Annotated in this window: 48 protein-coding genes, 1 tRNA gene and 1 pseudogene (2 of these 50 cut by a window edge); 35 read left to right on the top strand and 15 right to left on the bottom strand. The window is 65.8% G+C overall.

The window, feature by feature from the left end; translation table 11 throughout:
- Window positions 1-2,010, bottom strand: partial view of an apolipoprotein A-IV repeat region-like domain-containing protein gene (locus ILT42_RS10795; protein ID WP_204215600.1) — the beginning only. It extends 3,024 nt beyond the left edge of the window; only the first 2,010 of its 5,034 coding nucleotides appear in the window; its start codon is at window positions 2,008-2,010; its stop codon lies beyond the left edge, outside the window.
- Between the two features lie 674 nt (window positions 2,011-2,684).
- Between ILT42_RS10795 and ILT42_RS10790 the strand changes: the two genes are divergently transcribed.
- The 3 genes from ILT42_RS10790 (at window position 2,685) to ILT42_RS10780 (ending at window position 5,487) form a co-directional block, all read left to right on the top strand.
- Window positions 2,685-3,992, top strand: coding sequence for a calcium-binding protein (locus tag ILT42_RS10790; protein ID WP_204215599.1), 1,308 nt, complete (start codon window positions 2,685-2,687; stop codon window positions 3,990-3,992).
- Window positions 3,993-4,231: 239 nt separating this feature from the next.
- On the top strand, window positions 4,232-4,960 hold the full coding sequence (locus tag ILT42_RS23195; protein ID WP_204215598.1) for a LuxR C-terminal-related transcriptional regulator: 729 nt from the start codon (window positions 4,232-4,234) through the stop codon (window positions 4,958-4,960).
- Window positions 4,961-5,133: 173 nt separating this feature from the next.
- Window positions 5,134-5,487 carry a hypothetical protein gene (locus tag ILT42_RS10780; RefSeq protein WP_204215597.1) on the top strand — a complete coding sequence of 118 codons (354 nt, stop codon included), beginning with the start codon at window positions 5,134-5,136 and terminating at the stop codon, window positions 5,485-5,487.
- A 268-nt stretch (window positions 5,488-5,755) separates the two neighbouring features.
- Here the strand turns inward: ILT42_RS10780 and ILT42_RS10775 are convergent, their stop codons facing one another.
- The gene (locus tag ILT42_RS10775; RefSeq protein ID WP_204215596.1) at window positions 5,756-6,142 is read right to left on the bottom strand and encodes a hypothetical protein; all 387 of its coding nucleotides are present in this window, start codon (window positions 6,140-6,142) and stop codon (window positions 5,756-5,758) included.
- Window positions 6,143-6,343: 201 nt separating this feature from the next.
- On the opposite strand from ILT42_RS10775, the gene ILT42_RS10770 reads away from it, so the two are divergent.
- On the top strand, window positions 6,344-6,664 hold the full coding sequence (locus ILT42_RS10770; RefSeq protein ID WP_204215595.1) for a 2Fe-2S iron-sulfur cluster-binding protein: 321 nt from the start codon (window positions 6,344-6,346) through the stop codon (window positions 6,662-6,664).
- 23 nt (window positions 6,665-6,687) lie between these two features.
- On the top strand, window positions 6,688-7,113 hold the full coding sequence (locus ILT42_RS10765) for a universal stress protein (RefSeq protein ID WP_204215594.1): 426 nt from the start codon (window positions 6,688-6,690) through the stop codon (window positions 7,111-7,113).
- A gap of 12 nt (window positions 7,114-7,125) precedes the next feature.
- On the opposite strand, the gene ILT42_RS10760 is transcribed toward ILT42_RS10765, so the two are convergent.
- Both ILT42_RS10760 and ILT42_RS10755 read right to left on the bottom strand, forming a co-directional pair.
- Window positions 7,126-7,722 carry a hypothetical protein gene (locus tag ILT42_RS10760; protein ID WP_204215593.1) on the bottom strand — a complete coding sequence of 199 codons (597 nt, stop codon included), beginning with the start codon at window positions 7,720-7,722 and terminating at the stop codon, window positions 7,126-7,128.
- Window positions 7,719-8,894: a vWA domain-containing protein gene (locus ILT42_RS10755; protein WP_204215592.1), complete on the bottom strand. Its 1,176-nt coding sequence runs from the start codon at window positions 8,892-8,894 to the stop codon at window positions 7,719-7,721. Before ILT42_RS10755 ends, ILT42_RS10760 begins: the two co-directional genes overlap by 4 nt.
- A gap of 116 nt (window positions 8,895-9,010) precedes the next feature.
- Here ILT42_RS10755 and ILT42_RS10750 point away from each other — a divergent pair, with 116 nt between their 5' ends.
- Complete coding sequence (locus ILT42_RS10750) at window positions 9,011-10,279, top strand: MFS transporter (protein WP_204215591.1); 1,269 nt, start codon at window positions 9,011-9,013, stop codon at window positions 10,277-10,279.
- Here the strand turns inward: ILT42_RS10750 and ILT42_RS10745 are convergent.
- Both ILT42_RS10745 and ILT42_RS10740 read right to left on the bottom strand, forming a co-directional pair.
- Window positions 10,276-12,138, bottom strand: coding sequence for a cation:proton antiporter domain-containing protein (locus ILT42_RS10745; protein WP_204215590.1), 1,863 nt, complete (start codon window positions 12,136-12,138; stop codon window positions 10,276-10,278). The two genes, ILT42_RS10750 and ILT42_RS10745, sit on opposite strands and share 4 nt — an antisense overlap.
- Before the next feature lie 279 nt (window positions 12,139-12,417).
- The gene (locus tag ILT42_RS10740) at window positions 12,418-13,704 is read right to left on the bottom strand and encodes a cystathionine gamma-synthase family protein (protein ID WP_204215589.1); all 1,287 of its coding nucleotides are present in this window, start codon (window positions 13,702-13,704) and stop codon (window positions 12,418-12,420) included.
- Window positions 13,705-13,803: 99 nt separating this feature from the next.
- Here ILT42_RS10740 and ILT42_RS10735 point away from each other — a divergent pair, with 99 nt between their 5' ends.
- From ILT42_RS10735 to gltX, 7 genes are all read left to right on the top strand, one after another.
- Window positions 13,804-14,652 (top strand): AAA family ATPase, encoded by an 849-nt coding sequence (locus tag ILT42_RS10735; RefSeq protein ID WP_204215588.1) that lies wholly within the window; start codon window positions 13,804-13,806, stop codon window positions 14,650-14,652.
- Window positions 14,653-14,655: 3 nt separating this feature from the next.
- Window positions 14,656-15,180 carry a SixA phosphatase family protein gene (locus ILT42_RS10730; protein ID WP_204215587.1) on the top strand — a complete coding sequence of 175 codons (525 nt, stop codon included), beginning with the start codon at window positions 14,656-14,658 and terminating at the stop codon, window positions 15,178-15,180.
- Window positions 15,181-15,262: 82 nt separating this feature from the next.
- Window positions 15,263-16,309 carry a hypothetical protein gene (locus ILT42_RS10725; RefSeq protein WP_204215586.1) on the top strand — a complete coding sequence of 349 codons (1,047 nt, stop codon included), beginning with the start codon at window positions 15,263-15,265 and terminating at the stop codon, window positions 16,307-16,309.
- A gap of 68 nt (window positions 16,310-16,377) precedes the next feature.
- Window positions 16,378-17,826 (top strand): YcjX family GTP-binding protein, encoded by a 1,449-nt coding sequence (locus ILT42_RS10720; RefSeq protein WP_204215585.1) that lies wholly within the window; start codon window positions 16,378-16,380, stop codon window positions 17,824-17,826.
- Complete coding sequence (locus ILT42_RS10715) at window positions 17,823-18,809, top strand: YcjF family protein (RefSeq protein ID WP_204215584.1); 987 nt, start codon at window positions 17,823-17,825, stop codon at window positions 18,807-18,809. The genes ILT42_RS10720 and ILT42_RS10715 overlap by 4 nt, the downstream gene beginning before the upstream one ends.
- A 106-nt stretch (window positions 18,810-18,915) precedes the next feature.
- Window positions 18,916-20,652, top strand: a complete 1,737-nt coding sequence (locus tag ILT42_RS10710) for an NAD+ synthase (RefSeq protein WP_204215583.1) — start codon at window positions 18,916-18,918, stop codon at window positions 20,650-20,652.
- Between the two features lie 50 nt (window positions 20,653-20,702).
- A complete protein-coding gene (gene gltX, locus ILT42_RS10705; RefSeq protein ID WP_204215582.1) occupies window positions 20,703-22,043 on the top strand; it encodes a glutamate--tRNA ligase in 1,341 nt (446 codons plus the stop codon).
- Between the two features lie 166 nt (window positions 22,044-22,209).
- Here the strand turns inward: gltX and ILT42_RS10700 are convergent, their stop codons facing one another.
- Window positions 22,210-23,346 (bottom strand): DUF2865 domain-containing protein, encoded by a 1,137-nt coding sequence (locus ILT42_RS10700; protein WP_204215581.1) that lies wholly within the window; start codon window positions 23,344-23,346, stop codon window positions 22,210-22,212.
- 268 nt (window positions 23,347-23,614) lie between these two features.
- Here ILT42_RS10700 and ILT42_RS10695 point away from each other — a divergent pair, with 268 nt between their 5' ends.
- Entirely contained in the window at window positions 23,615-24,121 is a 507-nt protein-coding gene (locus tag ILT42_RS10695) for a CreA family protein (RefSeq protein WP_229428596.1), read from the top strand.
- An 18-nt stretch (window positions 24,122-24,139) separates the two neighbouring features.
- On the opposite strand, the gene ILT42_RS10690 is transcribed toward ILT42_RS10695, so the two are convergent.
- Complete coding sequence (locus tag ILT42_RS10690) at window positions 24,140-24,892, bottom strand: hypothetical protein (protein WP_204215580.1); 753 nt, start codon at window positions 24,890-24,892, stop codon at window positions 24,140-24,142.
- A gap of 28 nt (window positions 24,893-24,920) precedes the next feature.
- Window positions 24,921-25,244 (bottom strand): hypothetical protein, encoded by a 324-nt coding sequence (locus ILT42_RS10685; protein ID WP_204215579.1) that lies wholly within the window; start codon window positions 25,242-25,244, stop codon window positions 24,921-24,923.
- Between the two features lie 303 nt (window positions 25,245-25,547).
- Between ILT42_RS10685 and cysS the strand changes: the two genes are divergently transcribed.
- The 5 genes and pseudogenes from cysS to rnk all read left to right on the top strand — a co-directional run bounded on the left by cysS (window position 25,548) and on the right by rnk (window position 31,535).
- Window positions 25,548-27,014: a cysteine--tRNA ligase gene (gene cysS, locus ILT42_RS10680; RefSeq protein WP_204215578.1), complete on the top strand. Its 1,467-nt coding sequence runs from the start codon at window positions 25,548-25,550 to the stop codon at window positions 27,012-27,014.
- A gap of 130 nt (window positions 27,015-27,144) precedes the next feature.
- Window positions 27,145-27,651 carry a GNAT family N-acetyltransferase gene (locus tag ILT42_RS10675; protein WP_229428563.1) on the top strand — a complete coding sequence of 169 codons (507 nt, stop codon included), beginning with the start codon at window positions 27,145-27,147 and terminating at the stop codon, window positions 27,649-27,651.
- A complete protein-coding gene (gene cimA / locus ILT42_RS10670; protein ID WP_204215576.1) occupies window positions 27,648-29,246 on the top strand; it encodes a citramalate synthase in 1,599 nt (532 codons plus the stop codon). Before ILT42_RS10675 ends, cimA begins: the two co-directional genes overlap by 4 nt.
- A 10-nt stretch (window positions 29,247-29,256) precedes the next feature.
- Window positions 29,257-30,786 (top strand): annotated as a pseudogene (gene ilvA / locus ILT42_RS10665) (threonine ammonia-lyase, biosynthetic); the annotation flags it as partial.
- A 329-nt stretch (window positions 30,787-31,115) separates the two neighbouring features.
- The gene (gene rnk / locus ILT42_RS10660; RefSeq protein WP_204215574.1) at window positions 31,116-31,535 is read left to right on the top strand and encodes a nucleoside diphosphate kinase regulator; all 420 of its coding nucleotides are present in this window, start codon (window positions 31,116-31,118) and stop codon (window positions 31,533-31,535) included.
- Window positions 31,536-31,542: 7 nt separating this feature from the next.
- Here the strand turns inward: rnk and ILT42_RS10655 are convergent, their stop codons facing one another.
- Window positions 31,543-32,142, bottom strand: a complete 600-nt coding sequence (locus ILT42_RS10655; protein ID WP_204215573.1) for an LOG family protein — start codon at window positions 32,140-32,142, stop codon at window positions 31,543-31,545.
- Between the two features lie 126 nt (window positions 32,143-32,268).
- On the opposite strand from ILT42_RS10655, the gene ILT42_RS10650 reads away from it, so the two are divergent.
- The 6 genes from ILT42_RS10650 (at window position 32,269) to yacG (ending at window position 38,246) form a co-directional block, all read left to right on the top strand.
- Window positions 32,269-33,606, top strand: coding sequence for a LysM peptidoglycan-binding domain-containing protein (locus ILT42_RS10650; RefSeq protein WP_204215572.1), 1,338 nt, complete (start codon window positions 32,269-32,271; stop codon window positions 33,604-33,606).
- 95 nt (window positions 33,607-33,701) lie between these two features.
- On the top strand, window positions 33,702-35,645 hold the full coding sequence (locus ILT42_RS10645; protein ID WP_204215571.1) for an ABCB family ABC transporter ATP-binding protein/permease: 1,944 nt from the start codon (window positions 33,702-33,704) through the stop codon (window positions 35,643-35,645).
- A 50-nt stretch (window positions 35,646-35,695) separates the two neighbouring features.
- On the top strand, window positions 35,696-36,400 hold the full coding sequence (locus ILT42_RS10640) for a phosphatidylserine decarboxylase (RefSeq protein WP_204215570.1): 705 nt from the start codon (window positions 35,696-35,698) through the stop codon (window positions 36,398-36,400).
- Between the two features lie 43 nt (window positions 36,401-36,443).
- Window positions 36,444-37,307: a CDP-alcohol phosphatidyltransferase family protein gene (locus tag ILT42_RS10635; RefSeq protein ID WP_204215569.1), complete on the top strand. Its 864-nt coding sequence runs from the start codon at window positions 36,444-36,446 to the stop codon at window positions 37,305-37,307.
- A gap of 62 nt (window positions 37,308-37,369) precedes the next feature.
- Window positions 37,370-38,014, top strand: coding sequence for a Maf-like protein (locus ILT42_RS10630; protein WP_204215568.1), 645 nt, complete (start codon window positions 37,370-37,372; stop codon window positions 38,012-38,014).
- A gap of 16 nt (window positions 38,015-38,030) precedes the next feature.
- Window positions 38,031-38,246, top strand: coding sequence for a DNA gyrase inhibitor YacG (gene yacG / locus ILT42_RS10625; RefSeq protein WP_204215567.1), 216 nt, complete (start codon window positions 38,031-38,033; stop codon window positions 38,244-38,246).
- A gap of 95 nt (window positions 38,247-38,341) precedes the next feature.
- On the opposite strand, the gene ILT42_RS10620 is transcribed toward yacG, so the two are convergent.
- Together ILT42_RS10620 and ILT42_RS10615 are read right to left on the bottom strand one after the other, a co-directional pair.
- Window positions 38,342-38,417 (bottom strand) — tRNA-Phe (locus ILT42_RS10620).
- A 176-nt stretch (window positions 38,418-38,593) separates the two neighbouring features.
- Window positions 38,594-39,580: a Bug family tripartite tricarboxylate transporter substrate binding protein gene (locus ILT42_RS10615; protein WP_204215566.1), complete on the bottom strand. Its 987-nt coding sequence runs from the start codon at window positions 39,578-39,580 to the stop codon at window positions 38,594-38,596.
- 596 nt (window positions 39,581-40,176) lie between these two features.
- Between ILT42_RS10615 and ILT42_RS10610 the strand changes: the two genes are divergently transcribed.
- The 3 genes from ILT42_RS10610 (at window position 40,177) to ILT42_RS23075 (ending at window position 48,905) form a co-directional block, all read left to right on the top strand.
- Complete coding sequence (locus ILT42_RS10610) at window positions 40,177-40,959, top strand: endonuclease/exonuclease/phosphatase family protein (protein WP_204215565.1); 783 nt, start codon at window positions 40,177-40,179, stop codon at window positions 40,957-40,959.
- A gap of 102 nt (window positions 40,960-41,061) precedes the next feature.
- Window positions 41,062-41,886 carry a glycosyltransferase family 2 protein gene (locus tag ILT42_RS10605; RefSeq protein ID WP_204215564.1) on the top strand — a complete coding sequence of 275 codons (825 nt, stop codon included), beginning with the start codon at window positions 41,062-41,064 and terminating at the stop codon, window positions 41,884-41,886.
- Window positions 41,887-42,341: 455 nt separating this feature from the next.
- Window positions 42,342-48,905 (top strand): hypothetical protein, encoded by a 6,564-nt coding sequence (locus ILT42_RS23075; RefSeq protein WP_204215563.1) that lies wholly within the window; start codon window positions 42,342-42,344, stop codon window positions 48,903-48,905.
- 56 nt (window positions 48,906-48,961) lie between these two features.
- Here ILT42_RS23075 and ILT42_RS10595 read toward each other — a convergent pair whose 3' ends face one another.
- On the bottom strand, window positions 48,962-49,333 hold the full coding sequence (locus ILT42_RS10595) for a hypothetical protein (protein ID WP_204215562.1): 372 nt from the start codon (window positions 49,331-49,333) through the stop codon (window positions 48,962-48,964).
- A 166-nt stretch (window positions 49,334-49,499) separates the two neighbouring features.
- On the opposite strand from ILT42_RS10595, the gene ILT42_RS10590 reads away from it, so the two are divergent.
- From ILT42_RS10590 to ILT42_RS10570, 5 genes are all read left to right on the top strand, one after another.
- On the top strand, window positions 49,500-49,742 hold the full coding sequence (locus tag ILT42_RS10590; RefSeq protein WP_204215561.1) for a DUF3297 family protein: 243 nt from the start codon (window positions 49,500-49,502) through the stop codon (window positions 49,740-49,742).
- A gap of 88 nt (window positions 49,743-49,830) precedes the next feature.
- Entirely contained in the window at window positions 49,831-50,469 is a 639-nt protein-coding gene (locus ILT42_RS10585; protein ID WP_204215560.1) for a glutathione S-transferase N-terminal domain-containing protein, read from the top strand.
- Window positions 50,470-50,583: 114 nt separating this feature from the next.
- Window positions 50,584-52,575: a protein-L-isoaspartate(D-aspartate) O-methyltransferase gene (locus ILT42_RS10580; protein ID WP_204215559.1), complete on the top strand. Its 1,992-nt coding sequence runs from the start codon at window positions 50,584-50,586 to the stop codon at window positions 52,573-52,575.
- Window positions 52,576-52,657: 82 nt separating this feature from the next.
- Window positions 52,658-53,164 (top strand): MgtC/SapB family protein, encoded by a 507-nt coding sequence (locus ILT42_RS10575; RefSeq protein ID WP_204215558.1) that lies wholly within the window; start codon window positions 52,658-52,660, stop codon window positions 53,162-53,164.
- Between the two features lie 136 nt (window positions 53,165-53,300).
- Window positions 53,301-53,687 carry a PRC-barrel domain-containing protein gene (locus ILT42_RS10570; RefSeq protein WP_204215557.1) on the top strand — a complete coding sequence of 129 codons (387 nt, stop codon included), beginning with the start codon at window positions 53,301-53,303 and terminating at the stop codon, window positions 53,685-53,687.
- A gap of 30 nt (window positions 53,688-53,717) precedes the next feature.
- Here the strand turns inward: ILT42_RS10570 and ILT42_RS10565 are convergent, their stop codons facing one another.
- On the bottom strand, window positions 53,718-54,641 hold the full coding sequence (locus tag ILT42_RS10565) for a LysR family transcriptional regulator (protein ID WP_204215556.1): 924 nt from the start codon (window positions 54,639-54,641) through the stop codon (window positions 53,718-53,720).
- A gap of 149 nt (window positions 54,642-54,790) precedes the next feature.
- Between ILT42_RS10565 and ILT42_RS10560 the strand changes: the two genes are divergently transcribed.
- The gene (locus ILT42_RS10560; RefSeq protein WP_204215555.1) at window positions 54,791-55,972 is read left to right on the top strand and encodes an MFS transporter; all 1,182 of its coding nucleotides are present in this window, start codon (window positions 54,791-54,793) and stop codon (window positions 55,970-55,972) included.
- An 86-nt stretch (window positions 55,973-56,058) separates the two neighbouring features.
- Complete coding sequence (locus ILT42_RS10555; protein WP_204215554.1) at window positions 56,059-57,033, top strand: ribokinase; 975 nt, start codon at window positions 56,059-56,061, stop codon at window positions 57,031-57,033.
- On the opposite strand, the gene ILT42_RS10550 is transcribed toward ILT42_RS10555, so the two are convergent.
- On the bottom strand, window positions 56,991-57,038 hold the end of the coding sequence (locus tag ILT42_RS10550) for an aspartate/glutamate racemase family protein (RefSeq protein WP_229428562.1). The gene runs 693 nt beyond the window's last position; only the last 48 of its 741 coding nucleotides appear in the window; its start codon lies beyond the right edge, outside the window — the gene reads right to left on this strand; the stop codon is at window positions 56,991-56,993. The two genes, ILT42_RS10555 and ILT42_RS10550, sit on opposite strands and share 43 nt — an antisense overlap.

Here is a 57,038-nt window from a genome sequence, read left to right as displayed (position 1 = left end):
GCTGCCCACCAGCGCGGTGATGCGCTCTCCCACCTGGGAGAGGGTGCCCTCCAGGGCCTGGCCCTGCACCGTGACGGTCTCGCTCACGCGCAGGCTCGCGGTCTCCAGGCGGCTCGCCAGGTCCTCGACCCGGCTGCCGATGGATTCGTCGGCCAGGCGGACAGCGTTCTGAAGCTGTTCGCGCACTTCCCCGCCGCGCAGGTCGATTTCCCGGGCCACGTCGGCGCTCGTGGCGGCCAACCGCTCGCGAACCTCGCCGCCGCGCACCACGATCTCGTCCACCACTTCCTTGCTGGTGGAGAGGAGCTGGACCTGAAGGCCGGTGGTGCGTGTGGCGAGCTCGTCCAGCACGGCGCGGGTGCTGGTGGAAAACTCGGACCGAAGGGCATCGCCGCTGGTGGCGATCTGCTCGATGATCGAGGCGCCCGTGGTGGCCAGCTCGTGCCGGACCTCGTTGTTGGTGGCGGCGAATTGCTCGCGCAGGGCCGTCCCGCGCCCGACGATCTCGTCGAGCATCTCCGTGTTGGCGGTCACGAGCTGCTCGCGCAGCAGGGTGCCGCGGCTCGTCAGCTCTTCGCCCACGGTGAGGCCGGCGGACGCGATCTGGTCGCGCATCGCCTCGGCCCGGGTGGTGATGTCCTCGGCGATGACGCCGCCCGTCGCCGCGAGTTTCTCGGTGATCTCGGTGCCACGGGCCGCGAAGCTGTCCTCGAGGGTGCGGGCGGTCTGCTCGAACGCCTCGCGCACGTCGCTGCCCTGCTGGGCCAGCGCATCGATCACGCCGCGCCCGGTCTCGGCCAGGGTGCGGGTGACCTGGCTGGCACCGTCCTGGAGGTGGCGGGTGAGAAGGTCGCCCGTGCGCTCGAAGGCGCCGCTGATGTCCTGCGCCTTGCCCTCCAGCGCGGCCGTGATGGTGGTGCCTACATCGGCGATGCCGGTCTTGATGTCCTCGCTCGCGCCGGACAGGCGGTCGACGAGCTCGACACCGCGGGAGGCCATGTCGTCCACGACGCGCTCGCCGGCCCGGCCGAGGGCCTGGGTGATCTGCTCGCCGCGCTGTTCCAGGGAGCCGGAGACGCGCTCGCCCGCGCCCTGAACGGCCGCGACCACGCGCTCGGAGGCGGCGTCGAGGTCCTGCGTCAGGTTCTGGTGCGCGCCCGTGATGGCGCCGCGCACGCGCTCCGCGTTCGTGACGATGGACTCGCGCTGCGTGACCAACTCGTCGATGAGCGAGCGGATGCGGATTTCGTTGTCGGTATAGGCGCGCTCGAGGGTCGAGATCTCGCTGCGCACGAGGGTTTCGAGTTCGCCCGCGCGGGCCAGCGCCCGCTCCACGCCATCGCCCACGGCGGCGATCTCGCGACGAACGGCCTGCGACACGGACAGGACCGCGTCGGTGGAGAAGCTCTCCGGCTGCGCCAGGCGGACGGCGACCTCGCCCACGGCCCGGGCCACGAGCTTCATCTCCTGCGAGCGCACGGCCATGATGGCGGCCACGAAGAAGAACACCACGGGCACCATCACCACGAAGGCCCCGATGGCGAGCTGCGTGTAGGAGAAGGCCGCCAGGAGGGCGTCGGGCGTCGTGACGCCACGGGTGTAGAGAACGAAGGCGGCGGCGGCGATCCAGGCGAGCGAGGCGAGGGTGGCGTATCCATAGGCGCGGCGGGAGGGACGGACCTGCAGCGCCTGAAGCATCACGCCGACATTGCGGCGGTCGTCGTTGGCCACGGCGTCCCGGTCGGGCGCCAGGTAGGAGGGGCGGGCCGGCTCGGGCTCGTCCGCCTTGTAGGCGTCGCCGTCGAAGCGAAGGTGACCTTCGTCGAGGTCGCGGAAAGACCGGTTCGTGAAGTCGTGGTCTTCCACGTCGGGGAGGCGGGGCTCCTCGGGGCGCTCGGGAGATGACGTCTCGACGGGAGAGCCTTGCGTGTCGTCCAGGTTCAACGCCTGTTCGACGGCTGACAGGGCCGCCTCCGCCGGGTCTTTCATCTTCTTGTTCTCGATCGCCATGATCCGCCCTCGCTGACGCAACACATGCGGCCTAACGGTCGAAAGGCTCGTCCAGCGGACGGGTGGGCCTTAATAAGGCGCGCCGAGCAAACTGAAACGGAGCTTTCCGGTCGGAAAACCTGCCACTTAGCAAATAACTCTAGTGCCTGGGGCAGGGCCTGCAAACCCGAACCCCCCTGGCATCTGGAAACGTCGTTAACGGGTTAGTAACTACCTAACGTAAGAGACATTAACCATAGTCCAGGGGTCACGGCTAGCCGTTGCGGGGCAAGGATTTCGACGGCTTCGGATATTCCTCGCGGCAGGAGCCGGGCGCACAAAACTCTCCACAGGACTCTATGCCCAGGCCGCCGGCGCCTCCCAAATCTGGGACCTTCCCATAGGGCAGGGGTGCGCCCTCGCACGTCCCGCGAAACGCCCAAGGGGGTCGGCCGGGCCAGTGTGAAGTGCCTAACAGGGCTCCTGCGAGCCGAGGCCTAACCTGCCCGGGAGCTGTTACGGCAGCTTTGTTGCGAGAGGGCCAATCCGATGAAGTGTCCATTCACTCGGCCTGCGAAGGACCGCTCCCCCACCCCTGTCCCTGCCTGCAGCGTCAGGGATCACGTGAAGGCCGTTTTGGCCAGCCTTCCGAAGACGACCGGGCGCGATGCGGCCCGAGCAACGGGAGTGTAGTGATGGCGAATTTCTATGGTACCGATATCGACGACTATGCCTCCGGCACGTTCGACGACTATTACGGCGGCGGCGGCCATGATTTCCTGATGGGCAATGCCGCCGGCAATGCCCTCTACGGCGGCGAGGGCAATGACGTCCTCTCCGGGTCCTATTATACGTCCTATACGGGCGACGGAACGGTCAACGCGCCCTGGACCATCCCGACCGGCAATCCCTCTGGATCCGACTATCTGGAAGGCGGAGCGGGGATCGACCTCCTCTTGGGCTATGACGGGGACGACATCCTCTACGGAGGGGCCGGCAATGACTCCGGCGTGATGCTCGGCTGGACCGGGGATTACTGGTACGCCGGCCTCTACGGCGGATCGGGGAACGACTATCTCGACGGCGGCGCGGGCAACGACCTGCTCGAGGGCGGCGCGGACAACGATACCCTGGTCGGCGGCGACGGCAGCGACACCCTGCGAGGCGATTCCGGCGCGGACCGCATGGAAGGCGGGAACGGCAGCGACGTCTACTATGTCGACAATGCCGGCGACACCGTCCTGGAAAGCCCGTCGAGCGGCTACGATTACGTCTACACGACGGTCAGCTACGCCCTGGAGGCCCAGTCCGAGGTCGAGTACCTCGCCGCCTTCGGTGCAGGGGTCCTGTCGCTGACCGGAAGCTCCTCCGACAACACCATCGTAGGCAACGCGGCCAACAACGCCATCGACGGCGGCATGGGCGCCGACACCATGCTGGGCGGCGCCGGGGACGATACCTACCGCGTCGACAATCCCGGCGACACCATCTACGAGCTGGCCAACGAGGGCACCGACACGGTTCTGGCGTCCGCCGACCACACGCTCGGGCTGGAACTCGAGAACCTCTTCTCGACGGGCGGCTTCGCGCTCACGGGCAACGCCTTCGCCAACCTCATCGTGGGCCACGGGGGCGCCAACAAGCTCAATGGCGGCCTCGGCAACGACACCCTGACGGGCGGTGCCGGCAAGGACGTGTTCGTGTTCGACACCAAGCCGGACGACACGGCCAACTACGACCGCATCACTGATTTCAACGTGCGGGACGACACGATCCACCTGGAGAACGCCGTCTTCAAATACCTCGGGAAGGCCGGCGCCCTGAAGGCTTCCGCCTTCTGGAAGGGCGCGGAGGCGCACGACAGCTCGGATCGGGTCATCTACGACGCCAAGAAGGGAATCGTCTTCTACGACCCGGACGGGTCCGGCTCCCGGGATCAGGTCGAGATCGCCAGAATCGGCAAGAACCTCAAGATCACCGAGAAGGATTTCTTCGTGATCTGACGGCTTGGGCCAGAAAAAGAGGCCCGCACCATTCCATTCTTCGGAACCCCGGCTCCCCAGCCGGGGTTTGTTGCAAGCTCGGCCTTGCAGAAATGCCATGAACGGCACAGCTTCCCTGATACTAATCCTAAATAGTTAGCGTGAATCACCCTTTTGGCGGTCTATCGCGCCAGAGAAACTTGGCTAAACCGAACCAACATATGTTAACGGTACGTAAACCACAGGTTTCGGAGGCAACAGTGAGTATCGGCAATCGCGATGCGACCCCTCAATCAGGGCAGAAGACGAAGGTCGATCTCCAGATCAGGAACCTTCTTCTTCGGGCCGGGCTCGAGAGCATTCTTTCGGGCGGCGGGTTCGAGGTGGTGGCGTCCGGCGATCCGGGCACGGCTCGGGCGGACCTGATCATCGTCGAGGCCGCCGGCCAATTGCTCGCGACCCTGGACCAGATCGCTGCCGCGAAAGCCGCCTGCCCGGAGGCTCGCATCGCGCTCCTGGCAGACACTTACGACGCCGGCCTGCTGATCGCGGCCCGCGAGGCAGGGGTCGACGGCCTGATCGCGATGATCATGAAGCCCGAGACCCTCATCAAGTCGCTCGAGATGCTGATGCTCGGCGAACTGGTCATCCCGTCCGATCTGGGCCGGGCGCTCCTGGCTCAGGCGCGTTCCCTGCCGCCGGCCTTCAGCCAGGCCCGGGAGCCCGTGACGTCGAACCTCGGGATGCGGATCCACAACTTGTCCCCCCGCGAGGCGGACGTCCTGCGCCATCTGAAGAACGGCGCCCCGAACAAGATCATCGCCCGGGAATGCGACCTGGCGGAAGCCACCGTGAAGGTGCACGTGAAGTCCATCCTGCGGAAGATCGGCGCCGCCAACCGGACCCAGGCGGCCCTCTGGGCCTCGGACCATTTCACGACGGGCGAGGAGGTCCGCGCCGGCGCCGAGCCGCCGGTGCGCGTGCAGTAGCGTCGCCTCTCAAGCGTTCGCATGATCTCGACCCCGGCGAAGAGCCGGGGTTTTCTTTTGCTGCCGTCTCCGCGTCCCTGAACGCTCAACTCATCGTAGGTTCATCTCCGGAACTGTATCAAGGCGAACGCTGTTGTTCGAGCACGACAGTCGCGTTCTCGAGGAGAGATGGGATGAGGTTGAGTCAGTGGATTTTGGGTGCCGTGACGGCCGGTCTCTGTTTCGGCGCCGCGCAGGCAGCCCCGATGCCGGTCGGCGTGGCCCCCGCGCCCGTCGTGGCCGGGATTGAGACGGTCCAGTACTATTACGGCCCGCCGCCGCGCCGCTATTACGGTCCCCCGCGCCATCGCTATCGCAACTATGGGCCGCCGCCGCGCTATTACGGCCGCCGTTACGGACCGCCGCGCGCCTATTACGGGCCCCCGCGGGGCTACCGTCAGGCCGCTCCAGTCCGTCGCGCCTATGGCCCGCCACGGGCTTATTCAAGGGATCAGGTGCGTGCCTGGAATCGGGCCCACGGCTTCTGAGCTAACCTCATGATCCATTGCTCGGCCCGCCCATGAGGCGGGCCGTTCTCATGAGAGGACGAGTTAGGCTCCGGGATTCTCGAGAGAACTCACGATGGCGGCCAGGGCTGACACGCCCGCCAGACTGAAGAGCAGAAGAAGCAACTCGTGCATCAGGCCCATCCTCCGTTGACCTACGTCATGCTAGATGAGACCGGTGCAAAAGGCTACCATGCCTGGTTGTTGAGAAACGAGGCATGCGTTCAAATTCCCGGCAGATTGCCGCCGGCTAGTAGTACCAGGGACCCCAGGGCGCCCAATCGTTCCAGGGTGTGTCTTGAAGCATCGTGGCCTGGATCAGCCGGCGATCCGCCACGCGTTGCTCGGCCGCCAACTGCTGGTAGGTCGCATAGGCGGTCTGATCGCCATAATAGAGACATTTGCAGATCGTCGGGTCGGCATAAAGGTAGGACGGCTGCCCGCCCTGGGTGTTTTGCACGAACTTGTGGGGCGGAAGCCCGGTCAGGCTGGCGATTTTGGCCGGCGTGTCGGCGAGCTTCACCTTGAAGCCCGCGGCCGCCAGCATGTTCTCCTTGTCCTCCACCGCAGTGGTGACACAACCTGCCGTGGCGGCGGCGAGCAGGACGACGACACCGGCAGCAACGATCTTCGACATGAGCCCCTCCGTTTGAACGGCGAAGCTTGGCGTGGCTGATGTCGTAAGGTCAAGTGTTGCCGGCTCATACCACGTTCAGAGTGAGCAGCCCTCGTTTTCCGCCAAGCTTTGGTCTAGATAACCCCCAGCATCATATCGCATCGCCTGCCGCGCGGCCCGCTAGGGAAGGGGGCGCCGGGGACGGGCGATTGGGGATTCAGTATGGTCAAGATCACCTACATCGATTTCCAGGGCACCTCGCGCAGCGTCGACGCCGAGGAGGGCTCGACCGTCATGGAGAATGCCATCCGCAACGGCATCCCGGGCATCGACGCGGAATGCGGCGGGGCCTGCTCCTGCGCCACCTGCCATGTCTATGTGGACGAGGAGTGGGTGGAGGCCGTGGGCGAGCCTCAGCCCATGGAAGAGGACATGCTCGACTTCGCTTTTGACGTGCGGCCCAACTCCCGCTTGTCCTGCCAGATTCGCGTTCGTCCGGAACTCGACGGCCTCGTGGTCCAGACCCCGTCCCGCCAAAGCTGAAACCCCCAAAAAAGGCGATTCCCATGTTCAAGACGATTCTCGTTCCGGTCGATCTCGGTGAGGTCGAGGCCGCAAGGCCCGCCATCGACAAGGCGGTGGAGCTGGCCGAAAGCTCGGGCGGTACGATCCGCCTGATCTACGTGCGCTCGCTCGTGCCCGTCACATACATGGAATTCATGCCGCCCACCTTCGACACGGAGCAGCAGGACGTCTCCGAGGCGAAGCTGGCCGAAATCGCCGCGTCCGTGAAGCTTCCGGCCGAGCGCGTCTCGGCGGTCGTGCGCCTGGGCTCGATCTACAACGAGGTCCTGGACGAGGCGGAAAAGACCGGATCGGATCTCGTCGTCGTGGGCTCCCACCGCCCGACCATGTCCACCTACCTTCTCGGCTCCAATGCCTCGACCATCGTGAGGCACGCCAAGTCTTCGGTGCTCGTCGTCCGCACTTGAACGCCGACGGGGTCAGATCTTCGGCAGCAGCTCGGGCGGCGGCGCGTCCGGGCTGAAACGGCGCGGCTTGTTGAGCCGGACCATGGGTTCCAGCTGCCAGATGCCTACGGCCGCAAGCAATCCGCCCATGAGCGCGACGGATTGCGCGCCGGTCTGCAGCGCTCGCCAGGTCAGCACCGCCATCGCACCGAGGCACAGGACCGCGATGGCGGTCGTCGCGGCCCAGCGCCAAAGCGGTTGACCGGCCACGAACCGCGCCTTGGGGTTGGCCCTGGCGATGGTCTCGAACAAGGCGCTCGTGAAACCCCGATAGGCGGGCCCCAGCTCCTGCGCCTGGACCATGCTGGTCCAATGCAGGGACGAGAAGCTGAAGGTCCGGCCGTTCTTCATGCGGATCTTGGTGCGGAATACCCGCTGGGAGACGCGTCCAGGCTCGTAGACCATCCGCACTTCCTCGACCGCGCCGAGCTGGACGTCGTACTGCTTGCGCCCCGTATCGACGGAGAGCTTGCTTCCCTTCAGGACGAAGGAAATCGGGGAGCCGATGGGCTTCGGGTTCTGGGTGTAGGTGAGAGGCCCCGCGTCCGTGCGCGCGTCGGCGGCGTTCATCGCGTCAGTTCCCGCATGCCGTGGTCGATCCCTTCGAGGGTGAGCGGATACATGCGATCGGAGAAGAGCTGGCGCAGCATCCCGATGGACTGGGTATATCCCCATTGGCCGTGAGGCAACGGATTGAGCCACACGGCCTTGGGGAAATGATCGAGGATGCGCTGCATCCACACCACGCCGGCTTCCTCGTTCCAGTGCTCCACGGAGCCGCCCGGCATGTTGATCTCATAAGGGCTCATGGAGGCGTCGCCCACGAACACGGCCCGGTAATCGGACGGATAGGTGCGGATGATGTCGAGGGTCGGGATCTTCTGGTCGAAACGACGGCGATTCTCCCGCCAAACGCTCTCGTAGACGCAGTTGTGAAAGTAGAAATGCTCGAAATGCTTGAACTCGAGCCGGGCAGCCGAGAACAGCTCCTCGGCGATCTCGATGTGCCAGTCCATGGACCCGCCCACATCGAGAAAGAGCAGCACCTTCACGGCGTTGCGGCGTTCGGGGCGCAGGCGCACGTCCAGATAGCCCTTGCTGGCGGTCTCGTGAATCGTGCCGTCGAGGTCGAGCTCCTCTGCGGCTCCCGTCCGGGCGAAGCGGCGCAGGCGGCGGAGCGCGATGCGCATGTTGCGCACGCCGAGCTCCACGCTATCGTCGAAATCCTTGAACTCACGCTTGTCCCACACCTTCACGGCGCGGAAATTGCGGTTCTTGTCCTGGCCGATCCGGATGCCTTCCGGATTGTAGCCGTAGGCTCCATAAGGAGAAGTGCCACCGGTGCCGATCCACTTGTTGCCGCCCTGGTGGCGCCCCTTCTGTTCCTCGAGGCGCTTCTTGAGGGTGTCCCACAGCCTGTCCCACCCCAGGGTTTCGATCTGGCGCTTCTCCTCGTCGGTGAGATAGCGTTCGGCGACCTTGCGCAGCCACTCTTCGGGGATCTCGGCGCCTTCCACGGCTTGGGCGAGGGTTTCCAGCCCCTTGAACACCTGGCCGAAGACCTGGTCGAACCGGTCGAAATGACGTTCGTCCTTCACGAGGCTGGCCCGGGCCAGATAATAGAACTCGTCGACCCGCTGATCGGCGAGGTCGCCGTCGAGTGCTTCCAGCAGGGTCAGATATTCCCGCAGGGAGACGGGGATCCGGGCCGCCCGCAATTCGGTGAAAAGGTTGAGAAACATCGGGTCAGTGTGGGGATGGCGGCCCGCGCGTCAAGACCGGCACCGGTCTTTGGAACCAAGATGCGGGATCCGCGTCATCGCTCCAGGGCGGTCCTCGTCCTTCGAGGATCCTCGACATGGCAGACATGACTGCCGACCGCACCCGGCGCTCTCTCGACGCCGCTAACTTCTTCCTGGCCGACGTGCGGGACGGGCTCGGGCCCTACCTCGCCATCTATCTGCTTACCGTCCAGCACTGGGACGAGGCGACGATCGGGCTCGTCATGTCGATCGCCGGCATTGCCGGAATTCTGGCCCAGACGCCGGCCGGGGCCCTGATCGACAAAACCCGGCTCAAGCGTCTCGTCATCGTGGTGGCGGCCGCCATGGTGACGGTCGGCTCGCTGGCGCTGCCCTTCATGCCGCATTTCCTGCCCGTGGCGATCACGCAGGGGCTGACCGGCATCGCGGGGTCCATTTTCGCGCCGGCTCTGGCCGCCGTCTCGCTCGGCATCGTGGGGCCAAAAGCCTTCGCGAAGCGGATCGGACGCAACGAGGCCTTCAACCATGCCGGCAACGCCACGGCCGCGACGATCGCGGGCATCACCGCCTATTTCTTCGGCCCGATCGCGGTCTTCTGGCTCATGGCCGCCATGGCGGTCGCCAGCGTCTTCGCCATCCTGTCGATCCCAGCCGATGCCATCGACCACGACATGGCCCGTGGCCTCAAGGGGAAGCGGGGCGAGGACCAGGAGGACGAGAGCGTCTCGGGCATCAAGGTCCTTCTCACCTGCCGTCCTCTCCTGATCTTCGCGGTCTGCGCGGTGATCTTCCATTTCGCCAACGCGGCGATGCTGCCGCTCGTGGGCCAGAAGCTGGCGCTGGCCAACAAGAACCTGGGCACGACCCTCATGTCCGTCTGCATCGTGGCCGCCCAGGTCATCATGGTGCCCGTCGCCATTCTGGTGGGCAAGAAGGCCGATGTCTGGGGACGTCGCCCTATCTTCCTCGTCGCCCTCGGGGTCCTGGCCCTGCGGGGGGCCCTGTATCCGGTCTCCGACAATCCCTACTGGCTCGTGGGCGTTCAGGCGCTGGACGGGATTGGGGCGGGCATCTTCGGGGCTCTGTTTCCGCTCATCATCTCGGACCTGACGCAAGGAACCGGCCGGTTCAACGTCAGCCAGGGGATCGTGGCCACGGCGCAGGGGATCGGCGGAGCGCTCAGCACCACCGTGGCGGGCCTGATCGTGGTGTCGGCGGGCTATAGCGCGGCGTTCTTCACGCTTGCCGGGATCGCCGCCGTGGGCCTCGTCATCTTCTTCACCCTCATGCCCGAGACCAAGACGACCGACGACATGCCGGACCGCACGCCGTCCGGTCCGATGCCGGTCGGCGCGAGCGCCTAGGACGCGGAGGCCGTCAGGCTCGGCGGCTGTTCGGGATCCCGCGGCGCTTCCACGGCCGGAGCCCTTTTGCCCACGGTTCGCCGGGCCCGGAACTCACCGGGCTTCTTCTCCCGCGTTTCATCCTTGGGCTTGAGCACGGCCCGGAACTCGTCACGCCGCTCGTGGATGGAGGCGATGACCATGCCCATGGGCACGCCGATATCCACCAGCACCGCCTCGCTGAGCTGGAGCGAAGCCTCGATGGTCTCCGGGACCGCGTCGTCGACCCCGAGCTCGTAGAGCTGGGCCGCATGGGCCGCGTCGCGGGCGCGGGCCACGATCTTGATGTCCGGGCGCTCCTGGCGGGCCGCCGCCACCACGGCCTCGATGGCGCCGCGCGTGTCCAGGGTGACGACGAGGGCCAGCGCCTGATCGATACCGCAGGCGCGCAGGAACTCCGGGTACGAGCCGTCGCCGTAATAAACCGGCTTGCCCTGGCGGCGCTCGCGGCTGACCCGGACGGGATCCAGGTCGACGGCCAGGTGCGGGATTTTGTGGCGATCGAGCATGTCGCCGACCATCTGGCCCACGCGTCCATAGCCCGCGATGATGACGCGGCCCACCTCGTCGGCGGGTGGTGGGACCGCCGCGATCTCGTCCGGCAGGCGCCGCTGCTCGAAACGGTGCGCCAGGCGCCGCCCCAGTCGCGCGAAGGCCGGGATCAGGACCATGGTGAGCGACGTGACGAGGAGCAGGTTCAGGCCCAGGTCCCCCGGCATCAGACCGGCCGCCATGGCGCCGCCGATGATCACGAGGGCGAACTCGCCCCCCGGCCCCAGGAGCAGGGCGGTTTCCGTGGACACGGCGCGGCCGAGCCCGAAGGCGCGGCCGAGACCCATGATGATGACGCCCTTCACGGCAATCACCAGGAACGCCGCGACGAGGATCAGGACCGGCGCGTGCAACAGGCGGGCGAGGTCGAGGCTCATGCCTACGGACACGAAGAAGACGCCCAGCAGCAGGCCCTTGAAGGGCTGGATCGTGGCGTCGATCGCCCGGCGATACTCCGTCTCGGAGAGCAGGAGGCCCGCGATGAAGGCGCCGAGCGCCATGGACAGCCCGCTCACCGCCGCGATCAGGCTGGTGACCAGCACCACGAGCAGGCAGGCCGCCATGAAGAATTCCGGGCTCTTCGTGGCCGAGACGAGCTGGAAGAAGGGCCGCAGCACGATCCGTCCGAGTCCGACGATCACCACCAGGGCCACCACCGCCTGCAGCATCGCGATGGCGAAGGACGCCACGGTGAATTCGGGACGGCTCGTGTCGAAGGCCGCGATGGCGAACAGAATCGGCGCGACCGCGAGATCCTGGAACAGCAGGGCCGAGAAGCTCACCCGGCCGGATGGCGTGTTGAGGCGTTTGTGCTCCGCCAGCACCGGCACCACGATGGCCGTGGAGGAGAGCGCGAAGGCAAGCCCGATCAGGGCCGCGCCCGTGATGGTGCCCACCAGCGGATAGGCCAGGATCCCGAGCGCTGCCGCGCACAGGACCACCTGGAGCGAGCCGAACCCGAAGACCAGGCGCCGCAGGGTTCGCAGGCGCTGCCAGGAGAGCTCGATCCCGATGGTGAAGAGAAGGAACACCACTCCGAGCTCCGCGATGCGCGACGTTCGGTCAGGGTTCGTCAGCGTCACCCAGTCGAGCCAGGGATGGGCCGGCACCAGCCGGCCGAGTCCATAGGGCCCGAGCAGCGCGCCCGCCGCCAGGAAGCCGATCACCGGGCTGATGCGCAGACGCAGGAAGAGAGGCACGACAACGCCCGCCGTCGCCAGGAACAGGATCGGCTCCTGATAGGAATACAGGTCGACGGAGGCTGCCATGGATGATGTCCGATTCAGCCCATTGTGATTCTAAATCGCCAGGGAGGGCAACCCGGTAAAACCCCTCTCCCAGGCGGGAGAGGGGCAGGGGTGAGGGAATGCCGTTTCAGAATAGGGCGCCGAGCCTCGACCTCTTTCCCTCCGCCTTGTGGGGAGGGCTAGGGTGGGGGTGTGAGCGCCACATCGAACCAGCGTAGTGCCGAACCGCACCGGCGCAGGCGTGCCCGACGAGACAACGCATTCCCTCACCCCTAACCCTCTCCCATTCGGGAGAGGGAGTTATCCCAGCGTTTCCAGCGCCTGCGCCAGATCCGCCACGAGGTCGTCCGGGTGCTCGATGCCGATGGAGACGCGGATCGTCGCATCGCTCACGCCGAGGCGATCGCGGGTTTCCTTCGGGACGCCGGAATGCGTGGTCGAGGCCGGATGGCAGGTGAGCGACTCGGTGCCCCCTAAGCTCACCGCGAGCTTGAAGACCTGGAGTGCGTTCAGCACCTTGAAGGCCTCTGCCTCTCCGCCCTTCACGTCGAACGAGAAGGTGGAGCCCGGCGCGTCGCACTGGTTCTCATAAACCTTGCGAACCGCCGACCCTTCCGGAAGGTAAGCGAGGTGATGGACGCGAGCCACCTGTGGGTGCTCGCTCAGGAACCTGGCCACGATCTCGCCATTCTGGTTCGCGGCACGCATGCGGAGTGCGAGGGTCTCCAGCGAACGGCCGAGCATCCAGCAGGAATGCGGATCAAGCTGTGTGCCGATGGCCGAGCGCAGGAGGCGGATCGTCTTGATATGGGCGGCGGAGCCGAGCGCCGCCCCCGCGATCAGGTCCGAGTGCCCGCCCACGTATTTCGTCAGCGAATAGACCGAGATGTCCGCCCCATGCCGGAGGGGCTTCTGGTAGAGCGGCCCAAGCAGGGTGTTGTCGCACACGATGATCGGACGGTGGCCCTGCTGCTGTTCGATCTCGTCGGCGACCCGCTTCATCAGGTCGATGTCCACCAGCGTGTTCATGGGGTTCGAGGGCGATTCCGTCATGATGACGGACACGCGGCCCTTAGCCACGGCTTCCTTAGCGGCAGCACGCACACCTGCCTCGTCGCAGCCGTCGGCGAAGCCCGTGGCGCCGATGTTCATGTTGGCGAGGGTCTTGGCGATCAAGGTCTCGGTGCCGCCGTAGAGGGGCTGAGAGTGCAGGATCACGTCGCCGGGGCGGGCGAAGGCCAGGATCGTGGTGGCGATGGCGGACATGCCCGACGAAAACAGCAGGCCGGCCTCCGCCTCCTCGAACACCGCGAGGCGATCCTCGACGATTTCCGAGTTCGGGTGATTGAAGCGCGAATAGACGAGACCGGCGGCCTCGCCCTGGGGCGGCTCCCGACGCCCGGCCACGTAATCGAAGAATTCCTTGCCGTGCTCGGCCGAGGTGAACACGAACGTCGAGGTCAGGAAGACCGGGGGCTTCACGGCGCCTTCCGACAGGGTCGGATCGTAACCGTAGCCCAGCATCAGGGTTTCCGGGTTCAGCTTCCGGTTGCCGATCTTGTCCTTGTGATATTGGTTGGGCGCCATAATCGTCGTCCTCTCGTTCGTGTTTCAGCTGACTCCGCAGCTGTTGCCGGATGCTGGTGATAGTGCATAGGCTGACCGGAACAACAAGGATAGGACAGAATGGCTCGCTTCACAGGCACCGATTCATATGTGGCCACCGAGGACCTGACCGTGGCCGTGAACGCGGCCATCGTGCTGGAACGGCCCCTGCTCGTGAAGGGCGAGCCCGGCACGGGCAAGACGGTGCTGGCGGAGGAGATCGCACGGGCGCTGGGGGCGCCGCTCCTCACCTGGCACATCAAATCGACCACGCGGGCCCAGCAGGGGCTTTATGAATATGACGCGGTCTCACGCCTTCGTGACAGCCAACTCGGTGACCCGCGCGTGTCGGAGATCCGCCACTACATCAAGCGCGGCAAGGTCTGGGACGCCTTCGCGTCCGATGTTCGGCCCGTCCTTCTCATCGACGAGATCGACAAGGCCGATATCGAGTTCCCGAACGACCTGCTCCTCGAGCTCGACCGCATGGAGTTCCACGTCTACGAGACCGGCGAGACAGTCCGCGCGGGGCAGAGGCCCATCGTCATCATCACGTCCAACAACGAGAAGGAGCTGCCCGACGCGTTCCTGCGCCGGTGCTTTTTTCACTACATCCGGTTTCCCGACGCCGAGACCATGGCCCGGATCGTGGAGGTTCACTACCCCGGCATCAAGCGGCGTCTCATCGAGGAAGCGATGCGGGTCTTCTTCGAGCTCAGGGAGGTTCCGGGCCTGAAGAAAAAGCCGTCCACGTCGGAACTGCTGGATTGGCTGAAGCTTCTGCTCTCGGAAGATATTGGGCCCGAGCAGCTGCGCGAGCGCGACTCGCGCAAGCTCATCCCGCCGCTCCATGGGGCGCTCCTCAAAAACGAGCAGGACGTGAGCCTGTTCGAGAAACTCGCATTCCTGTCGCGCCGGGAGGGGCGTTGAACCATGCCGCGTCTTCTCGTTCTGCGCCATGCCAAGGCCGCCAACCCCTCGGGCGTCATGGATATCGACCGGCCGCTGGCCCCGCGCGGCCGGGAGGCGGCCGCCCTCATGGGCAAGTATATCCACGAGGAAGGTCTCGCGCCGGACCTGGTGCTGGTGTCGCCCTCCCACCGGACGCGGGAAACCTGGCATCTCGCCCAGCCGCCCCTCGGTGACGTTACGGTACGCTTCGAGCCCGCCATTTACGCGGCGCCCGCGCTGCTGTTGCTGACGGTGCTCCAGGAAATCACCACGCCCGCCAAGACCGTGCTGCTCGTCGGCCACAATCCCGGCTGCGAGGAGCTGGTGCAGGCCCTCGCAGGCTCCGGCGATGGGGATGGGTTGCAGCGGCTGCGGACCAAATTCCCCACCGCAGCGCTCGCGGTGATCGATTTCGACGGAGAAAGCTGGGCCGACCTGCGGGCCGGGGAGGGCCGTCTGGAACGCTTCGTGACGCCGGCGCAGCTCGATGGCGGCTCGGACGATTGAGGCCCTGCGTTCGACAATCTGTTCCCGCAGCCTATCTTGTTCGACTCGCCCCTGACCCAACGACACGGGACCGTTCCGTTTCATGCTGTCTCACACCCTCATGGCGATCGTCATTGCCGGAAACGCCACCGTATCCGGCCTGACGTCCTATGCCCCCGAACGGCATCGCGCGGCTCATGAGGCCACGGAGGCCTCCGAGCCGGCGCGCTACGAGAGCAATGCCCGCGAGGTCACGAACTGGCGCAGCGAAACGGCCGACACGTTGAGCCCCAAGCCCGTCGCGATCCTGGCGGCGGCGTTCGGTGTCGGGCGGCCCGTGGTGACGCGCTGCGTCAAGCTGAACAATTACTGGTGCATCAAGAGCGCCAAGTGGAACGGCGAGATCGGCACCGATGCGGAAGGCCATGTGGGCTTCGCGTCGGCGGGGCACGGCGCGGATGCGGCGGCGGTCCTGCTCCGGCGCTACTATCTCGATTTCAACCGCAAATCCGCCCTCGACATCGTGCGCCGCTGGGCGCCCGCGGAGTGCAACCTGTTCAACGGGATCGGGGGGCTGACCCTTGCGGTGAAAGGCATCGGCGGCACGGTCCGGGCCAAATATCTCGCGGCCAACCGGGTGAGCATCACGGCCGGACCGGCCAAGAAGGGGGGCTCCTCGGGCCGTGTTTCGCTGGTGATCCCCATCGGACCCCAGAAGACGCCCCAGTTCCGCGTGCCGGACATCGCGGCGGGCATGGGCGAGAAGCCGAGGCCCGCCCCGAAACAGGAGCCGGCCCGAAAGCCCGCCCCCAGGGCCACGGCCTCGACGGCACCCGCCAAGACACCCGCACCCGCCAAGACGGCAGCGGCCGCCGCGCCTGCGGCCTGCGCGCCGGATGAGGCGCGGCTGCAGAACTACGCGGCCCGCATGGTCGAAACCCTCGGGATCGGCCCGAAGGACGACCTGAAGCTCTTCGAGGCCGACGGGACCCCCGGCCCCAACTTGGCGCCGATCATGCTCGCGATGTCCGGCTTCGAACTCGGCCTCCTGCGTCCCGACCCGGCTCTCATCGAAGAGGCGGTCCAGCGCGCCGCCGCCAAGGCCCACGCGGCGCGGGGCCAGGACGGCGAGGGCACGAAGACCCGCTAGGCCGGGTTGCAGCCCCCGGCTCCAGACCCCACCTTCGAGCTTGGCTTGAGAATGACAGGTTCCCGTTCGTGTCCTTGATTACCGACCTCGCGTCCCGCGCCGGCTCCGCCGCGCAATCCGTCTGGGAAGCCTCCGGCCAACTCATCCAGCCGTCCCTGCGCCTGGGCGTCACGGGCCTCGCCCGGTCGGGCAAGACCGTGTTCACCACGGCCCTGATCCATCACCTCACCCGGGGCACGACGCTGCCGGCCTTTCGCGCCTCCTCGGAGGGACGGATCCGCCGCGCGCACCTCGCCCACCAGCCCGACGACGCCATCCCGCGATTTCCCTACGAAGAACACCTGGAATCCCTGACGGGGCAGCGGCTCTGGCCACAATCCACCAACCGGATCAGCGAGTTGCGGGTCGATATCGAGTACGAGCGCAAGGCGGGCTGGCGCACGGGCCCGGCTTCGCTCGCCCTCGACATCGTGGACTATCCCGGAGAGTGGCTGCTCGACTTGGCGCTCCTCGATGCCGGTTATGCCGGATGGTCGCGCCAAACCGTCGAGGCGAGCAACCGTCCCGACCGCCGCGCCATCGCGGCGGCGTGGCGCGAGAGCCTGGCGGGCCTCGATCCCACCGGTCCGGCGGACGAGCTTCTGGCTGGACGGGCTTCGGACGCCTTCAAGGCCTACCTGGTCGCGCTTCGGGCCGGTCCGGAAGCGGTGGCGACCACGCCTCCGGGGCGGTTCCTCATGCCCGGCGACCTTGCCGGATCGCCCGCGCTCACCTTCGCACCCCTCGACCTGAAGCCGGGCCAACCTATCGCGCCCGGCAGCTTCGCGGCCCTGATGGAGCGGCGCTTCGAGGCCTACAAGACCCATGTGGTGAAGCCGTTCTTCCGGGAGCACTTCCAGCGCATCGACCGGCAGATCGTCCTGGTGGACGTGCTCGCCGCCATCGATGCGGGCCCCCTGGCCCTGGCCGAACTGGAGGAATCCCTCGACCAGGTGCTCATGGCGTTCCGCACGGGCCGCAACACGCTCCTGTCCCGCCTATTCTCGCCCCGGGCCGACCGGGTGCTGTTCGCCGCCACCAAGGCCGATCACATCCACCACACGGACCACGACCGCCTCGACGCTATCCTGCGCCTTCTCGTGAACAGGGCGAGCCGCCGCACGGAGGCCGCAGGCGCGCGGGTCGGCACCGTGGCTCTCGCCTCAGTGCGGGCCACCCGGGAGACCACCGTGCGCGAAGGCCGCGAGACCCTGAGGGCCGTCGCGGGCGTGCCGGAGGCCGGAGAGCGCATCGGCGACGAGATCTTCGACGGCCAAACGGAGGCCGCAATCTTTCCGGGCGAACTGCCCGAGCACGCCGAAGCCGTGTTCCAGGGCGCCATCGAGCCCGGTTCCCTGCGCTTCCCGCGCTTTCGTCCGCCCGTCGTTCCGGTGGATGCGGCGGGCCGCCTCGGGCGCCTGCCGCATATCCGCTTCGACCGCGCGCTTGAATTTCTCCTGGGGGACCGCCTCGCATGACCCGCCAGCCCCGCGCCTACCGCCTCGACGATCCTGAGGTCGCCAGCGGCTCCGTCGTCGTCACGGACGAGCCCTTCGATGCCATCGAGGCGGCCGATGGCGCCATCGTGCCCATGGGCGAGCGCCGCCGAGCGCCCTGGGTGGCCGTTCTGATCTCGGCCCTGTCGGGCCTTCTGCTGCTGGGTCTCGGCCTCGCCATCGAGAATCTGGTGACGGACCTCTACGCCATCGCACCGTGGCTCGGCTGGGTCGCGCTGGGGCTGACGGTGCTGGCCGCGCTCGCCTTCCTGGCGATCATCGGCCGGGAGGTTTCGGGCATCTGGCGCGAGCAGAAGATCGAGCGCCTGCGCGAATCCGCCATCGACGCCCTGGCTGTGAAGGATCACCAGGCTGCCAAGGGCATCATTTCCGACCTCACGGGCCTCTACGGCGCCCGCTCGACCTCCGCGCAGAGCCTCGCGCGCCTCAAGGCGATCGACGGCGAGATCATCGACGCGGAGGACCGCCTGGCCATCGCCGAGCGCGAATTGCTGGCGCCCCTCGACGCCCAGGCCAAGCGTGCCATCGCGGGGGCGGCCAAGCAGGTCTCCCTGGTAACGGCGGTGAGCCCCCGGGCCATCGTGGACGTGGCCTTCGTGGTCTTCGCCGCGGTCCGGCTTCTGAGGACGCTGGCGCGGATCTACGGCGGGCGCCCCGGCCTGTTCGGCTTCCTGCGCCTTGCCAAGGCGGCCTTCAACCACCTCGCCGTCACGGGCGGCATGGCGGTGGGCGACAGCCTCATGCAGCAGGTGCTCGGCCTAGGCCTCGCCGCCCGTATCTCCGCCAAGCTGGGCGAGGGGGTGCTCAACGGTCTCATGACGGCCCGCTTCGGCCTCGCGGCGCTGGCGGTCTGCCGCCCGCTTCCCTTCATCAAGGAGGAGATGCCCAAGATCGGCGACGTTGCAGGCGAGTTGGTGAGCCGGGCCGAACAGGCGGGTTCCTGACGGGCTGAACCTTCACGGCGGAACATGAGCGCCGTTTGATGCCTTTCCTGGGGAGGCCGCGAAGCCTTCAGTTGCTGCCTTCCATCGACCGCACTAGATCCGGCCCATGACCCAGAACACGCTCAAGATCGCCCTCGCGCAGCTCAACCCCATCGTGGGGGACGTTTCCGGCAACGAAGCCAAGGCCCGGGAGGCGCGCGCGGAAGCCGCCCGTCTCGGCGCCGACCTCGTCATGTTCACGGAACTCTACCTGGCCGGCTATCCGGCCGAGGACCTGGTGCTCAAACCGTCCTTCCAGGATGCCTGCCGGGCCGCCCTCGAGCGGCTGGCGCGGGAGACCGGCGACGGCGGCCCCGCGATCCTCATCGGCCTGCCCTGGAAGGAAGGCGACCATCTCCACAACGCCTACGCGCTCCTGGACGAAGGCCGGATCGCCGCCATCCGCTTCAAGGTGGACCTGCCCAATTACGGCGTGTTCGATGAGAAGCGCGTGTTCTCGCCCGGCCCGCTGCCGGGGCCGGTGAGCTTTCGCGGCATCCGGCTGGGGCTGCCGATCTGCGAAGACATCTGGAGCGAGGACGTGGTGGAGTGCCTCGCCGAGACCGGGTCCGAGATCCTGCTCGTTCCCAACGGCTCGCCCTATTGGCGCGGCAAGACGGAGGAGCGCTTCAACATCGCGGCGCTTCGCGTCACCGAGAGCCGCTTGCCTCTCGTCTATCTCAACGAAGTGAGCGGCCAGGACGAGCTCATCTTCGACGGCGCGTCCTTCATTCTCAACGCGGATTCGTCCCTGGTCTGCCAGTTCCCGGCCTTCCGGGAGAAGATCGCGCTCACGGTCTGGGAGCGGGGCTCGGATGGCTGGGCCTGCATCGAGGCTCCCATCGAGGCCGTGGAGGAGGGCGACGAGGCGGATTACGCGGCCTGCGTGTTCGGCCTGCGCGACTACGTGGACAAGAACCGCTTCCCGGGCGTGGTGCTGGGTCTCTCCGGCGGCATCGATTCGGCGATCTGCGCCGCCATGGCGGTGGACGCGCTGGGGCCCGACCGGGTCCATGCCATCATGATGCCCTACCGCTATACCTCGGAGGAATCCCTCAAGGACGCCTTCGAATGCGCCAAGGCGCTCGGCATCCGCTACGAAATCCTGCCCATCGCCGACGCGGTGGAGGGTTTCGAGAGGATCCTGCAGCCGCTGTTCGAGGGCCGCACGCGGGATATCACGGAAGAGAACCTGCAAAGCCGCGCGCGGGGCACCATCCTGATGTCGGTGTCGAACAAGTTCGGCTCCATGGTGGTGACCACGGGCAACAAGTCGGAGATGTCGGTGGGTTACGCCACCCTCTACGGCGACATGAACGGCGGCTTCAACCCGATCAAGGACCTCTACAAGCTCGAGGTCTACCAGCTCTCGGCCCTGCGCAACAGCTGGAAGCCCGTGGGCTCGAAGGGGCCGGACGGGATCGTGATCCCGGAGAACATCATCCACAAGGCGCCGACGGCCGAACTCCGCGAGGGCCAGAAGGACCAGGATTCGCTGCCGCCCTACGAGGTCTTGGACGAGGTGCTGGAATGCCTCGTGGAGAAGGAGATGCGCGTGGCCGAGATCGTGGCCATGGGTCACGACCTGGAGACGGTCAAGAAGGTCGAGCGGCTGCTCTATCTCGCCGAGTACAAGCGCCGCCAATCCGCGCCCGGCGTGAAGGTCACCAAGAAGAACTTCGGCCGGGACCGCCGCTATCCCATCGTCAACCGGTTCCGCGACCAGGGCGGGGTGGCGTTCGCACCGGATGAGGCGCTCGCGCGCGCCATCGGCAAGCCGCAACAGGCGAGCGCGGACGTCTAGGCCGGCGGCGCGCCATTGCGCGCCCGGCCGCCCTTTGCCATAGAGGCCGCATGTCAAAGCCCATCGTCCGCTTCGCCCCGTCCCCCACCGGGCGCATCCATATCGGCAATGCCCGCACGGCCCTGCTGAACGCCCTGTTCGCCCGCCGGGAGGGCGGCGTGTTCGTGCTGCGCTTCGACGACACGGACCTGGAGCGCTCGAAGCGGGAATACGCCGATGCCATCGAGACGGATCTCGCCTGGCTCGGCATTCCGCCGAACATCGTGGTGCGCCAGTCAGAGCGGTTCGCGCTCTATGACGACGCGGCCGAGCGTCTTCGCATGGCCGGGCGGCTTTATGCCTGCTACGAGACCGCCGAGGAGCTGGAGTTCCGCCGCAAGCGCCTGCTCGCCCGAGGCCTGCCGCCGATCTACGACCGCGCCGGGCTGAAGCTCACCGACGACGATCGGGTGAAGTTGGAGGCGGAGGGCCGACGTCCCCATTGGCGCTTCAAGCTCGACCACGAGACCGTAACCTGGCAGGACCTCGTGCGGGGCGAGTGCCACGTGGATTGCGCGTCCCTGTCGGATCCGGTCCTGGTGCGCGAGGACGGCACCTACCTCTACACCCTGCCGTCCATCGTGGACGACATCGACCTGAAGATCACCCACGTGATCCGGGGCGAGGACCACGTCACCAATACGGCGGTCCAGATCCAGATTTTCGAGGCCCTGGGCGGCAACCCGCCCGTCTTCGGGCACCACAACCTGCTCACGACCTTGAGTGGCGAGGGGCTTTCCAAGCGGCTCGGCCACCTGTCGCTCGCGGGCCTGCGCGAGGCCGGGCTCGAACCTCAGGCGGCGTCGTCCCTGGCGGTGCTCGTCGGTACGGCGGAATCCGTGCGGCCCGTCGCCAGCCTGGACGATCTGGCCCGGCTGATCGATTTCGCCCATATCTCGCGAGCGCCCGCCAAGTTCGACGAGCACGAGCTGGACCAGCTCAATGCCAAGCTCGTCCACGAGATGCCCTATGAGGCTGTGAAAGATCGCTTGGAGACCCTGGACGCGGATGGGGGCGAGGCGTTCTGGCTCGCCGTACGCACGAACCTGACCAAAGTGAGCGAGGCCGCGCCTTGGTGGAATGTGGTGCGCGGTCCCGTGAACCCGGTCATCGAGGATCGCGCCTTCGTGGACGCGGCGGCTGAACTCCTTCCGCCAGCGCCTTGGGATGCGACCACCTGGAAAACCTGGACGGAGGCCGTGAAGGCGCGAACGGGCCAGAAGGGCAAGGCTCTGTTCATGCCTCTGCGGCTGGCCCTGACGGGACTCGACCACGGTCCCGAGTTGGCGGCGTTGCTGCCATTGATCGGTCCTGAGCGGGCTTCCGCCCGGCTGGCGGGGCGGGCGGCTTAAGCCCTAGCCGCAAAAGCGTCAAACGCCCTCATCTTGAGGGCCCGCGCAGCGGGTGTCTCGAAGGATGCCTCCAGCCAGCACTGGAAACACTCCGCTGGAGCCCTCCTTCGAGACGCCGCTCAAGCGGCTCCTCAGGATGAGGTTGGGAGAGCCAGCGCCCCTCGCTCTACTGAGCGTTCGGCACCGGGATCACGTCCGGAGCCACCACGCGAACGGTCTTCTTGGCGTTGCCGCCAGCCGTGACCTCGCGCTTCTGGCCCTCGGCCTGGCCGACGATCTTCGTGCTCTCGATCGATTGCGGGCCGATGCCGGAGGATTCCCGGCTGGCCGTGGGGGCGGCATCGGCGGCGGCGGCGGTCTCCGCCTCGGCGGCTTCGGCGGCAGCAGCCTTCTTGTCGTTGACCTTCTTGGCCTGGGCGGCCGGAGCCTTGGGCCGCGACAGCTCCTCGGCCTTCTCGGCCGTTACGAGGATATCGCCCTTCTTCTGCTCCAGCATGCTCTCCGCCTTGCGCAGGATGACGGCCCAGCTCTCGTTTTCCTTCTTGCAGGCGCAGCTTTCGTCGAAATTCTTCCGATACTTGAAGGCGTTGGCCAACGACGTATAGGGCTGACCCGACAGGGAGACCGCGTAGTCGAGGGCGTCGCCGCCGCCGGACGAGGTCGCGAAGGCGCGGGTCTCGGCGCCGGGGCAGAGGGACTGGCACATCTCGTCGGCATTCTCCCGGCCGCCTGGGGCGTTGGCCAGGGGGAAGAACGAGCCGTCGCAGGTCTTCACGCAGACGAGACGGCGTCCGCCGAGCGCCCGCTCCTGGGGTTGTTCGATGATGTCTTCCGTGGGCAGCTGCTCGGGCGGCAACGGCTGGGTTCGAGGGCCGCCGAAGAGCGTTTCGAAGAAGCCGCGGGGCTCGGCGCTGCAGGTCTGCTGCACGGCAGCCTGGAGCTGGCGGCGGCGCATTTCCACGGCGCCCATGTCGGCCTGGGCGGCAAGGCGCGCGTAATTGGCTTCCATCTGCCGCAGCTGAGCTCCGATCGGACCGCATTCCGCCGGCGCCGGGCCGCTGAAGATCGCGAAGGGACCGCGCTCGCAGCCGATGGAGCGATAATAGTTGCTCAGGCGGGCGAGTTCGGCGCGCTGGTTCTGGGCCTGGGCGGCCGCCGCTCCGCCACCGCCGCCGGAACGCTCCAGCGAGGCGAGCTCGGCGCGGTAGCGCTGGCACTCGGGCGACTGCGCCACGGCGACGCCGCCGGCCAGGAAGAAGGCCGCGGCGGCGAAGAGGGATCGCGAAAAGATTGTCTGGGCCATGGGGATGTCGTGTCGAACCAAGGGTTTGCGGCCTTCTTTCCCGGAGAGATGGTCATTTCAGGCCGTGAAGGTGTCCCTAATGTGATGAACCCTCCCATCCCATTACGGCACGATGTCTCTCTCGCGTTTACCCTCATACGGCCGGACGGGCAAATCCCTTCGAGCCCGCGATGACGCCGCACCCTTCGATTTCGGAAGGACTCGCCAAAATCCGGGTGCCTACCCACATAGAAGCTTGAGCTGAGGAGGCACCGCCAGAATGGCACGGATGTGGACACGAATCGGGTTGGCTGTAGCGATGGCCGTGGGGCTCGCCGGAGCTGCGGCGGCCCAGGAGCCGGACGTTATCTTCAAGAAGTCCACGGTCTGGCGGGCGCTGACCCCCAACGACAAGCTGGCCACGTACGGCCTCGACGACCCGGCCATCGAGGGCGTCGCCTGTCATTACACGACCCCGGAGCGGGGCGGCGTGAAGGGGACCCTCGGCTTGGCCGAGGAAGTGTCGGACATTTCCCTGTCATGCCGTCAAATCGGTCCCATCCGGTTCAAGGAGAAGTTCGGCCAGGGCGACGAGGCGTTCAGCGAGCGCCGCTCGCTCATTTTCAAGCGGATGCACATCGTCCGAGGCTGCGACGTCAAGCGCAACACGCTGGTGTATATGGTCTATTCCGACCGGCCCATCGAAGGCTCGCCCAAGAACTCCACGTCCAGCGTCCCGCTCATGCCCTGGGGCACGGAGCAGCCGCCCAAATGCGGCGATTGGCTGAAGGGCTGAGCGCCCGCGACCCGGCGCTCAGGTAAGGGCAACGTTCTCGATCACCCGCGAGTCCAGGACGAGATCGTCTGTGGCGGACATGAGCCAAAGGTGATCGGCCTGGAATTGCAGGATCGGCCGGTCCCACCAGCGGCGGACCAGCCCATCGAGCCAGCGCGCCTCGGAGGCCGTGAGGTCATCGGTCAGGTTGTAAAGGCCGACGACGTACAGGTCGGTTTCTCGGCGGCTGAGGATCCGCTGGAGCTGCTGGACGGTGTTCCGGCCGTCCCGGCGTTCCGGATAGGCCTTGAGATACAGGCGGCCGAGATTGACGTTCCCGGAAAACAGGCCTCGCAACTCCACATGGACCGGTCCGAGCGCCCTCAGGGCGTCCCGGACTCCTGTCTCCAGCGAGGCCGGCTCATCCCCGACCGCCAGGGATCCGGCCACGGTCGCGTGGAGCTTGTCCTGGCGCAGGCGTACCGCGTCCCAGGCGATCTTAGGGTTCAGCGGACCGTTCTTGAGCTCGCCTTCGAGTTCCCGGTAGGCCTCCGAGCGAAGCAGAGCCTCGGCCGGAACGGGCAGAACCAGGGAGACGACATTGTCGTGCCGGCCCATCCGGTAAGACGTGCCGGGGCGGGACGCGATGACCTTCGGATGATCCGGCGCCACGAGGGGGAGGTGGGCGAGGCGGTAGGCCTCGTCGAGGGTCAGGCCCTCCCCATCCACGAAGGGGGTCCGGCTTCGGTCGTAACCGAGCTCGTCGTCCCGGCAGAAATCAGGGGGCTGCACGGCTCGGATTCCTGTGTCGAGCGAGGGTTCAGTTGGAGCAGGTGATCTCGATCGGCGCATGCTTGGGCGCCAGGGCGGCCTTCTGGATCGAGCCGGTGGCCTCCGCGCCGTCCGTCTGGCGGAACGAGACCGCCCGGGCGTATCCTTGCGCCTCGCACCAGGTATTGGCCACCACATGGCCGCAATCCGAGCCGGAGGTCAGACATTCGGCGACCCCGTAGCCGTCATGGGCCGGAACCAGGAAGGTGGCCTGGGTGGCGGAGGCCTCGCTCGCGTTCGGAAGGAGCGCCATCGTTGCTGCCGCGGCGGACAGGGAGGCACAGAGACCGAAAACGGCAAGTGCGCGACGCATGGGAAGAGACCTCTTGGGATACTGGTACGCGTTTGCCACAAATGTGGCAGACGCCGATGAACAAAGCTCTAACGCGGAGGAAGCCAGGCCGTTGCACTGCACTCTTCGAAAAAATGCAAGGCCTTGCCGCCTGAAACCTTGACGAAAACGGGGCGAGGCGGCATTGATTTTCCCATGACCACGGCAACGATCCGCATTTCCGGGATTATTTGCAGCTAGCGCACCGCTGGCTGGAGCCGTCTCGTTCTCATCACACGGATCGAAACCACCCTCCGGCCTGCGGCCTCAAGGGATTTTGGTTTCATGGCGCCTCGTCTCAGGCTCTACAACACGCTGACCCGGTCGAAGGACGAGTTCGTCCCGATCGACGCCGGAGCCGTGCGCCTCTACGTGTGCGGGCCGACCGTCTATGACTTCGCTCATATCGGCAACGCCCGCCCGATTATCGTCTTCGATCTCCTGTTCCGCTTGTTGAGGCATGTGTACGGCGAGGCTGCCGTGACGTATGTGCGCAATATCACGGATGTGGACGACAAGATTAACGCCCGCGCGGCCCGTACCTACCCGGACATGCCCCATAACGACGCCATACGGCTCGTGACCCAGGCGACGGAGGAGCAGTTCCACGCGGATATCCGGGCCCTGGGCGTGCTCATGCCCGAGGACGTGAACGAGCCGGGCCAGCCGCCCCGGTTCGTGGAGCCCCGCGCCACCGAGCACATCGCCGAGATGCGCATGATCATCGAGCGGCTGATCGAGCGCGGCGTGGCCTATGTGGCCGAGGTGCACGTGCTGTTCAGCGTGGAGGCCATGGGCCGTCTCTCCGGCGTGCCGCGTTACGGGGCCTTCTCCAAGCGGTCCCTCGACGAGCTCCTGTCGGGAGCGCGCGTGGACGTTGCGCCCTACAAGCGCGACGCCATGGATTTCGTGCTCTGGAAGCCGTCGGGCCCAGGGGACCCAGCCTGGCCCTCGCCCGCCGGAATCGCGACTCCCGGACGGCCTGGTTGGCACATCGAGTGCTCGGCCATGTCCTGGAAGCACCTGATCCAGGCTTTCGAGACGCGCCTGACGTGCAACGATCCCGTGGAGCGCGAGATCTTCGACATCCATGGCGGCGGCATCGATCTCGTCTTCCCGCACCACGAGAACGAGATCGCCCAGAGCTGCTGCGCTTTTGACGCGCCCCGCATGGCCAATGTGTGGATGCATAACGGCTTCCTGCAGGTGGAAGGCGAGAAGATGTCGAAGTCCCTCGGCAACTTCTTCACGATCAACGAACTGCTGGCCGATTGGCCGGGCGAGGTGCTGCGCCTCAACATGCTGCGCACCCACTACCGCCAGCCCATCGACTGGACCGTGAAGGGGTTGGAGGAGAGCGAGAAGACACTGGACCGCTGGTACGGCCTGGGCGCGGAAGGACGATCCGGCTTCACGGATCCGGTGATCGAGGCTCTGTCCGACGATCTCAACACGCCGAAGATGCTCGCGGAACTCTATGCCCTCGACAACCAGGGCTCGCATGGCGAACTCGCCGCGAACCTGCGCGCCCTCGGCTTCCTGTCCGAGAGCGCCGAGGCTTGGACGGCCCGCCGCCGGAGCAGCCTTCAGGTCGAGCCGGAAAAGGTCGAAGCTCTCATCGTCGCCCGCAAGGATGCCCGCGCGTCCAAGAACTGGGCCGAATCCGATCGCATCCGCGACGAGCTCGCGGGCCTCGGCGTCGTGGTGAAGGACAACAAGGATGGCACGACGACGTGGGAGGTGGCGCGGTGACGTGTTCGACATCTCTCGTCGTCATGGCCGGGCTTGACCCGGCCACCCACGGGTCCACGTCGCAAGACGTGGGTGCCCGGCTCAAGGCCGGCCATGACGAGCGGCAAACTACCGGAAAGGCGCATTGCTGATGGGACAATCCATGCCGAAGCCCGGCCTTCGCCCGTTCCTACCGGAGGATTCCGGGACGCTGGCGGACATCTACCAGGCCAGCGTGATGGAGCTGACCGAGGAGGATTACAGCGAGGCGCAGCGGGAGGCCTGGGTGGAGATGGCCGATGACGACAGCTTTCCGCGCCGCCTCGCCGAGAACCTGACCCTTCTCGCTACCCTGGAGGGCTCGCCGGTCGGGTTCATCTCGCTCAAGGACAACGAGCATGTCGACCTGCTCTACGTCCACCCGGCGGCGGCCGGGCAGGGGGCCGGAGCCATGCTCTACGACGCGATCGAGAAGCTCGCCCGCGCCCGGGGCGCCAAGCGCCTGAGCGTGGACGCCAGCGATACGGCGCGGCCGTTCTTCGAGAAGCGCGGTTTCGTGCCCCAGCGCCGCAACACGGTCTCCCTCGGCGACGAATGGCTCGCGAACACCACCATGGAAAAGCGCTTCGAGGAAGCGGCCGACAGGACCCTGTCATGACGAGCCCGGAGCGCGTCTATCTCTTCGACACGACCCTGCGCGACGGCGCGCAGACGACGGGCATCGATTTCTCCCTCGAGGACAAGCGCGCCATCGCAGGCCTTCTGGACGATCTCGGGGTCGATTACGTGGAGGGCGGCTATCCCGGCGCGAACCCGATGGATACCGAATTCTTCAAGGAGAAGCGCACCCGCAACGCCCGTTTCACGGCCTTCGGCATGACGAAGCGGGCAGGGCGATCGGTGTCCAACGATCCCGGCATCGCGGCCCTGTTGGACGCCGAGGCGGATGCGATCTGCTTCGTGGCCAAGGCGTGGGATTATCACGTTCACGTCGCGCTGGAGATCGGCCTCGACGAGAACATCCAGGGCATCCGCGAGAGCGTCGAGGCCGCCCGCGCGAGGGGGCGCGAGGTCGCCGTCGATTGCGAGCATTTCTTCGACGGCTACAAGGCGAACCCGGACTATGCCTTGGCCTGCGCCCGCGCGGCCCATGAGGCCGGCGCGCGCTGGGTCGTGCTCTGCGACACCAATGGCGGCACGCTGCCCCACGAGGTCGCGGCCATCGTCGGCGAGGTCGCGCGGCATGTGCCGGGCGACCACCTCAGCATCCACGCCCATGACGATTGCGGTTGCGCCGTCGCCAACTCGTTGGCGGCCGTGGAAGCGGGGGCGCGCCAGATCCAGGGCACGCTGAATGGCCTCGGCGAGCGCTGCGGCAACGCTAACCTCGTGACGCTCATCGGCGCCCTCAAACTGAAGGACGGCTACGCGGCTCGCTTCCAGACCGGCGTGTCCGACGAGGCGTTGGGCCAGCTCACTCACGTGTCGCGGCAGGTGGACGAGATCCTCAACCGCCAGCCCAACCGCCATGCGCCGTTCGTGGGTGCGAGCGCCTTCGCCACCAAGGCCGGCATCCATGCCTCCGCCGTGCTGAAGGATCCGCGAACCTACGAGCATGTGGAGCCCGACACCGTCGGCAATGCCCGAAAGGTGCTGGTGTCGGACCAGGGCGGGCGCTCGAACGTGCTGTCGGAGCTCAAGCGTCTCGGTTTCGAGCTGCGCAAGGACGATCCGCGCATCGGGCGCCTGCTCGAAGAGGTGAAGCGCAAGGAATCCGAGGGCTTCGCATTCGAAGGCGCCGACGCCTCGTTCTACGTGCTCGTGAAGCGCATGCTCGGCGAGGTTCCTGCCTTCTTCGAGATCGAACGCTTCTCCGTGAACGTGGAGCGCCGCTTCAATGCGGCGGGCGAACTCGTCACGGCCTCGGAAGCCATCGTGAAGGTCAAGGTGGGCGACGAGATCCTGATCTCCGCCGCGGAGGGCAACGGGCCCGTCAACGCCCTCGACCTCGCTCTGCGCAAGGACCTCGGCCAGTACCAGGACCTGATCCAGGACTTGGTGCTCATCGACTACAAGGTGCGCATCTACCAAGGCGGATCGGACGCGGTGACGCGGGTCCTCATAGAGTTCGCCGACAAGTCCGGCGAGCGCTGGACCACCATCGGGGTCTCCGCCAACATCATCGACGCGTCGTTCCAGGCCCTGACCGACTCGATGACCTACAAGCTCCTGAAGAGCGGCGCGGTGCTCTAGCGCTCCCGCCCGACGAGGTTCCCGCGTGATCGATTACGTTCGCAAGATCCTGGATGCCCGCGTCTACGACGTGGCGGTGCAGACGCCCCTCGATCCCATGGCGCGGCTGAGCGGGCGTCTCGGCCGCCCGGTCTTCGTCAAGCGCGAGGACCTGCAGCCCGTCTTCTCGTTCAAGATCCGCGGCGCCTACAACCGCATCGCCCGCCTGTCCGAGGAGGCGCGCGCCAGGGGCGTCATCTGCGCCTCGGCCGGCAACCATGCGCAGGGCGTGGCCCTCTCGTCCAAACGCCTCGGCATCGAGGCCACCATCGTGATGCCGGTCACCACGCCGCCGATCAAGATCGAGGCGGTGCGGTACTGGGGCGGCAACGTGGTTTTGCATGGCGACACCTTCGACGTGGCCTACGAACATGCCCGCGAGCTCGAACGCGAACGGGGCCTCACCTTCGTGCACCCTTACGATGATCCCGACGTGATCGCCGGACAGGGCACGATCGGCATGGAGATGTTGCAGCAGCATCCCGACCCCATCGAGGCCGTGTTCGTGCCGGTCGGCGGCGGCGGGCTCGCGGCCGGGGTGGCTTCCTACGTGAAATTCCTGCGGCCCGAGACCAAGGTCATCGGTGTCGAACCGGTGGATGCCGCCTCCATGAAGGCCGCCATGGCGGCGGGCGAACGGGTTATCCTTGATCGCGTAGGCCTGTTCGCGGACGGCGTCGCCGTGCGTCAGGCCGGCGAGGAAACCTTTGCGCTTTGCCGCACTCTGCTGGACGAGGTTCTGACGGCGGATACGGACGAAATGTGCGCCGCCGTGAAGGACATCTTCGAGGACATGCGCGTCATCGCCGAGCCAGCGGGTGCTCTCGCGCTGGCGGGCCTGAAAGCCTACGCGGCGCGCAGCCCGGAGCGGACAGGCGCCCTGATCGCTGTCAACAGCGGCGCGAACATGAATTTCGACCGCCTGCGCCACGTGGCGGAGCGGGCCGAGATCGGCGAGGCGCGGGAGATTCTCCTCGGCGTGACGATCCCGGAACAGCCCGGCAGCTACCGCCGGTTCATCCAGATGCTCGGCAACAGGGCGATCACGGAGTTCAACTACCGCTACGCCGAGAATACGGATGCGCACGTGTTCGTCGGCATGAAACTCAACGATGCCCACCGGGAAAAGCCGGAGGTCATCGAAACGCTGACCGGGCTCGGCTACGAGGTTCTCGACATCAGCGCCAACGAGACCGCGAAGCTGCACGTGCGCTACATGGTCGGCGGCCGGGCGCCGGCCCTGAAGGACGAGGTGATCCTGCGCTGCGAGTTCCCGGAGCGGCCCGGCGCGCTTATGAAATTCCTCGACGGCGTCGGTTCCCTGTGGAACATCACTCTGTTCCATTACCGCAATCACGGCGCCGATTACGGCCGCGTGCTCGTCGGCCTTCAGGTGCCGAAAAGTGACCGTGCGCGTTTCGCCGAACGCATGGATGATCTGGGCTATCCTTACGAGGAGGAGACCGACAATCCGGCCTATCGTATGTTTCTGAGCGCCTGAACGTGTCGCGGCTTCGGTCTGCCAGCACGACAAGCTGACGCCGTTCCCGCCACGCCATTTCATGAAAGAATCCCTGTCTTAGGTCCGTCGCCTGGGGGTGGTCGTGGCCGTTGACAGCGATGTCCACCCGTGGCCAGATGGCGGCATGTCGAAGCTTTTCACAACCAAGCGCCTGTCCCGAGCGGGACACTGGATCGCGGGCCTGTAGGCCCCAGCTCGGCACATCGCGTCCCGGGCTCGGGGCCGCTCCACATCTCCGCCGATACGTCTTGCCGCCCGGCGATCCAGAGCGATCGCGGCGTCTTCCATCTTCCATGCGGGTGAGAGTCATGAGCCTGTCGAAGCACGACACGAAACTACCCAAGATCACCGTCACCGAAACCGAACGAAGCAAGCTGATGCGCCTCGCGCAGGCGGCCGAGACCAGGATGCCCGAGGTCGCGGACGCCCTCCTGTCCGAACTCGAGCGCGCGAAGGTGCAGTCCGCCGGCAAGATCGGGCCAGGGGTCGTCCGCATGCACTCCCGCGTCGCTTTCGTCTACGACGACGGCGCCAAGCGAACGGCGACCCTGGTCTATCCGGAGGAAGCGAACATTGCCGAGGGCAGGATTTCGGTCCTGACGCCGATCGGGGCCGCCCTCATCGGTCTGAGCCAAGGGCAATCGATCCCATGGGTCGGTCCCGACGGCAGGGAGCACCGGCTGACGGTTCTTCACGTGGACCCGCCGGAGGACGTCCCGCCGGGCTGAGGCTACCTCAGAATCGCTCCTCGATGAGCTCCTCGTTCTCCACAATCCCGACCCGCCGGGCGTAAGCTTCCAGCATGGGAAGAACGTCCTTCGTCTGCTCGGCCACGAGATAATTCAGCTCCAGGCCCTCACGGATGAAGCCCTGCTCGCGCATGTGGGCGAGCAGGCCGAGCAACGGCTTCCAGAAACCCTGGATGCTGAGCATGAGGATGGGCTTGGTGTGCTGGCCGAGCTGAGACCAGGTCATCTGCTCGACGAGCTCCTCCAGGGTGCCGATACCGCCGGGCAGAGCCACGAAGGCGTCGGCCTTGTCGAACATCAGGCGCTTGCGGGTGTGCATGTCCGGGACCACGATGGTCTCCTGGACGTCGTCGAGCATCTTCTCCCGGGACTTGAGGAAGTCCGGGATGATGCCGGTCACGTAGCCGCCGTTGTCCAGCACCGAGCGAGCCACCGTGCCCATGAGGCCCACATTGCCGCCGCCATAGACGAGGCTGATACCTCCTTCGGCCATGGCGCGTCCTAATGCCGCCGCGCTTTCCTTGAAAATCGGGTCCGAGCCGAAGCCGGAGCCACAATACACGCATATGGACTTGATAGGAGACATCGCTTCATTCGCAGGGCGCGGATATTCCCGCGCGGAATCAGAAAACATTACTAAATCCCTTATGGTCATAGCATTTTGAAAGATAAACCGCTTTAATAGCCTAAAGTGCCAGGGTTGAGGCAGGATATGGTCGGTCAGGGACAAGTCAAAGGGACCTACGTGATGCTCGGCGTCGCCGCGACGGCCGTCGTGGGGGTCCTGCTGGGCGCGCTCCTCTGGGACCGGACCGCTCCCGGCGAAAAGTCCGCCCAGGAAGTCCAGGCCGTGACCCCGAGCCAGGTCCCGGCGAAGCCCCAGGCGTCCGCGACGCCGCCGGCCGTGTCCAGCGCTACGCCGGCGCCCCCATTGCCGCAAAAGCCCGAGACCTCCCAGGCCGCCACGGCGACGACGCCGTCCGACCGGGCTGCGCCCTCCAAGGAGGCGGCCGCGAAGCCGGCGGAGGGTCCCGTCGTGCCGTCCTTCGACGTGGTTCGCGTCGAGAAGGATGGGGATAGCGTGATCGCCGGCCGGGCCGCGCCCGGCGCCACCATCGAGCTCCTGCGCAACGACCAGGTCCACGCCCGCGGAGTCGCGGACGCGTCCGGCCTCTTCGCCATCGTGCCGCCCCCGCTGCCGCGCGGGTCCCACCAGATCGTCCTGCAATCCATTGCGCCCGACGGCACCCGCCAGCGCTCCCGCGAGAACGTCACGGTGGTCATCAGCGGCGACGCCCGTCCGCTCGTGGCTCTTGCGGCTCCCGACAAGCCCACCGTCCTCCTGTCCAACCCTGAGCCCCCCGAAACGAAGCCCACGGGCCCGGTGATCGCCCAGCCGGTCCCGGCGCCTCAGAATCCGGCGCCCGCGACAGCCCAGGCCAACGCCCCTCGGCCCGAGGTCAAGATCGTGAGCGTGGACGCCGAGGAGGGCGGCCGCCTCTTCGTGTCCGGCCAAGCCGCGTCGGGAGCCACGGTTCGGCTCTATCTCAACGAATCCTTCATCGCGCCGGGCGGCGCAGGCGGTGACGGCAAGGTATCCTTCGCCATCGGTCGCGGCGTGAAGCCCGGCGATTACCGCATCCGGCTCGACGACGTGGATCCCGTCTCCGGGAATGTGAAGTCCCGGGCCGAAGTCGGGTTCATCGTGCCGCCCGTGGTGGCCTCCGCCCAGCCTTCCTCGCCTTCGGCTGGCGTGGCTGGTCAACCGACTCCGGGCGAGAAGAGCGCGACCGCCACACCGCTTTCCCAAGCCTTGCCGACCAATCAGACGGCATCGGCGGAATCCACCGTCGTGATCCCGGACATCAATACGGCCATCGTGTCGCGCGGGGACAGCCTGTGGCGAATCAGCCGGCGCATCTATGGCCAGGGTGTGCGCTACACGGTGATCTTCGGAGCGAACCAGACCCAAATTCGGAACCCGAACAAGATTTATCCGGGGCAGGTCTTCGTCCTTCCCAACGGCGAGGCCGTCCAGGTTCAGAACTAGCGGGTGCGGAATCAACAGCCTCGCCGTCCGGCGCAGGGTGAATTCGGCCCGCAAATCCCATATATCCGGTTCTTAGTTTGACCGGATTCCAAAGTATGTCCTCCTCGTCCGCCGTCCCTTCGGCCCGTCCTGCGGCCCCGAAGCCATCCGGCCTTGTCCCGACCCTCAACAAGCTCTGGCCTTATCTTTGGCCCCATGGCCGAACCGACCTCCAGCGCCGGGTTTTCCTGGCCTTCGGCCTGCTGCTCATCGCCAAGCTCGTCACCATCGCGATGCCCTTCACCTTCAAATGGGCGACGGACGCCCTCGTGGCGGTAACGGGCAACGGCTCGGGTGGCGCCGAGGAGGCCGCGACGGCGGGGTCCTGGCTCTGGCGGGCGCCGATCCTCCTCACGATCCTCTACGGCACCACCCGGATCGTCATGGCTCTCCTGACCCAGGTGCGCGACGGCCTCTTCGCCAAGGTGGCCATGCACGCCGTGCGCCAATTGGCTCTCCAGACCTTCGAGCACATGCACCGGCTGTCCCTGCGCTTCCACCTGGAGCGCAAGACCGGCGGCCTGACGCGGGTGCTGGAGCGCGGCCGCGAGGGCATCGAGGAGCTGTCGCGCCTGGTGGTTCTCACGCTCATCCCGACGGTTCTCGAGCTTGTTCTGGTCCTGGGGATGCTGGCCTACGAATTCGACTGGCTCTATTCGGCGGTCGTGCTGGCGATGATCGTGATCTACCTGGGCTATACCTATCAGGCGACCCAGTGGCGCATTTCCATCCGCCAGAAGATGAACGAATCCGACACTGAGGCGAACACCAAGGCCGTGGACGCGCTGCTGAACTACGAAACCGTGAAGTATTTCGGCTCGGAGTCCAGGGAGGCGGTCCGTTACGACCGCTCCATGGAACGCTACGAGAAGGCCTCGACGCAGACCTACACGTCGCTGGCGGTGCTGAACTCCGGCCAGGCGGTGATCTTCACCATCGGCATGACGCTCGTGATGATCCTCGCCGTGCGGGACATCCAGGCGGGTCGGGCCTCCATCGGCAGCTTCGTGCTCGTGAACGCCATGCTGGTCCAGCTCTACATCCCGCTGAACTTCATGGGCATGCTGTATCGCGAGATCAAACAGGCCCTGATCGACATCGACGACATGTTCGACATCCTCGAGCGCAATCCGGAGATTCAGGACCGGCCCGGCGCTACGCCGCTTCAGGTACGGGACGGCGCCGTCCGCTTCGAGAACGTGCACTTCGCCTACATCCCCGAGCGGCCGATCCTGAAGGGCATTTCCTTCGAGGTTCCCGCGGGGCACACGGTGGCCATCGTCGGACCGTCGGGGGCGGGGAAGTCCACCATCTCGCGCCTGCTCTTTCGGTTCTATGAGCCAACCCAGGGCCGGATCCTCATCGACGGCCAGGATATCGCTGGCGTCCAGCAGGCCTCCCTGCGGGGAGCCATCGGCATGGTGCCGCAGGACACCGTCCTGTTCAACGACACCATCGGCTACAACGTCCACTACGGCCGCGCGGACGCCACGCCGGACGAGGTCCAGGAGGCCGCTCGTCTGGCGCAGATCGATCGATTCATCGGCCAGTTGCCGGAGGGGTACGAGACTCCCGTCGGCGAGCGCGGCCTGAAGCTGTCGGGCGGCGAGAAGCAGCGGGTCGCGATCGCCCGCACCATCCTGAAAGGCCCGCCGATCCTCGTGCTGGACGAGGCGACCTCCGCCCTCGATTCCTTCACCGAGAAGGAGATCCAGAACGCCCTCGACCGGGTGAGCCAGGGCCGCACGACCCTCGTCATCGCCCATCGGCTCTCCACCGTCATCGGCGCGGACGAGATCATCGTGCTCGACAAGGGCCTTATCGCCGAGCGCGGGACCCATGGCGAGCTCCTGGCCCGAGGCGGCATCTATGCCGCCATGTGGAACCGCCAGAGGGAGGCCGACGAGGCGCGCGAGACCCTCAAGCGGACGGCCGAGGAAGAGGGGAGGCTGCAGCCGAACCGCAATCCCGACGCCGCTCCCGCATCCGTCATGGGTTGACGCAGGGCCCGCCCCCTGCCATCCCGAACCGGAAATTTTGGTGTAAATGCATGACCGACGTCCTGGAATCGATCCGCCGTGTCTTCTCCGTCTCGATCCACAAGGAGGGCTATCCCTTCATCCTGATCGGGCTGGTGGCGACCGTCCTGCTGGCCTGGCTGTGGTGGCCCCTCGGCTGGGTGGGCGCGATCCTGACGGTATGGGTCTGCTATTTCTTCCGGGACCCGGAGCGGGTCACTCCCATCCGTGACGGTCTGGTCGTGTCGCCTGCCGACGGGCGCGTGAGCCTCATCACCACGGCGGTGCCGCCGGTCGAGATGGACCTTCCGCAGGAGCCCATGACCCGCGTGTCGGTGTTCATGAACGTGTTCGACTGCCATGTGAACCGGTCGCCGGTTCAAGGCCGCATCGCCCAGATCCTCTACACGCCGGGCCTCTTCCTTAATGCCGAGCTCGACAAGGCGAGCGAGGACAACGAGCGCAACGCGCTCGTGATCGATGCCGGCGAGGCGAAGATCGGCGTGGTGCAGATCGCAGGCCTCGTGGCCCGCCGCATCGTGCCCTTCGTGAAGACGGGCGACGCCCTCGACGCGGGCCAGCGCTTCGGCCTGATCCGTTTCGGATCGCGGGTGGACGTCTATCTCCCGCTGGGTTCCCAGGTGCTGGTCGGCCTGGGCCAGACCTCGGTGGCGGGCGAGACCGTACTGGCTGACCTGCGGGTGAACGAACCCTCCCGCCAGTACCGGATCGGCTAGGAAACGCTTGCCGCAAGGCTAAGCTCTTCCTAGATTTTCCCGTATGAGTGACCTTTTTCCGCCCTTCGCCCCCGATCCGGACGAACCGCGTAAGCGCCTGTTCAAGCCGGTGCCTTTCCGGGTCATCGTTCCCAACATCATCACCCTTGTGGCCCTGTGCCTGGGCCTGACGGCCATCCGGCTCGCCTTCGAGGGGCGGCTGGAGCCCGCTGTCCTTGCCATCGTGGTGGCGGCAGCCCTCGACGGCGTGGACGGGCGGGTCGCGCGGATGTTGAAGGGCACCTCCCGTTTCGGGGCCGAACTCGATTCCCTGGCCGATTTCGTGAATTTCGGCGTCACACCGGCCTTGGTGCTCTATGCTTTCGTGCTCCACGAGCTGAAGTCGCTGGGATGGATCGCCGTTCTCGTCTTCGCCATCGCGATGGTCCTGCGCCTGGCCCGCTTCAACGTGATGCTCGACAACCCCAACCGGCCGGAATGGCAGAAGAACTTCTTCACGGGCATGCCGGCGCCCGCAGGCGCAATCACGTCGATGCTGCCCCTTTATCTGCACTTCCTGGGCGTTCCGATCGTCGAATCCGGATTGGCACCCGTCATCCTGGTCTATCTGCTGGTCCTCGCCTTCCTGATGGTGTCGACCATCCCGGTCTATTCCGGCAAGACCATGGGAAAATACGTGCCGCGCCATTGGGTGCTGCCGATCTTCGTGGTGTCCGTGGCCGTGTTCGGGCTGCTGGTGAGCTTCCCCTTCGAGATGCTGACCGCGATCACGATCCTGTTCCTGGCCACGATTCCTTTCGGGGCGATGCGCTACCGGGCGCTGGACCGCGAGTACAAGGCGTCCCAGGCCGTCGCCGCGGCCGAGGTCGCCGCCGAGCCGGACCCCGTTCCTCCGCCGGGTCCCTGAGGCCTGTCTTTTGGCTGCACCGAGACTAAATTGGGGCAAGTGTCCCCGCATGGGAGAGAGTTGTGGCGTCCTCATCCGACCCGTCGACAAACCGTCCGAAGCTCGTGCTCGCTTCGGCCTCGCCCCGTCGGCTGGCGCTTCTCCAGCAGGCCGGGATCGAGCCCGACGTCCTGCTTCCGGCGGACGTGGACGAGGCGCCGCTGAAGTCCGAATCGGCCAAGGAGCTGGCCAAGCGCTTATCCCGTAGCAAGGCCGAGGTCGCCCGCAGAACCGCGCGAAGCCGGGACGAGCTCAAGGACGCCTACATCCTGTCCGCCGATACGGTGGTGGTCGTGGGAAGCCGGGTGCTGCCCAAGGCCGAGATCATCGACGAGGCCGCAGCCTGCCTGCGTCTCTTGTCGGGCCGGGCACACCGGGTCTACACCTCGGTCTGCCTGATCACCCCGCGCGATGGGATCCGTGAGCGCCTGGTGGAGACGCGCGTGCGCTTCAAGCGGCTCTCCCGGGACGAACTGGAACGCTATCTGGCCTCAGGAGAGTGGCGCGGCAAAGCCGGCGGCTACGCCGTCCAGGGACTTGCCGGAACATTCGTGGTCAAGCTCGTCGGCTCGTACACCAACGTGGTCGGCCTGCCGCTCTACGAAACCGTTTCCCTTCTCGACGGCGAGGGTTTCCCGGCGCGTTCGGCGTGGCTCGAGGCTGCGTGAGACGGGGGAGGATCGGATGAATCCGGCCAACGAGAACAAGCCGAAAGCCGACGACCCGGTGGCGGATGGAGCCCCATGCCCGATCTGTGGCAAGCCAAGCGTCGCCGCCTATCGCCCGTTCTGCTCCAAGCGCTGCGCCGATGTCGATCTCCAGCGCTGGTTCTCGGGTCGCTACGCGATCCCGGCCGTCGAGGACGATGAGGACCGGGACGAGGGCGACCGGGACGTCTGACCCGCGCAAGCGTCGTACCCGTGAGCTTTCCCGAAACGCCCTATAGACGGCCCCGATGCCGCTAGCGGTGTGCTGCCTTAGTGATTTTGGGAGAGTGGTGCCCAGGGGCGGAATCGAACCACCGACACTGCGATTTTCAGTCGCATGCTCTACCAACTGAGCTACCTGGGCGTCCGGCTGCGGAAGGTGTCGTCCGCGGCGGTGGCGGTTGTATAGTCAGACCGGACGGCCCTGTCTAGCGGTCTCGGCCGTCTCACTCCCTAAAAAATTCGAGAGGGCTAGACTGGGGCGGCTCGGGCGCTCCGCCATGAGCATACGGACCGACCTGGGCCCCCGGAGTAAGCCCTTCACTCGAGCTTGATATCCGCGGTCCGGATGACCTTTTCCCACTTGTCGCCTTCGGCCTTCATATAGGCGGCCATCTCGTCCGGCGTGCTCTGCAGGATTTCGATGCCGGCGCCGGTGAGCTTGGCTCGGATCTCCGGCATGGCCACGACCTTGCGGTAGGTCTCATTCAGCTTGGTAATGATGGGCGCTGGAGTCTTGGCCGGGGCGACGATGCCCTGCCAGGCCCAGGCCTCGAAACCCGGATAGTCCGCGGCCACCGCTTTGACGCCGGGCAGTCCGGGGAATTCGCCCGGAGACGCCACGGCGATGGCCTTGATCGGCCCCGCCAATTGCGAGCGGGCCGTCGCGTAGTCGATGAACATGACCCCGACCTGCCCCGACACGAGGTCCTGGACCGCCGGCGCGGCGCCCCGGTAGGGCACGTGCGTGAATTTCACCCCAGCCTGCTGGGAGAGAAGCTCCATGGCGAGGTGGAAGGGGCTGCCAAGACCTGGCGTCGCGTAGTTGATGCCGCCTGGAGACGCCTTGGCGGCCGCCACGAGATCCTGGATCGAACCCACCTTCAGCTTGTCGGTGTTGACCAGCATCACCAAGGCGAAACGGCCGCTCAAGGTGACCGGACTGAAATCCGTGTAGGGATCGAAATTGAGCTTGCGGTAGAGCGTTCGGTTGGTTGCGAAGGTCGCGGTGTCGCCGAGAAGCAGGGTGTAGCCGTCCGGGTCCGCTTTGGCGACGGCCTCGGCGCCGAGATTGGTGCCGGCGCCCGCCTTGTTCTCGATGACGAATTGCTGTCCGAGCTGGGCGCCCATTTCCGCGAAGACCAGGCGGGCAAAGAAGTCCGTGCCCCCGCCAGCCGCGTACGGCACGACGACCCGGACCGGCCGAACCGGATAGTCCGCCTGGGCCCATGCCCGGCCCACGGGCAGGGTGGCTGCCGCCAGAAGGCCGGCGGCGGCTCGCATGGCGTCGCGTCTCGTAGGCGTCATCGGTTCCTCCTGACCTCTCGTAGGCCTCTCGCAGATGTCTCGTCGCTTTGAGGGAAGACCTAGAGCCGTGGGACGGAGCAGCCAAGCTGTGCCCCGGCTCATTCTTTGTGCTGAGAATTGAGACCGTCCGGGGGCGCGGGTTAAGCGCCCTCTAGGTCACGATCTGATAAAGGATGAAACCCACCACGGCCAATCCGATCAGGGTGCCGGGAAGCCATTTGGGGAAGGGGTCGCGATGTCCGTTGAAGCTCATTCCTAACTCCAGATGATAAGGCACTGGGACAAAGGCTCTTCTAGAGCATAACCGGCCCGGCATCCATCCGGATGCAAGGCAGGCGTGAAAAATGTCTCTTGCCGGAACCATTGCGACGGCGGCAGGATTGAGCCCCGAGGCGGGTCGACCGCCTTCGACCCGGATCCGGACGAGCCCTCGTGACTGCCTGCCTGCCCATTCTTCGCTTTTCAAGCGGTACGACGTGCGTCCCTTCCGTCCCGAGGGTAGGAAGCCGGGATGGCCTTGCCTATGATGCGGGTGCGGCCACAGCCTCAGCCGACCCTTGAACCCCTTCGCCCGCTCTCGCAGAAACCCCCACGGAATGCTCCGAATCCTCACCTACAACGTCCATCGCTGGCTCGGAACGGACCGAAAAATCGCTCCCGAGAGAACCGCCGACGTCATCGCGTCCTGCGAGCCAGATATCGTGGCGCTCCAGGAGGTGAGGGCGGGCCGGCTCAGCAAGGGACAGGCCGATCAGGCCGTGATGGTGGCCAATCGCCTGGGCATGGACCTGCATTTTCAGCCCACGATCCGCGTGCTGGGCGAGCAGTACGGCATCGCGATCCTCACGCGGCATCCGTCCCGGCTGGTGCGGTCCGACCGGCTGCCCAGCATCTCGCCGGGTCCCGCCTTCGAAAAGCGGAGCGCGTTGTGGGTTACCGTGGAAGTGGGGGGCCAGACGTTGAACGTCGTCAATGCGCACCTGTCCCTGCGATCGAGGGAAAGGCTGGCTCAGGCCACGGCGCTGTGCGGCGAGGAATGGATCAGCCACCGGGAATGCCTGGATCCGGCCATTCTCCTGGGCGACTTCAACGCCCCGCCGCGGTCCAGGTCTTACCGGCTCATGGCCAGCCAGCTTCTGGATGCTCAGTTATGGAATCCATCCGGGGAGCCGCAGCCGACCTTCCACACGCGCGCGCCGATCCTGCGGCTGGACCACATCTTCGTATCCCGCTCCATCGATGTCCTGAGCGCCGCCCCGGTTCGCACGAAGCTGTCCAAGGTGGCATCGGATCACTTCCCCCTCATGGCCCGCTTCCAGATCGCCAGGGGCGAGCCGGACGCCCACGAGGCGCCCCCGGAGGCCGCGACGGCCAAATAGGGAGACGCAGGGCGCTGCTCGAAAGGAGCGCCCTCCACCGCTCCTTGGCCTTGCCACGGCCAGCCGCCCCGTTTAGGCAGGCGGCGCCCCTGGTCCCGAACAATGCTTCCGATCTCCGTTTTCATCATCGCCAAGAACGAGGCAGATCGCATCGCCGATACCATTCAGGCGATCCGGTCCCTGACCGACGATCTCGTGGTGGTCGATTCCGGCTCGACGGACGGCACCCAAGAGGTGTCGGAAGCCCTGGGCGCCCGGGTGATCTTCAACCCCTGGTCCGGCTACGGCCCTCAGAAGCGCTTCGCCGAGGAGCAGTGCCGGCACCCTTGGCTGCTCAACCTGGATGCCGATGAAGTCGTGCCGTCCGCGCTTGCGGCCGAGATCGAAGCGCTCTTCGCGGGAGGAGAGCCGCCACGCCAAGCCTATCGGATCGGCATTGCAGAGATCTTTCCCGGCGAAAGTGCCCCTCACCCCATGGCCTATACGCTTTGGCCCGTGCGTCTGTACCGCCGGGATGCCGGCCGATACTCGCCGTCCTTGGTTCACGACCGGGTCGACCTCACCCCCGGAACGACCGTCGGGACGCTCAGGAACGTGGTTCACCATTGGTCCGTGCGCTCCCTCGGCGATCAGATCGATAAGCTCAATCGCTACTCGGATCAGCAGGCCATCGACCTGGAGAAGCGGGGAATCTCCATCCCCACCTGGCGAGTCTTCGTCGAGCTGCCCGCCGCCTTTCTCAAGGCGTATGTGGGGCGGCGCCATGCCCTACGGGGCACTTACGGCTTCCTGACCGCGATGAACTACGCCATTTCGAGGCACCTGCGCATGGCCAAGCACTACGAGCGGCGCAGGATCCAGTCGCTCCGCCGCCTCAAGGCTACGGGATTCGGAGGGGCGCCACAGACCCCCAAGGCCGAGGACTGAGGCTTATTCCGCGCTGGGCCTGTCGAGGCTGGCGGAGGGGACGATCCCAATGGTCCACCATGCGAGAAACATGCGAGCGGGGTCTAACGACAGATCCAAGCGAAAGACTAAACTCAAGATTGTATAGATAAGGCGCTTGCAATTCAGTGAGAAGAGGGCGTGAACCTTGCGGTAACTAGGCCCCGAAAGTCGCCGCCCCACGGCCCGATTGCTCCGTCAGTCTTGCGCGAGTGCAAGAGTTTACGCCTGAACTGATCGCTCTAACCCCATAAATCACTTCAAACATTGAAGTTTATCGTCTTGGAACCTTGCGATGACGCAAAAGGCCAAGCCCTCCTGTCACGACTCGCTGCCAAACCGCTTGCAGTTCCACCAAGCCCAGCTAATCGTATGTGATAACGTTATATACTGGCGACGGCGCATATGCCGTTTGGTCAAAGCTGGCGGGGGCTCACATGGCAATGGATCGCAACGGTCAGGTCGACGGCAAATCGGACGAGGCCCGCTCTCCGGACCTGCTGATCATCCCCTCGCAGAGCGATTGGATCGACGGCGTTTCGTCCGGGCTGGAGCGCTTGGAGCGGGAGGCGGCCGCTCAATCCATGGAAACGAAAGCGCCGATGCAGCAGCAGGGCGTCGCACCCATGGCGGTCGGTGTGCGAGTGCTCTGGGAGGGGACGGACGGCAACGATGTCCATGTCGGCGACGATTCCGAGGATGAGATCTACGGCAAAGGCGGGGACGACAGCCTCGTCGGCGGAGCGGGCAATGACACGCTCGATGGCGGCGAGGCCGGTGCGAACGGCAATACGCTGGAGGGCGGCACCGGCAACGACGTCTACTATATCTACAGCCTCAAGGATGTCGTGGTCGAATACCAGGACCAAGGCTTCGATCGGCTCTACACGACTGTCGACTTCGATGTCGCCAAGCTTGGGACGAACCGTTACATCGAGATCCTTGAGGTCAACCCCGTCCAGACCCAAGGCGTCACGCTCTCGAACGCCTCGCGCCTGATCGGCGGTGTCGGAGCCGATACGCTCAGGTTCGGCGCGACCATGAATGGAGGCGCTGGCGACGATACGTATTTCGTGGCGGGCGGAAGCCATCAGGTCATTGCCGATTCGGACGGCGACGACGAGGTCGTCGTGGTGGACGGCGGATACGGTCCGTTCGCCCTCGGCGCCGGCATCGAGATCGAGTTGATCACCCTGCGAGGAAACAGTGCCGCGATCGGGAACGAACTCGCGAACCACATCGTCGGGGAAGGTGGCGGCAATCTTCTCGACGGCGGTATCGATAGCCTCGCGGACACGCTCGAAGGCGGCGGCGGTAGCGATACCTTCCGGGTCCGCAGCTCGAACGACATCGTCATCGAGGCCGTCGGCGCCACTGGGAACGATACCGTCGAGGCCTATGTCGACTTCGCTCTCGGCGCGGATTCCCATGTCGAGACCTTGAAGGCCATGCCGAGCGGGACGAAAACGGCATTCAACCTGGTCGGCAGCAAGTACACGACGCTGATCCAAGGCAGTTCGGGCAACGACACCCTCGATTCCGGACCGGCCGGTGCCACGGACGGTTTCGGCAACCCGATCGCGGTCCAGATTTTCGCGGGCATGGGCGACGACGAGATCCATGTCCGGCGGCAGAACGCCGTCGCCATCGATTTCGAGGGCGGAAGCGACATCGTCTATGCGCATGTCAGCGCCAGCATCGGCCTGGGCATCGAAACGCTCGAAGGCTACGCGGGCGTCGACGGTCTGACGTTAACGGGCTCGTTTCAGGCGGAGGTCATCAACGGCAACGAACGAGCCAACACGATCGTCGGCAGCTTCGGCGCCGATACGCTCTCCGGTCGGGACGGAGACGACGTTTACATCATCGACAGCGCCGAAGATATCATTACCGAAAAAGCGGGCGAAGGCTTCGACACGATCCGGTCCTCCACCCATTTTACCCTGGCGGGAGGTTACGAGATCGAAGGTCTCGAGGCGGCGACCAACGACGATCTGACCCTCGTCGGAAACGGCCTTGCCAACACCATCACCGGCCTGGATGGAAAGAACACCCTCGACGGCGGCAACGACGCCGTGCGCGATCGCCTGATCGGTGGGAAGGGCGACGACTCCTATATCGTGCGCAGCGAGGATGAGATCGCCGAGAAGGCTGGCGAAGGGCGCGACACGGCAACTGCACTGGGAAGTTTCACGCTGGGCAAGGACGTTTCGGTCGAGGTCCTGCAGGCGAATGCCTTCGTCGAAAGCCTCTCGCTCACCGGCAACAATCTGGCGAACACGATCATCGGTTCCGCAGGAGCGGACACGCTCGATGGCGGCGGCGCGGCCGCCGACAGTGCGGACAGTCTCGTGGGAGGATCCGGCAACGACGTGTATGTCGTTCATCGGTCCACGGATGTAGTGTCAGAGACCGGCGCCGGCGATGCAGACCGGATCGTCACCGCCGTCAGCTTCACCATCGCGTCCAATGTGGAGACGCTGGAGGCCAGTGCCGGGGCGGGGGATGTCACCCTTACGGGCAATGCGGCGGCCAACACCCTGATCGGCGCGGGCGGAAACGATGTTCTGGTCGGCGCCGGCGGCGCCGATCGGCTGGAGGGCAAGAGTGGCGACGACACCTACGAGCTGAGCGACGCCTTGGCGGTCATTGTCGAGGCGGTGAGCGGCGGAACCGACACAATCCGAACATCGTTCAGCTACGCGCTCGGAGCGGATGCCGAGATCGAGATCCTCCAGGCTACGGGTTCGGCGTCCGTCCACCTGACCGGCAACGCCTATGCCAACACCCTCATTGGAAACGATGCCACGAACGTGCTCGATGGCGGCATGGGTGGCGCGGCCGATGTGATGCGGGGACACGATGGCGACGACACTTACCATGTCCGCCATGCCGACGACACCGTGGAGGAAGAGGCCGGCCAGGGAATGGATACGGTTGTGGCCTACGGCCATTACACCCTCGGAGCCGGCGCATCCCTCGAAATCCTCGAAGCCGGCGCGGGAGCCGGGTCGGTCAGCCTCGTGGGCAACGAACTCGCCAACACGATCGTGGGTGGGAATGGCGACGATAGCCTCGACGGCGGGATGTCAGGCGATGAGTCGGATGTCCTGGAGGGCCGAGACGGCGACGACACGTATCGCGTGCACCGTACGACGGACATCGTTCGGGAAGAGGGCACGGGCCACGACGTCATCCTGACCGATGTGAGCCTGACGATAGCGGCCAATGTCGAGGTGTTGCAGGCAAGCGACCTTGCGGGCAGCGTCACGCTGACAGGCAGCGGCGCCGCCGAGAGCCTCATCGGAGCGGACGGCAACGATACGCTTGTGGGTGCCGGCGGTGCGGACCGACTCGAGGGCCGCGGCGGCAACGACACCTATCGGCTGGCCGATCCCGCCGCCACGATCGTGGAACGTGAAGGTGCCGGGCGCGACACAGTGGAGACGGCCTTCAGCTACGCGCTCTCGGTGGACGCCGAGATCGAGGTGATGCGCGCCACCGGCGGCGATGACGTGGGCCTCACCGGCAATCGTTTCGCCAACGAACTGATCGGCAACAGCGGTCGCAATGTCCTGGACGGCGGCGCTTCCGGAGCGCCGGACGTCATGCGCGGCGGCCTCGGAGACGACATCTACCACATTCGAAACGCGAACGATGTGGTGATCGAGGAAAGCGGCGAGGGCAACGACAAGGCGATCGTCTATGCGAACTTCTCGCTGAAGCACGACGAATCCATCGAAATTGTCGAGGCCGACGCCTCGACCAACGGCGTCACGCTGGAGGGCAACAATCTTGCCAACACCATCATCGGTGCTGGCGGGGACGATGTCCTGACGGGGGGCGGAACCGCGAAGGACAGCGCCGACCGCCTTGAGGGCGGCGACGGAAATGACATTTACATCGTCCGCCGCGTGACGGATCTCGTGATCGAGGCCGATGGCGCTCTGTCCGGCAGCGCGGACCGTATGGTCACGAGCGTGGACAACACCATCGCGGCCCACGTGGAAATCCTGCAGGCCGTGGAAGGGCTCGCCGATATCGCGCTGACCGGCAGCGATGCCGGCGACACCTTGATCGGCAATGCGGGCGCGAACATCCTGAGGGGCGGGGGCGGCGCAGATACGATGCAGGGCGGCGCTGGCGACGACATCTTCTATGTCGACGACGAAGCGGACATCGTCGAAGAGGCAACGGCAGGTGAGTTCGATACCGTCATTCTCACGGAAGCGATCAGCTATACCCTGACGGATTCCATGCTCGTGGAGGAGCTTCGCGCCAAGAGCGGAGTGGCCGTCCAGGTTCTGACAGGGAACAGCCATGCCAATATCCTGATCGCCGATGCCGGGAACAACACCCTGATCGGCGGTGGGGGCGGGGATGTTCTCCAGGGCGGCGTCGGCGACGACACCTATCATCTCGCCAGCGGAGACAAGGTGGTGGAGAAGAGCGGTGAAGGCACAGACACGGCGGTGGTTGCAGGCAGCTTTGCCCTGGATGACGATGCCTCCATTGAGGTGCTCCGGGCCGCTGACGGGACCACGGATGGCTTGAGCCTGACGGGCTCGTCGTTCGACAACACCATCATCGGCGGTAGCGGCAACGACGTGATCGACGGACGCGGCGGAACGGATCGTCTGGAAGGCGGCCTGGGCGACGACACCTATGTGATCAGAAGGAATGGCTCGACGATCATCGAGGCTTCCGGAGCGGGCACGGACACCGCCATCGTGTCCGTCTCTTACAGCCTGGAGGGCAGGGACAACGTGGAAAACCTGACGGCAGCCCCGGGGGCAGGCTCCGTCCGGCTGACCGGCAACGCCGGCGCCAACAGGATTATCGGCAATGAAGGGAACAACATGATCTCCGGCGGACTGGGAGCGGACACCATGGCAGGTGGCCTGGGTGACGACTTCTACGAGGTCGACGAAGAGAACGACGTGGTCGAAGAGGGTCTCGGCGGGGGCAACGACACGGTCGTCGTGGTCAGGAACGGCATGAGCTTCACGCTCACCGAGGCGATGCATGTCGAGCAGCTCTGGGCCGGAACCGGGATCGAGGTCCGTACGCTGACAGGCAACAGCCGTGCCAATATCCTGATCGCGGATCTCGGCGACAACACGCTGGACGGCGGCGGCGGCGCCGACCGGATGCAGGGCGGCCAGGGAAGCGACACCTACATCGTCGACGATGTCCGCGATGATGTGATCGAAACGAACGAGAGCGGAGGCGATGCGGGCGGCATCGATACGGTTGTCACATCCGTCAGCTACATCCTCCGCGACCATGTCGAGAACCTGACGGCTGCGGACGGGGCCGGAAGTCTCCGCCTGACGGGCAATCGCCTTGCCAATACCATCACGGGCGGGGGCGGCAGCGACACGCTGGACGGCGGCGCCGGCAATGACGGGCTTGCGGACGAGCTTCGTGGCGGCGGCGGCAACGACACCTACATCTTGCGTCGGGCTGGAGATGTGATCGTCGAAGCCGGAACCGACGATGCAGACACGGTCGAACTGGCCTTCGATGCGACGGCGGAGACTTATACGCTTGCGGATAGGCTGGAAATCCTGCGCGTCACGGGCGAGGGCGATTATGCGCTGACAGGCAATGCCTCGGCCAACACCATCATAGGCGGAGAGGGGAACGACACGATCGATGGCGGTCTCGGGGCGGATGTCCTTCGCGGTGGCGCAGGCGACGACGTCTATGTCGTGGATTCGTCCGACGTGATCGATGAATCGGCAGGCGGCGGCACCGATACGGTCCGCACCTCGGGCAGCTATACGCTCGGCGCCAATGTCGAAAACCTCGTCGCGACATCCGCGACGGGAGCGGCGCTGACTGGCAACGCCTCGGCCAACCGTGTCTGGGGCAACGCGGGAGCCGATACGATCGATGGAGGTGCCGGCGCGGACGTCATGCAGGGACAAGGCGGCGACGACACTTACATCGTCGACAATGCGGGTGACCAGGTTGTGGAAGCGTCCGGGTCCGGTGGGGTCGACACGGTCGTTACGTCGGTCAGCTTCGCGCTCGGGGCCTTCCTGGAGAACCTGACCGCTTCGGGATCCGGCGCGATCAACCTGACGGGCAACAGCGGGGCCAATACGCTGATCGGCAACGACGCCGCCAACGTCATCGATGGCGGGGCCGGCGCCGATGTGATGCGGGGCGGAGCCGGGGACGATACCTATGTGCTCGATCAGGCCGCCGACCAGATCATAGACAGCGCCGGAAACGACACGGCCTTGGTGTCCTTCTCCTACACCCTGGGAACGGATGTCGAGAACCTCACGGCGGTAGCGGGCGCCTCCAGCCTGGGCCTGGCGGGCAACGCCTTCAACAACGTGATCACGGGTACCGGCGGGAACGACACCCTGGACGGCGGGGCAGGGGCCGACAGGCTCGTCGGCGGTGACGGCAACGACACCTACGTCATCGACAATGCCGGCGACCGGATCGTCGATACGGGTGGGGTCAACACGGTTCTGACCTCGGTCAGCTTCAGGCTGGACGCGTACCTGAACCATCTGAAGGGCATGGGCACCGGACCTTTGGTTCCGTCCGGCAACTCCGCCGACAACACGATCTCCGGCGGAGAGGGCTCCGACAAGATCTACGGTGGGCTTGGAAGGGATCGCCTCGCTGGAGGCGCCGGGCGGGATGTGTTCGTCCTCGACACGACTGTCGCCAAGAAGAAGAACGCCAACGTCGACACGATCACGGACTTCAACGTGAAGGACGACTCGATTCATCTCGAGAATGCGATCTTCAAGGCCCTGGGCAAGAAGGGCACAGCCCTCAAGCCCGCCAAGTTCAAGAAGGATGCCTTCCATCTCGGCTCAAAGGCCCACGACGCCGATGATCGGATCATCTACAACAAGAAAAAGGGTGTTCTCTACTATGATGCCGACGGCGCTGGCGGAGCGGCGCAGGTCCAGATCGCGACCCTGTCCAAGAAACTGAAGATGACCCACAAGGACTTCTTCGTCGTCTGACCCGGTCCAACAGGCGGCCCTCGGACCTTTCCCGAGGTCTTCCGCGTCCCCTAGGGTCAGGCTTTCCGAGAGGATTCCAAGGCTTGCTGCAACTCGGCGGGGTCGATGGCGACCTTCAGCACGGCGCCGCCGAAATCCAGGATCAGCAAGGGTGTCTCGCCGGTCGTGTCGATGCGGGTGCTCAGCGGCTTCAGGGGAACGCTCCGGGGATGCAGCGGGCCGGCGCCTTCCTTGAACGTCCGAGGTGGCTTGTCCCGATGGACCCGCGCGATCTCGCTCAAGAGGTCGGTGATGATGGGAGAGGAATCCACCGTTCCGAGCAGGACATCGTATTCGCGACCGGTATCGGCGCGCACGCCAAGGGAGAAGATCTCACCGTCGCCTGATACCTGCACGCGCCAGGCCGTCGATCCGATCCGTTTCACCATTCCGCCGCCTCCAGGGCAATCGCTGCCGATGGGCCTTATGGCAGCCCAACGCGCTCCCTGGCCACCGCTTTTTGGCTCACACCGTCCCAGACCGCTGAAAATGCGTGAAAGGATGGGGCCGATGGGGTATCCCGGCCCGTGAATGACACAGCTGAAGGCCCGACCCATGACCGATACCCCTCCCGATCGCCTGTCCGTCAACCCCGACAGCCCCCACTACGACGCCAAAGCTCTCGAGCGCGGGGTCGGTGTCCGGTTCAAGGGGGCCGAAAAGACCAATGTCGAGGAATATTGCGTCAGCGAGGGCTGGGTGCGTCTGGCGGCCGGCACTGCCAAGGACCGATTTGGAAACCAGATGACGGTCAAGCTCAAGGGTGCCGTCGAACCCTATTACAGAACGAACGAGTAGCGTTCGAGCCACCCCGTCGCCTTCGATTCGGCGAGCCCTAGTTTCACCGCCTTGGAGCGCCCCAGGCTCGGAGCGACGGGAGGAGCCGATGATCACTCTTTACACCTGGACCACGCCCAACGGCCGCAAGGTCCCGATCATGCTGGAAGAGCTGGGCTGGCCCTATGAGGTCAAGCCGGTCGATATCGGCCGGGACGAGCAGTTCTCGCCCGAATTCCTCAGAGTGTCCCCGAACAACAAGATCCCGGCTCTTGTCGACGACGAGGCGGATGGCGGGCCTCTCTCCGTCTTTGAAAGCGGCGCCATCCTGGTCTATCTGGCCGACAAGAGCGGGCGCTTCCTGGCGCCCTCGGGACCGGCCCGTTACAAGGCTCTCGAATGGCTTTTCTGGCAGGTCGGCGGCCAGGGCCCCATGCTGGGACAGCTCGGCTTCTTCGCGAAGCGCTCCGAAGAGAAAGCGCCGCTGGCGATCGGCCGCTTCACGGATGAAGCGGCCCGGTTGCTCGGGGTCCTGGAGCGACGCCTCTCGGAGGCACCCTTCCTTGCCGGAGAAGATTACGGCATCGCCGACATGGCGACCTATCCATGGACCATTGCCGCCAAAACCTTCCTGAAGGATGTGCTGGCGGAAAGCTTGGCCTCCAAGCCGTCCATGGAGCGTTGGCTCAAGGCGGTGGGCGACCGGCCGGCGGTGCAGCGCGGCATGGCGGTTCCCAAGGTGTCCTGACCAACCTTCCAGGCTTGCCACGGAACCACGATGTCCAGCGTCGATTGTTCCCTTGTCGTCCGGAGCGCGACGGCCGGGGGACCCGTCGCTTCGCGGTCTCAGGAGCGCTCGGCCATGAGGGACCTCACTCGCAGACGGAACGGAATGGTGGACACCCAGATTGCCCGCCGCGGCATCCGGGATCGGCGCGTGCTCGATGCCATGCGCGAGGTTCCCAGGGAAGCCTTCGTCGGAGCCGGTTTCGAGGATGCAGCCTATGAGGACGGGCCACTCCCGATCGGCGAGGGACAGACCATCTCCCAGCCCTACATTGTCGCCCTTATGATCGAAGCCGCCGAGATCCGTCCCGGCGACCGGGTTCTGGAAGTGGGAGCGGGCTCGGGTTATGCAGCGGCCGTCATCAGCCGGATTGCGGGTCAGGTCCATGCCGTGGAGCGTCACGGCTCCCTGGCCGGATCCGCCCGGGAGCGGTTCTCGCGCCTGGGCTACGCCAATGTCCTCGTTCATGTGGGCGATGGCACGCGCGGCTGGCCCGACGAGGCTCCGTTCGACGCCATTCTGGTCTCCGCCGGCGGGCCAGACGTTCCGCAATCCCTAAAGCAGCAGCTGGCGATCGGCGGAAGGCTCGTGATTCCGGTCGGCCTGGAAGAAGGCCGGCAGACTCTGCTCAAGGTCACGAGGGCAGGGCACACGGATTTCGACGAGGAGAGTCTCGGGTCCGTGATGTTCGTGCCTCTCATCGGCGAGCAGGGATGGACGGAAGATGGGAGGCGCGCCGCTTTGAGAGATGGGCCCAGCCCCGCCCGCGGCCTTTCGCTGCCGGAGATGATCGCGGGGGTGGCTGAGCCTCTTCCGGATCTCGACGATCCAAGCTTCGGCCGTCTGTTCGACAGATTTGCCGGCAGGAAGGTGGTGCTTCTGGGCGAGGCGAGTCATGGCACGTCGGAGTTCTACCGCGCCCGCGCGGCGATTACCCGGCACCTCGTCAATCATCACGGATTCAATATCGTAGCGGTCGAAGCCGACTGGCCCGACGCGGCGGTGATCGACCGGTTCGTGCGCCACCGCCAAGCCCGGGGGCGAGCGGGGCCTGCTTTCAGGCGCTTTCCTACATGGATGTGGCGTAACACGGATGTGGATTCCTTCGTGGGTTGGCTGAGAGATCACAACGGTCAACTTGCTCCCGAGCAGCGCGCCGGCTTCTACGGCCTCGATATCTACAACATGGGCGCGTCCATCGCGGCCGTTCTGGCTTATCTGGACGATGTGGATCCGGCAGCGGCGGACGTGGCGAGGCATCGCTACGGTTGCCTCACGCCCTGGCAGCGGGAGCCGTCGGACTACGGGCGGGCCGCGCTGTCGGCAGGATACGGAAAGTGCGAGCAGCCGGTGATCCAGCAATGCCGGGAGCTCCTCTCCAACGAGCTGGCTTACGCGCAGGAGGACGGCGACAGCTGCCTCGACGCAGCGCAGAACGCCCGGCTCGTGGCTTCCGCCGAGCGTTACTACCGCGTCATGTATTATGGCGGCGCGGAATCCTGGAACCTGCGCGACACGCATATGTTCGAAACCCTATGCCAAGTCCTGGCGGCACGCGGATCGGAATCCAAGGCGGTTGTTTGGGCGCACAATTCCCATGTCGGTGACGCGCGTTACACGGAAATGGGCATACTCCGGGACGAGTTGAGTATCGGACAACTCTGTCGCGAGCACTTTGGGCAGGACGCGGCCCTCATAGGCTTCGGCACTCATTCGGGCACCGTGGCGGCGGCTTCGGATTGGGAGGGTGAGATGGAGGTCAAGGACGTGCGTCCATCCCGTCGGGACAGTTACGAGCGCCTTTGCCACGATACGGGAATCCCACGCTTCCTGCTCGATTTCAGCCGCCACGATGCTGTTAGGCTTGCTCTCGCCGAGATGCGCCTCGAACGTTTCATCGGGGTCATCTACAGGCCCGAGACCGAGCTTATGAGCCATTATGCCGACGCCTCGCTGTCACGGCAATTCGACGCCTTTGTCTGGTTCGACGAGACCAGGGCCGTCACACCTCTCGGGCCAGAGCATCGGCCGGGAGAATTGCCTGAAACCTATCCTTTCGGACTTTAGGATGTGGTTAGCCTGGAACAGAGTGCCGGAGGGCCGGTTTGTTCTGCATAAACGGGCTTTTCGCCACTGAGGAGGAACCGGCATGGGCAACTGGCTCGGCACATCCGTCATCCCCTTCGAAGAATTGCTGTTGCGCTTCGGTATCGCATCGGCGTTCGGACTCCTGCTCGGGCTCGACCGGGAGGTGCGAGGGATCTCGGCGGGCGTTCGCACCCATATGCTCGTCGCCCTCAGCTCCGCCATGACGATGCTGATCGCCCTGGAACTCTTCGAGGAACTCTCGACAAACGCCGAGGTGGACATGGATCCGACCCGCGCCATCCAAGGGCTGGCCCAGGCCATCGGATTTCTATGCGCGGGCGTCATCTTCGTGGCGCGCGGGAGCGTCTACGGCGTCACGACGGCAGCCAGTCTCTGGATGACAAGTTCCATCGGCATGGCGGCCGGCGCGGGAATGTACCAGATCGCTGTTGCAGGTCTGATCTTTGCCCTGTTGATCGTTACCGTCATGTGGCTCGCCACCCGGTTTCTTCCGGGCGCCGACATGCCGTCTTTGAAGGATCGCACCAAGCCCTCGCAGCCCCTTTAGGAACACCTCCCGAGTCGGCTCGGAACGGGTTCGAGGCAGGGGCGTTGGTCCGCCAGATGAAGCGCGGCCGTGCCGGATCCCAAGGACGGGCACAGGCTGTCTTCGTCCCCATGAAAGCGGAATGCAGGAGGAGACGATGGCATCGACTGACACACCGGGCGTCATGACTGGCAAGCCCCTGATCGAGAGCGACCGCGTCGAAGGCACGACGGTCTATGACCAGAAGGGCGAAAGTCTTGGTTCCATCAAACGTCTCATGATCGAGAAGATGAGCGGGAAGGTTGCCTATGCGGTCATGTCGTTCGGCGGTTTTCTCGGGATGGGCGAAGACGAGTATACCATTCCCTGGAACAAGCTGACCTACGACACGGGCCTGGGCGGCTATCGCAGCGACATCACCGAAGATCAGTTGCGCGGATCGCCTGATTTCTATCGCGAAAACGAGGACTACGAGTGGTCCGATCGCCAACGGGAACGTGAGCTGCACGACTATTGGCGCGTGCCTTACTATTGGGGCATCTGAGCCTGCATGCCGCCCGCAGCGCCGGATGCACTACTGAGGCGGCTTGGCGATGGCCTCCGGGTGAAGGGTTCGGGTCAGGAAGTCGATGAACGCGCGGATGCGAGCGGCCAAGTGCTCGTGTCCGGCGAATACTGCATGGATCAGCTCGATATCCTCCGGATTATAGCTCTCGAGGACCGGGACCAACGTCCCGGCCTCGATATCGGGCTGGACGTGAAACTGCCCGATCCGCGCCAGTCCCACTCCCTCGAGACAAAGGCGGCGCAGCGTCGGCCCGTTGTTGGCCAAGAGGTTCCCGGTGATTGGCGCTCGATAGGAGGCGCCGGTGGTCAGGTCGCGAAAGGGCCATTCGTCTGCGCCTGAGAGGAAGTTGAACCGCAGGCAGTTGTGCCGGGACAGATCAGCAGGGGTCTCAGGCACGCCCTTTCGCGCCAGATAGTCGGGAGCCGCCACCACGATGCGGCGGCTTTCGAGAAGCTTCCGGGCCTTGAGGCTGGAATCCCTCAGCACCCCCGAGCGGATGGCGATGTCCGCCTTCTCCTCGAGCAGGTCGATAATCCCGTCGGTCAGGGACAGATCCACTTCCACCTGAGGAAAGAGCTTCAGGAATTCCGGCAAGATCGGCACGATGTGCAGGGCGCCGAATCCAACCGAGGCACTGACCCGCAGGCGACCGCGCGGCACCGCCTCCGCTCCGCCCGAGACGATCCGTTCCGCCTCGTCGATCTCCTGCAGAATGTGCCGGGCCCGCGTGAGGTAGACTTCGCCCTCGGGCGTCAGTTGAAGCGCTCGCGTCGTGCGAACGACGAGGCGCGTGCCCAGACGATCCTCTATTCGGCTCACGACCTTGCTGATCGCAGACGGTGTGAGCCTGAGACTGCGGCCCGCCGCGGAGAAGCTTCCGAGCGTGATCGCCTGGACGAAAATGCCCATTTCCCCGGCACGGTTGTCCATGCATCACCTTTGAATTCAATTCATAGGTATTGATCCATTGTCATGGGTTAACGTGCAAGTCCCCTGGGCTCATATTCCGCTCATCCCAATCGGTCCCGGACTAGCCAGTCCCAACCCGTTTCCGCCATGCGGACGCCAACGGATTTGCCATGCCTATCGCTCTGTTTGCTCTCACCATCGCGGCCTACGCGATCGGCACCACGGAATTCGTGATCGTCGGCCTCCTGCCTACGGTGGCGGATGACCTCGGCATTAGCCTTCCGCTGGCGGGTCTGATCGTCAGTGTGTATGCGCTCGGCGTCACCTTCGGGGCGCCGATCCTCACGGCCCTGACCGGGCGCCTGGAGCGCAAGCCGCTTCTCCTCGGGCTCATGGGGCTCTTCGTCCTTGGGAACACCCTGGCGGCCCTCAGCCCGACCTACGAGATGCTCCTGGCGGCCCGGGTCGTCACGGCGTTCGCCCATGGGGTGTTCTTCTCTGTCGGCGCCATCATCGCGGCCGACCTGGTGCCGGAGAACCGGCGGGCATCGGCTATTGCCCTGATGTTCATGGGGCTCACGGTCGCCATCGTGACGGGCGTGCCGCTGGGCACCTTCATCGGCCAGACCTTCGGCTGGAGGGCGACCTTCTGGGCCGTGTCGGGCCTGGGCGTCGTCGCCTTCGGGGGCATCGCGCTCCTGCTCCCCCGCACGTTGTCGAAGGCGGCTCCGGCCAGCCTGCTCGATCAGGTGAGGGTCCTCGGCAGCGGCCGCCTGCTCCTGGTCTTCGCCATGACGGCCTTGGGCTACGGCGGCACCTTCGTGGCCTTCACGTTCCTGGCTTCGATCCTGGAACAGGTCACCGGCTTCGCGGCCTCAAGCGTCAGCTTGATCCTGGTGCTTTACGGCGCCGCGATCGCGGTCGGCAACATCGTGGGCGGGCGCGTTGCCGACAGGAACCCGGTTCGTGCCCTCCTGGGTCTCTTCGCTCTCCAGGCTCTCGTCCTCATCGCCTTCAGCTTCACGGCCGTCTCCCCGGCCTGGACACTGGTCACCCTCGCGGCGCTCGGCTTCCTCTCCTTCGCCAACGTGCCGGGCCTGCAGCTCTACGTTGTGGAACTGGCCAAGCAGCACCGTCCTGGCGCGGTCGACGTGGCTTCGGCCCTCAACATCGCGGCGTTCAACCTCGGCATTGCCTTGGGGGCCTGGATCGGTGGCGCCGTGGTGTCCTCGCCCCTGGGACTCGGGGCGACCCCCTGGGTCGGTGCGCTCCTGGTGGGCGCCGCCCTGGCCCTGACGCTGTGGAGCGCCGCCTTGGACCGGCGTCCCCACGGGGTCACGTTGCCGGCCTGAGAGACGTCCCACCCGGCGAGTTGCCAATCCGCGCCAGATGAACGAAGGCTAGAGCTTCTTCAGTCCTCGATGCGGAGCGGGTTGGCATGATCGTCGTATTCGGATCCATCAACATGGACCTCGTCGCCCGCGTCCCTGCCATCGCCCGTCCGGGGGAGACCGTGCTATCCCGCCGGGCCGACAGTTTCTTCGGCGGCAAGGGAGCCAACCAGGCGGTAGCTGCCTCGCGCGCCGTCAGGGAGCCCGGCTCCGTCGCCATGGCCGGCGCCATCGGGCCCGACGCGTTCGGAGAGACCTGCCGGGCGAACCTCCTGCAGAGCGGCGTCGACGTGGTGGGCGTCCGGCTGGTTTCAGAGCCCACCGGCTGCGCGTTCATTACGGTGGACGCCTCGGGCGAGAATGCCATCACGGTGGCGAGTGGGGCGAACATGGAGGTGCGCGCCTCCGATCTGAGCGACCACGTTCTTCGCATCGCCTCGGTTCTCGTCCTGCAAATGGAAGTGCCGCTTGTGGAAAGCGTTGCGGCGGCGAAGCGCGCCCGGAAGGGCGGCACGAAAGTGGTCTGGAATTTCGCGCCCGCTCCAGGGGACGGTGAACGCGATACGATCGGGGAGGCGCTGGCCGCCACCGACATCCTGGTGGTGAACGAACATGAAGCCCAGGCGACGGCGTCGGTCGCCGGAATCGAGCACGTCTCGACCTATGAGGGTGCCGCGTCGGCCCTGGCGAAGGAATTCGGCCTGACCTGCCTCGTGACCGCCGGGTCGCTTGGCGCCTTCGCCATGAAACCGGACGGAACACGCCTGCACGTTCCCACGAAGGCGGTCACGCCCCTGGATACGACCGGAGCAGGGGACACTTTCGTGGGCGTGCTGGCGGTCGGCATCGCCGAGGCCCTGAGGCTCGAGGACGCCATGGAACGGGCCTGCATCGCGGCCTCCCTGTCCTGCCTCAAGCCGGGCGCGCAGGGCGGCATGCCCAGCCGCAACGAAATCGACGCCGCAATTGCAGGCGAAACTCAGGATCCGCCCGGACCTTCCGCCGCGAAGCGCCCGGCGTAGGATTT

Origin of the sequence: Microvirga pudoricolor (assembly GCF_016892705.1) — a bacterium.
Lineage (GTDB): Bacteria > Pseudomonadota > Alphaproteobacteria > Rhizobiales > Beijerinckiaceae > Microvirga > Microvirga pudoricolor.
The sequence above is the reverse complement of the archived record's forward strand: the minus strand, read 5'-3'. Positions and strand labels throughout refer to the sequence as shown.

Excerpts from the sequence above, each read along its gene's own strand:
- ILT42_RS10640 (WP_204215570.1), top strand. The coding sequence starts at position 35,696 with ATGACCGACGTCCTGGAATCGATCCGCCGTGTCTTCTCCGTCTCGATC.
- ILT42_RS10775 (WP_204215596.1), bottom strand. The coding sequence starts at position 6,142 with ATGTCGAAGATCGTTGCTGCCGGTGTCGTCGTCCTGCTCGCCGCCGCC.
- ILT42_RS10780 (WP_204215597.1), top strand. The coding sequence starts at position 5,134 with ATGAGGTTGAGTCAGTGGATTTTGGGTGCCGTGACGGCCGGTCTCTGT.
- ILT42_RS10560 (WP_204215555.1), top strand. The coding sequence starts at position 54,791 with ATGCCTATCGCTCTGTTTGCTCTCACCATCGCGGCCTACGCGATCGGC.
- ILT42_RS10575 (WP_204215558.1), top strand. The coding sequence starts at position 52,658 with ATGGGCAACTGGCTCGGCACATCCGTCATCCCCTTCGAAGAATTGCTG.
- ILT42_RS10580 (WP_204215559.1), top strand. The coding sequence starts at position 50,584 with ATGAGGGACCTCACTCGCAGACGGAACGGAATGGTGGACACCCAGATT.
- ILT42_RS10710 (WP_204215583.1), top strand. The coding sequence starts at position 18,916 with ATGACCCAGAACACGCTCAAGATCGCCCTCGCGCAGCTCAACCCCATC.
- ILT42_RS10765 (WP_204215594.1), top strand. The coding sequence starts at position 6,688 with ATGTTCAAGACGATTCTCGTTCCGGTCGATCTCGGTGAGGTCGAGGCC.
- ILT42_RS10635 (WP_204215569.1), top strand. The coding sequence starts at position 36,444 with ATGAGTGACCTTTTTCCGCCCTTCGCCCCCGATCCGGACGAACCGCGT.
- ILT42_RS10590 (WP_204215561.1), top strand. The coding sequence starts at position 49,500 with ATGACCGATACCCCTCCCGATCGCCTGTCCGTCAACCCCGACAGCCCC.
- ILT42_RS10760 (WP_204215593.1), bottom strand. The coding sequence starts at position 7,722 with ATGAACGCCGCCGACGCGCGCACGGACGCGGGGCCTCTCACCTACACC.
- ILT42_RS10715 (WP_204215584.1), top strand. The coding sequence starts at position 17,823 with ATGACCCGCCAGCCCCGCGCCTACCGCCTCGACGATCCTGAGGTCGCC.
- ILT42_RS10675 (WP_229428563.1), top strand. The coding sequence starts at position 27,145 with ATGGGACAATCCATGCCGAAGCCCGGCCTTCGCCCGTTCCTACCGGAG.
- ILT42_RS10790 (WP_204215599.1), top strand. The coding sequence starts at position 2,685 with ATGGCGAATTTCTATGGTACCGATATCGACGACTATGCCTCCGGCACG.
- ILT42_RS10570 (WP_204215557.1), top strand. The coding sequence starts at position 53,301 with ATGGCATCGACTGACACACCGGGCGTCATGACTGGCAAGCCCCTGATC.
- ILT42_RS10750 (WP_204215591.1), top strand. The coding sequence starts at position 9,011 with ATGGCAGACATGACTGCCGACCGCACCCGGCGCTCTCTCGACGCCGCT.
- cimA (WP_204215576.1), top strand. The coding sequence starts at position 27,648 with ATGACGAGCCCGGAGCGCGTCTATCTCTTCGACACGACCCTGCGCGAC.
- ILT42_RS10605 (WP_204215564.1), top strand. The coding sequence starts at position 41,062 with ATGCTTCCGATCTCCGTTTTCATCATCGCCAAGAACGAGGCAGATCGC.
- cysS (WP_204215578.1), top strand. The coding sequence starts at position 25,548 with ATGGCGCCTCGTCTCAGGCTCTACAACACGCTGACCCGGTCGAAGGAC.
- ILT42_RS10735 (WP_204215588.1), top strand. The coding sequence starts at position 13,804 with ATGGCTCGCTTCACAGGCACCGATTCATATGTGGCCACCGAGGACCTG.
- ILT42_RS10770 (WP_204215595.1), top strand. The coding sequence starts at position 6,344 with ATGGTCAAGATCACCTACATCGATTTCCAGGGCACCTCGCGCAGCGTC.
- ILT42_RS10685 (WP_204215579.1), bottom strand. The coding sequence starts at position 25,244 with ATGCGTCGCGCACTTGCCGTTTTCGGTCTCTGTGCCTCCCTGTCCGCC.
- ILT42_RS23075 (WP_204215563.1), top strand. The coding sequence starts at position 42,342 with ATGGCAATGGATCGCAACGGTCAGGTCGACGGCAAATCGGACGAGGCC.
- ILT42_RS10655 (WP_204215573.1), bottom strand. The coding sequence starts at position 32,142 with ATGTCTCCTATCAAGTCCATATGCGTGTATTGTGGCTCCGGCTTCGGC.
- yacG (WP_204215567.1), top strand. The coding sequence starts at position 38,031 with ATGAATCCGGCCAACGAGAACAAGCCGAAAGCCGACGACCCGGTGGCG.
- ILT42_RS10730 (WP_204215587.1), top strand. The coding sequence starts at position 14,656 with ATGCCGCGTCTTCTCGTTCTGCGCCATGCCAAGGCCGCCAACCCCTCG.
- ILT42_RS10700 (WP_204215581.1), bottom strand. The coding sequence starts at position 23,346 with ATGGCCCAGACAATCTTTTCGCGATCCCTCTTCGCCGCCGCGGCCTTC.
- ILT42_RS10565 (WP_204215556.1), bottom strand. The coding sequence starts at position 54,641 with ATGGACAACCGTGCCGGGGAAATGGGCATTTTCGTCCAGGCGATCACG.
- gltX (WP_204215582.1), top strand. The coding sequence starts at position 20,703 with ATGTCAAAGCCCATCGTCCGCTTCGCCCCGTCCCCCACCGGGCGCATC.
- ILT42_RS10745 (WP_204215590.1), bottom strand. The coding sequence starts at position 12,138 with ATGGCAGCCTCCGTCGACCTGTATTCCTATCAGGAGCCGATCCTGTTC.
- ILT42_RS10610 (WP_204215565.1), top strand. The coding sequence starts at position 40,177 with ATGCTCCGAATCCTCACCTACAACGTCCATCGCTGGCTCGGAACGGAC.
- ILT42_RS10740 (WP_204215589.1), bottom strand. The coding sequence starts at position 13,704 with ATGGCGCCCAACCAATATCACAAGGACAAGATCGGCAACCGGAAGCTG.
- ILT42_RS10755 (WP_204215592.1), bottom strand. The coding sequence starts at position 8,894 with ATGTTTCTCAACCTTTTCACCGAATTGCGGGCGGCCCGGATCCCCGTC.
- rnk (WP_204215574.1), top strand. The coding sequence starts at position 31,116 with ATGAGCCTGTCGAAGCACGACACGAAACTACCCAAGATCACCGTCACC.
- ILT42_RS10595 (WP_204215562.1), bottom strand. The coding sequence starts at position 49,333 with ATGGTGAAACGGATCGGATCGACGGCCTGGCGCGTGCAGGTATCAGGC.
- ILT42_RS10695 (WP_229428596.1), top strand. The coding sequence starts at position 23,615 with ATGTGGACACGAATCGGGTTGGCTGTAGCGATGGCCGTGGGGCTCGCC.
- ILT42_RS10555 (WP_204215554.1), top strand. The coding sequence starts at position 56,059 with ATGATCGTCGTATTCGGATCCATCAACATGGACCTCGTCGCCCGCGTC.
- ILT42_RS10725 (WP_204215586.1), top strand. The coding sequence starts at position 15,263 with ATGCTGTCTCACACCCTCATGGCGATCGTCATTGCCGGAAACGCCACC.
- ILT42_RS10650 (WP_204215572.1), top strand. The coding sequence starts at position 32,269 with ATGGTCGGTCAGGGACAAGTCAAAGGGACCTACGTGATGCTCGGCGTC.
- ILT42_RS10585 (WP_204215560.1), top strand. The coding sequence starts at position 49,831 with ATGATCACTCTTTACACCTGGACCACGCCCAACGGCCGCAAGGTCCCG.
- ILT42_RS10645 (WP_204215571.1), top strand. The coding sequence starts at position 33,702 with ATGTCCTCCTCGTCCGCCGTCCCTTCGGCCCGTCCTGCGGCCCCGAAG.
- ILT42_RS10615 (WP_204215566.1), bottom strand. The coding sequence starts at position 39,580 with ATGACGCCTACGAGACGCGACGCCATGCGAGCCGCCGCCGGCCTTCTG.